Below are 56,511 nucleotides of genomic sequence, written 5' to 3' on the forward strand. Positions count from 1 at the left end.
CGGGAGATTAGCTCAGCTGGTTCAGAGCATCTGCCTTACAAGCAGAGGGTCACTGGTTCGAACCCAGTATCTCCCACACCTAGAAGGACAGCCCTACCGGCTGTCCTTTTTTGTTTCCGGCCAGGGCCAGAGCGGCCTGCCTGGATTATCGGGGCAGCGCCGGCTTGCCTCCAGTTGTTTTTCCAGCTCCTCTACCATACTGCCTGCTATGCTCCTGCTCGAAGTAACGGATGCCGCCCAAGCCCGCCAGTTTCGTGACCTGCCCGTGCGGCTCTACCACGACCATCCCAACTGGATTCCACCTCTCGACCACGAGTTGGAGGCAGTATTCGACCCAGCTAAAAACCCCAACTTCGCGCACGGCGAAGCCATCCGCTGGCTGCTCACCACCGACACAGGCGACGTAATAGGCCGGGTAGCCGCTTTCATCAACAACGACACGGCCCACATCGACCCAACGCTGCCCACCGGCGGCATGGGATTTTTTGAGTGCATCAACAATCAGGAAGCTGCTAATCAGCTGTTTGAAGCCTGCCGGAGCTGGCTAGGCGCGCGCGGCATGCAAGCCATGGATGGCCCCATCAACTTTGGGGAGCGGGACCGGTTTTGGGGGCTGCTGGTTGATGGCTTCACCGAGCCCAACTACGGCATGTTTTACCACTTGCCCTACTACCAGCAGTTGTTTGAAGCGTACGGCTTCCAAACCTATTTCAAGCAGTACACCTGCTACCGCGAGGTGGCGGCGCCGCTCCATGCCCGTTTCTTTGAGGCCACCGACCGCTACGCCGCGCAGTACCCGGCGTTTCAGTTTCGGCACGCCCGCAAGCGCGACCCGGAGCGCCTGGCCCGCGACTTCCACCACGTGTATAACCTGGCGTGGGCCAACCACAGCGGCGTGGCGGCTATGTCGATGGAAAAGGCGCGCGACCTGGTGCGCCAGATGAAGCCTGTGCTGGACGAGCGGCTGCTGTGGTTTGCCTATCACAACGATGAGCCTATTGCCTTTTTCGTGACGCTGCCGGAGCTCAACCAGATTTTCAAGCACGTGGGCCGCAATTTCAACCTGTGGAACAAGCTGCGCTTCCTGTGGCTTAAACGGCGCTACGACCAGCTGCCCAACAAAAAAGGGTTCGGCGTAATCTTCGGAGTGGTGCCAGCCTGGCAGGGCAAAGGCCTGGAAAATGCCTTGATGGTGCACGGCCGCGCCGAAATGATGCGAGCCGGCTATACAGACTTTGAGATGAATTGGGTGGGCGACTTCAACCCGCGGATGCTGGCTGTAATCCGGGCCATTGGTGCCCGGATCTACAAAACGCACATCACCTACCGCTACCTCTTCGACCGGGAGCGGCCTTTCGAGCGCAGCCCGATTATCCGGTAGCTGGCATTGCGAGGACGAAGGACGACGCAATCCTTCCTCTCTGTGAGACAGATGCACCTCAGCAGAAAGCCCTCCGGCAGTAGTGTAATAGACTGATGCCGGAGGGCTTTGCTGTAACGAAAGCGTCTGCTACGAGAGGAAGGATTGCTGCGCTCTGCTCGCAATGACACCAAGCAGCTACGCTAGCCGTTGAACTGCCAGTGCAACTCAAGCACCTGCGGGATGAGCAGGTGCTGGTCGTCGTTGTACACGATGTGGTCGGCGCGCTGCATCTTTTCTTCTTCGCTGAGCTGCTTACCAATGATGGCTAGGATGTCGTCGGGGGTGCGGTGCGGGTCGCGGCGCAACACGCGGGCCTGGCGCACCGGCAGCGGGGCAAACACGGTGATAATCTGGTCGAGGCCCCGGTATGCGCCTGACTCGTAGAGCAAAGCCGCTTCCTTCAGAATGTAGCGGTGGCCTTCCTGCGCCCGTGCGGCACTCCAGTGGGTGAAGTCACGGCCTACGGCGGGGTGCACCAGCGCATTGAGGCGGGCTAGTTGTGTGGCGTCGGTGAAAGCCAGACGGCTAAGGTGAGGGCGGTTGAGCTGGCCGGTGGCATCAAAGGTTTCGGGGCCAAAAGCGGCTACCAGCTCGTCGCGCAGCTGTCCGTCGCTGACCATCACTGCTTTGGCCCGGGAATCCGAATCGTAAACGGGCACGCCCAGCACCTGGAACAGCTTGCACACAACACTCTTACCGGAGCCAATACCGCCCGTAATTCCAATTCGACGCATAGCTAAAAAATGGGGTAACAGATGATAGAGGCGGACGTCATGCCGAGCTTGCCGAGGAATCCTGGGCGCTGAAGCCGCCAAAGCAACCGGATGATTAAGCGGCGAAACTTCCTGGTTTCTGGTATGCCGCGCCACCAGCCCGGAATGACATTTGCTGCACGAGCAGCCTCTACTGGCTGGAAACCCGCACTACCGGTGTGATAACGCGGCGGCCTCGCACCAAAGCCGGCACCTGCGCCAGCACGGGCTGCAAGCTGGAATCGGGGCCGGCAAACTGGCCGTAGTGGAGCTGCACACGCACCTGGCTGCGCTGCTGGCTTAGGCGGGCACTGTCTTCGGGAAAGCACTGCAGGCGCACCTGCACTGTAGCGGGCCGCAGGCGGTACTCCCGGCCCGGCGGAAAGCCAGATAGCTCGGGCACTACGCGCAGCAACAGGCTCACCAGTGGGCGGGGCTGCAAACGGACACGCACTTCCGGCACGCTGGTACGCACTAAGTTAGGCCCACCTATCGGCACGCTCATGTCGCCATTAGTGCTGCTGGCCGGGGCCTGCGGCAGATGTACCGGATACGGGTTAGAAAGTGCCAGCACCTGCCGCGCCGGCCCCCGAAACACCACCGAAGCCGGGGTGAAACGCGCCGCAAAAGGCAACGCTGAGCCATCGGCAGCAGGGCTTAACGCCAAAGGCAGGCGGCGGCTTAGCAGCCGGTCGAACTGCACCCACAACGTATCGGAAATCAGGTAGTTGAACTGAAGCCCCTCCATGGAAGCCTGCAGGGCCGGCCGCACCACCCGACCTGTTACGTAGCGCGTAGCGGGCAGGCCAAGCAGGGTGATTTCCGCCGGCTTCATATCCAGCATCAGGTGCTTACGCAGCAGTTTCCAGCCCCGGGTCGTCACGTTCACAGCTACTTCGGTGGGTAGCGGCTGCACCGGCACGTAGCGCGTGGCATCGTAGCGCCAAGCCAGCGGGTAAGAAATGCGGGTGGTATAGGTCTTGTTGAGCGCATTCAGCAGCCAGAACGTGCTGGCAGCCAGGAAACACGCCGTTACGGCCCGCCAATAGCTCCGCTCCTGCCCGTAGAACGGGCTGAAAAACCAGCGCATCAACTGGGCGGAACGGGCAAGCGGCATGAAGGGCAAAATGCAGGGCGTTGGAGTTAGGAAACTGGGGCAGTGGGTAATGACAGCATAAAATTGCCTTTCCGCCCCTGGATCAGCTTACGCGACGTTGTCCTTTACGACGTCTTTCGCGGGCTTCACTTCGCGGGCAATGGCCGAACGGTCGAACTTAAGCTTGGTGCCGCGGTCCACTTCAATGATAACTGCTTCGTCGGTCAGGTCGATGACTTTGCCGTGCAGGCCTCCAATCGTTACCACAGTGGCCCCTTTGCCTATAGACTCCCGGAACTTCTTGGCTTCGGCTGCTTTGCGTTGCTGCGGCCGGATCATGAAGAAGTAAAGCACCACCGCAATGGCTACCGGAAACAGATACGACATAAAGCTTTCGTTGGTGGCGGCTGCCTGAAGCAGAAGGGTAGCAAACATGGATGGAAACGTGATGAGGTGAATTAGGAATGAGGCGACCAGTGCAAAAACGGCTGTCATCCGGCGTAGCGCGAAGGACCTTGCGGCCGTTGAACGACAGACGTATTAACGACTTGTTCAACGGCTACAAGGTCCTTCACGCTGCACAGGATGACAGATACATCACCCTTGGCAAGAGGCAATTACTGCCGAACCGGGCCCTGCGCGCCGTCGGGCAGAATGTTGGTTTTGATAGAAATGTTGGTGATGCTGGGCGTGGTGTTAGCCCGCACGGCTACCTGCTTGTTCTGGATACCGGACTTACCGTGGCTGTCGAACTGCACGTCGATGGAACCCTTGGCACCTGGCGCAATCGGCTCCTTGGTCCAGTTGGGCGTGGTGCAGCCGCACGAAGCCGTAGCGTTTTCAATCAGCAGCGGCGTTTTGCCGGTGTTGGTGAACTCGAAGGTGTGCTTCACCACGGAGCCCGGCTGGATGTCGCCAAAGTCGTGGTCAGCCTCGGCAAAGGTCATTACCGGTGCGTTAGGGTTTGGCACCTCGGTTTCGGAAGCCACATTGGGGTTGTCCACGGTGGGATTGGCGGCGGCCTCGGTAGCGGCGGCGTTCATGCCTTCGGCCCCAACCTCAGCAGTTTTATCGGTGTTGCAGGCGCCCATGAACAGAGCCCCAGCCAGCAGGAAAGAAGAAAAAAGAATGCGTTTCATGCGAAAAGAAGAAGTTAAAAAGTAGTCTGTGACTTGGCCTGCACTGCCAACTAGCCGAGCCCCAGCTTAGTTTCCCAGGTGAGGCCGCGCCGGCACCAAGCACGTAGACTACTGCAAGTTAGCAATAATCGACTGGGCAAATTCGCTGGTAGAAGCTGTACCGCCCAGGTCGCCGGTGCACTTCTCCTTGGTTTTGAGCGTGGCTTCCAGTGCCTTCTCAATCTGGTCGGCTTTGGCGTGCTCGCCCAGGTAGTGCAGCATCATCAGGGCCGAGCGCAGCAGCGCCGTAGGGTTGGCTTTGCCCTGGCCAGCAATGTCGGGAGCCGAGCCGTGCACCGCTTCAAAGATGGCCATGTCGTCGCCGATGTTGGCGCCGGCTACCACGCCCAGGCCGCCTACGAGGCCGGCGCACAGGTCGGAGAGGATATCACCGAACAGGTTGGTGGTCACAACCACATCAAACTGCTCGGGCTTGTTTACCAGCTGCATGCACATGTTGTCGATGATCTTGTCTTCGAACACGATGTGCGGAAACTCGTTGCTGGCTTCCTTGCAGGCGTTCAGCATCAGCGTGCCGGCCATCTTCAGGATGTTGGCTTTGTGGGCCAGGGTCACCTTTTTGCGGCCGTGCTTGTCGGCGTAGGCGAAAGCAGCGCGGCAGATTTTGCGCGAGCCTTCCTTGGTAATGCGGTTAAACGAGTCGGCAATGCCCAAACGCTCATCATACACTTCCAGGCCCGAGTACAGCCCCTCGGTGTTTTCGCGGAACAGCACCAGATCAATACCCTCGTAGCGCGTCTTGATGCCATCGGTGGTTTTGGAGGGGCGCACGTTCTGGTAGAGGTCGTACTTTTGGCGCAGCGTCACGTTGATGCTGCGGAAACCCTTGCCCACCGGCGTCGTGATGGGGCCTTTCAGCGCCACGCGGTTTTTCTCCAGCGACGTCAGCAACGCCTGCGGAATCAGCTCCCCCGACTGGTCGAAGGTGGTTTGGCCAGCGTTCTGCTCTTCCCATTGCACAGGCACCTGGGCGGCTGTGAAGATGTCCGTAACAGCTTTCGTGATTTCCGGGCCGATGCCGTCGCCGGGGATGAGGGTGATAAGGTGCATTGTATTGAGTTGCTGAGTGTTTGTGATGCTTCTGTCTGGCCGCCTGACGATGGCCTCGGCCGGCGCCACCCGGCGGTGGCGCAAAGGTACCCAGGCGCGGCCGGTGCTGAAAATGAAAATGTGCTGACGTGCTGCCGACAGTTTCCTGCTCGCAGCACCTCAGCACATCAACACGTTGGGTCCGTCACTTAAACTATTTTGCGCGAGTTGATCTGATTGATGAGCTGATCTACGTCGCCCAACAGTTGTTCGGCTTTGCTTTTCGCATCCTGAATCACGCGCTGGCCTTCGCTTTTAGCGGAGCTGGGGCCCTGGTCGGCGCGGCTGGTCACCAGGTTTTCAGTGAGGTCGGCCAGCGTGTCGCGGTACTTTTCCAGCTGATAGCTCAGCCAGCTACGGGTTTCGCGGCCTTTCTCAGGCGCATACAGGAGGCCGATGGCGGCGCCGGCTAGTGCTCCACCCGCGAAGCACAGAATACCGGTAGTGGTTTTGCTACCCATTTTATTGAAAGTGAGTATGGAAAGGTGAGAAGGGAGAGATACAATAAGGCTGAGTACGCAAAGACGCAGAATCGGATATATAATTGCCGGAAGTCGCGGTAAAACTACCGATTCTCTTCTGCTTGCCTGCTGCCCTACTGGTTGTCGAGCAGGCCCCGGCCCGATTTGCGGATGGCGCCGCTGGCGGTCAGGTCCTGGGCCAATTTATCCAGAATACCGTTCACGAACTGCTTGCTCTTGGGCGTGCTGTAGATTTTGCTGATTTCGATATACTCGTTGATGGTCACTTTCACCGGAATACCCCGGAACAGGTGCATCTCGCAGAGCGCCATCTTCAGCAGAATCTTGTCGGTGAGGGCCACGCGGTCCACATCCCAGTTCTGCACCGATTCGGCAATCAGCTTCTCGTACTTGTCGTCGTCAACCAGCGTCTGCTTGTAGAGGCTTTCGGCAAACTCCTTGTCCTCGACCCAGTTCGCCGACAGCGCCATCAGCTCCAGCTCCTCGGTGGCGGCTTCATCGAGCATCTTCACCGTTTTGAGCACCAGGTTTTTCACGATGGACCGGTTTTCTTCCCAGTTCAGGTCGTCTTCCTCGATGTAGCGCGGCAAACTCTCACCCTTAAACACGTAGGTTTTGTAGAGGTGCTTGAGCATCTCCTGGTCCTCGGTGTAGTTGCCGGCCGGGGCAGCCAGGTAGCTGAGCAGCTCGGGGTCCTGGCGCATTTCGTTGCGCCAGGCCAGGCGCAGGGCTTCCATTTCCTCTTCGCCGTGCCACTGCTGGGCCCGCCGGATGGTCAGGGCCTGCAGCTGGGTGTTGCCGATGAGCTTCTGAATTACCTGGTTTTCTTCGAGGCGTGTAGTGTCTAGGGCGGGCTCCGTGGAAGCAATGTGCTTGCGAGCGGCGCGAGCCTTGTCTTCCTCAATCACCTGCAGCAGCGCCTCCGGAATGTTGAGCAGGTGCAGATACTGGTCGTGAATGCTCTCGGCCGCGTGCACCATCTGGCCGCCGTAGAAGGTACCGTCTTTGGCCACGGCCTTTTTGTAGAAGCCGATGGCGTCCTGCACCGCCGAATGGATGTCGGCATCGTCGCCCTTTTCGGGTTCTTCGCCGGTTTTGTGCCAGTCCTTGAACACCACCTCCGCCAGCTTGCGCTGGCCCTGCAGCTTGCGCCGGTCCTGCGGTTCAGGCGAGGTCAGATCGGGCGCGAAGGCATCCGCAATCCGGTCATTGGCCAACAAAAAATCGGACCCGACGGCCTGATGGTAGGCGTACAGGGCCTGCATGACCTTGATGCGGAGCGTGCGACGGTTGAGCATTCTGGAGAAGATGATGAGGCAAAAAGAACGCCATTCTGAGCTAAGGCGAAGCCGTAGTCGAGGAATCTCGCGTGCTGACGTTGTGGTAGTATTGATTACTACACTAGCGAGATTCCTCGACAAGCTCGGAATGACGTTCTGAATAGTCTCAAATAGTTAAAAAGTGGATTTGACCTTGCCGAGCGAGGCAATGCGCTCCTCGGCCTGCCGGGTGGCGGCGGCTTGTGGGTGGCTTTGCTCTTGTTCGGCTTTGTTGAGAACCTGTGTGGTGATGTCGTAGATTTTTTCGGTCTGGGTGAGAGCCGACTGGCGGCTGCCCCCAATTACCTCCGAATATACGTTGATCAGACCACCGGCATTGATGAGGAAGTCGGGCGCGTACACGATGCCGCGTTCCACGAGGGCCGGGCCGTGCGTATTTTCGTCCTGGAGCTGGTTGTTGGCGCAGCCGGCCACCACGCGGCACTTCAGCCGGTCGATGGTGTCGTCGTTGATGGTGGCACCCAGCGCGCACGGCGAGTAGATGTCCACTTCCTGGTCGTAGATTTCGTCGAGGCCCACGGCGCGGGCGCCGAAACGGGCGGCGGCTTCCAGGGCGCGGTCTTCGTAGTAGTCGGTGAGCACCAGCTGGGCGCCTTCCTTCTGCAGATATTCCAGCAAGTAGGTGCCCACGTGGCCCACGCCCTGCACCGCAATGCGCTTGCCGGTCAGCGAATCAGACCCGAACGCCTTTTTGGCGGCGGCTTTCATGCCCATGTAGGTGCCGTAGGCCGTCACCGGCGACGGGTCGCCGGAGCCGCCCATGCTTTCGGGCAGGCCGGCCACGTGCTTGGTTTCCATCCGGATGTACTCCATGTCCTTGGTGGTCATGTTCACATCCTCGGCCGTGATGTACTTGCCGTTGAGGTTTTTCACGAAGCGGCCAAACTTGCGCAGCAGCGCCTCATTCTTCAGGCTTTGGTCGCCGATAATGACAGCTTTGCCGCCGCCCAGGTTCAACCCCGAAATAGCCGCTTTATAGGTCATGCCGCGGGAAAGGCGCAGCACATCGTTGAGGGCTTCCATGTCGGAGGCATAGTGCCACATGCGCGTGCCGCCCAGGGCCGGGCCCAGCACCGTGTTGTGAATGCCGATGATGGCGCGCAGACCAGTTTCGTGGTCGTGGCAAAACACTACCTGCTCGTGCTGGTGCTCGGCAATCTGACTGAAGACCGACGTATCGGCCAATTGCTGGATTTCAACCATGGGGTGAAGAAATGGGGGTGGGTGGGAATTGGGGAGAGGATGAGAGCGGGACGTGTAACTTTGAGGGCGGCCGCCTAGAGCGAAGCTTTATTTACGTTGCAGTCAGGCAATTTGGTGCCGCTGGCTGTTTCGTACGTGTTCAACCCCGCGGCGCGGCACAGTCCTCAATTCGGGTGCAAAAGTAACCCTATTTCCGGTTCCGGCCATCGGTTACGCTACCTTCGTGGTAAGCTGGCCGTAGAGTAGCCGGCTTCTACCCTTCTTCGCTGTGCGCGCACTTTCCGCTACCAACAAATACCTGTTTCGCTATAAATGGCACTTCCTGGGCGGTGTGCTGTTCGTGGCCCTGAGCACGCTGCTGGCCATTTTTCCGGCCCAGATTGTGCGCTATGCCTTTGATTTAGTGAGTGAGGGCATCGATCTGTACCACCTGTTTGCGGGCACGTCGGCGCAGGGCGAGGTGTATTCGCTGTTCGGGCGCAACGTGCTGCTCTACGGCACGCTCATTATTGTGCTTGCGCTGCTGCGGGGCGTATTTCTGTTTTTTATGCGTCAGACGCTCATCGTCATGAGCCGGCTGGTGGAAAACGACCAGAAAAACGAAATCTACCAGCACTACCAAAGCCTGCCGCTGGCCTTCTACCGCCGCCACAGCACCGGCGACCTGATGTCGCGCATTTCGGAGGACGTGGGGCGGGTGCGCATGTACATCGGGCCGGCCCTGATGTATTTCATGCAGCTCGTTATCCTGTTCGTCCTCATCGTGCCGCTGATGCTGATGGTGAACGTGAAGCTGACGCTTTACACGCTGCTGCCGCTGCCGGTGCTGAGCGTGAGCATTTTTTACGTGAACACGCTGATTGAGCGCAAGTCCGACGAAATCCAACGCTCCCTGGCCGCCATGACCACCTTTGTGCAGGAGGCGTTTTCGGGCATTCGGGTTTTGAAGTCGTTTGTGCGGGAGCAGGATTCGCACCGGCAGTTTGCCCTGGCCTCGGAGCACTACAAGGACAAGTCGCTGAGCCTAAACTTCGTGAACTCGCTGTTTTTTCCGCTGATTCTGTTTTTAGTAGGGCTCAGCACTTTGATTACGGTATGGCTGGGCGGGCAGGAGGTTATCCGGGGCACCATCACCACGGGCAGCATTGCCGAGTTCCTAATTTACGTGAACCTGCTCACCTGGCCTGTCACGGCGCTGGGCTGGACCAGCAGCCTGGTGCAGCGCGCCGAAGCCTCCCAAGCCCGCATCAACGAGTTCCTGGACCAGAAAACCGACATTGTCTCGCGCGAGAACGTGGAGCAGGAAATCCAGGGCGACATTGTTTTCGACAACGTGAGCTTCACTTACCCCGACACCGGCATTCAGGCGCTGCGCAACGTGAGCTTCCGCATCCGGCCGGGCCAGACGCTGGCCGTTATCGGCAACACCGGCTCGGGCAAAAGCACCGTGGCCGTGCTGCTCTGCCGCCTGTTCGACGTGAGCGAGGGCGCCATCAAAATCGACAACGTAGACGTGCGCGACTTCGCCCTGACCAGCTTGCGCGAGCAAATCGGCTATGTGCCCCAGGATGTGTTCCTGTTCTCGGACAGCATCCGCAACAACATCAACTTTGGCCTCGATACCGCCGATGAGACCCGCATGCTGCAGGCTGCCAAAGACGCCAACGTCTACGACAACATCATGCGCTTCCCCGAAGGCTTCGACACCAAAGTAGGCGAGCGGGGCATTACGCTCTCGGGTGGCCAGAAACAGCGCGTCAGCATTGCGCGGGCGTTAGTAAAGGAGCCCAAAATCCTGATTCTCGACGATTCGCTGTCGGCCGTGGATACCAACACCGAAAACGCCATTCTGGGCGCCCTACAGCGCATCATGCACAACCGCACCAGCCTCATTATCTCGCACCGCGTGTCGTCGGTGAAGCTGGCCGACGAAATCCTGGTGCTCGACGACGGCCAGATTGTGCAGCACGGCACGCATGAAGTTCTGATGCAGGACGCCGAGGGCTTGTACCGCGCCCTGTATGAGCGCCAGTTGCAAAGCGAGGACGCGGCGTAAGGGCCAAACAAGCGCTTAGCCCCGGCACAGCATCTCAGCTGCCCTTCGGCCTACTCCCGCGCCCAGCGCCACGCCCATGCCGTTGCAGCGCAAGGCCCCGAACACGCCTGGCGCCAGCGGCCGCACAATTGGCTTCAAATCAGTCCCAAACGCCATAACACCGCTCCAGCGGTAGTCGATTCGCACGGCACGGCTGGGCAGGATTACCTCGCGCAGCAACTGCTCCAGATACTGCTGCACCTGGGGCGTCAGGCCGGGCTCGGCGGTGGCTTCGGCGGCGAAGTCAAGGTTGCGGCCACCGCCAAGCAGAATACGGCCGTCAATCTGCCGGAAGTAAGTGTAACCCTTGTCGTAGTGGAAGGTGCCAGGCAGGTGCAGGCCGGCTATGGGCTCCGTGACGAGCACTTGCCCGCGGCCGGGTTGCGCATCGAGCTCCGGGAAGAACTGCCGGCTGAAGGCGTTGGTGGCCAGCAGCACCTGCGGCGCCTCAATGTCGCCTAAAGAAGTTCGAATATAGACGTGATTGGAGGCCGGCTCCAACGCCAGGGCCGCGCAGCCGTGCAGTACCACCACGCCGGCCGCCCAGGCTCGCCGCAGTAGCGCTTCCATCAGACGACCGGTGTGCAGCGCGCCTTCTGCCGTATTTTCTAGCATCACGCTTACGCCCGCAAAGCCGGTAGCGGGTACCCGCGCAGTGGCGTCGCGGAATACATCTGGGCGGCCGATGATGGGAGCCAGTAGCTCGTTGTAGTACGGTAGGGCGGCGCGGCAGCGGGCCGCCAGTTCAGCTTCGGCGGGCCGGAACAGTTCGTAGCCTCCCACTGGCTGATACTGCAGCGCCTCGTCGCCGAGCAAAGCGCGCAATTCAGCTAAACCTTCCCAGCGGGCCTGCACCACGGCCAGCAGCGCGGCGGTGCCACCCCGCCCCTCCTGCTCCAGCAGCTCCGAGACACTACCGAAGCAGGCGAAACCAGCATTTTTGGTGCTCGCGCCGTTGGGCAGCACGTCGCGCTCCAGCACCAGCACGCGGGCTGTAGGGCGTAACGCACGCAGATGCAGCGCCGCCGTAAGTCCCACCAGACCAGCCCCAACCACTACCGCATCGAAGCCGCGCAGAAACGTTTGGTGCTCCCAATAAGAAAGGGTCGGAATGCTCATTCCGGAAAAATAGGCAATCAGGCGGCAACGATTGAATTGGAGAAACAGAAAAGCCCATTCGGCGCAAACCGAATGGGCCTTCCAACTATCAATATCCAAGAAGCCTAGCGGCCTACCATCACACGCTTCATGCCCCGCCGCTCACCGGAAGTGCACTGCACAATGTAAGCGCCGGCTGGCAGCTTGCTCACGTCGAGGGTAGCTACTTCGTTGCTGTTGAGCAGGTCGCGCGTAACTACCGGGCGGCCGTCGGGGCCGTTGATTTCCACGCGGGTAGGGTTGCTGGAGTTGGTGCGCACCGTGAGGCGCTTGGTCACGGGGTTGGCTTCGGCACGCACTTTCAGCGGGCCCGTATTGGTAGGCTGCTGCACCATTTTATCGGTGACCAGCGCGGGCGGGCCGGCCGGAGTTTCTTCCGGCTTGGGTGCCGCGGCTACGGCAGGTTTCTTAGCGGCCGGTACAGCAGGCTTCACTACCGGTTTTGCTGCGGGTCGGGCCGCGGCTGGACGGGCAGCTACCGGTTTTTTCACCGCAGAAACGGGCTTTTTGGCGGCTGGCTTGGGAACTGGCTTGCTTTGGGCCTGAGCTGATACCGACAGTGCCGTGGCAACTGCCAGGCAAACGAGAGTAACGAGTGTTTTCATACGCACGCCGAACGCGAAAAAGATGATGGCTTATAACGGGTAAAGATAGCCAATATTCGCATCGGACTGCTACTCTATTTATAAAGTTCTCATCATCAGAATTTTCAATATTCCACCTCTCCGATATTTTATATACTTTCTTACGGATGGGCATACGTTTTTCACTATTTACGAGCCAGCACCGATGAGTTGGCAGGCAGCCACACAGCACTCTGCCTAAACAGGCTCCGTGTGAAAAGGCGTTTAAGGGTTGGGCGAATGGTATACTGCGCTTGTCAAAGCATCTTTCCCGCTTCGCTCACACAAACTCAGCGGAGGGTAAAGATGCTTCGACAAGCGCAACATGAACAGTTTGGAGTTTTTGGGCACAGCACAGTCAGATAAACTCGAACTACAGAAAAACTTACTGTACATAATACTGATATTCAAATTATTAACAACCATCAATTTACTTACCCTACCAGACCGGATAGGTAGCCTGAGTAGGTAGCAGTGGTGGCAAATGCTCACTGCTAAGCAGAAAGTGAGTAAGTTCGAAGCCTCACAAATTCCATCTCCATCTTTCCTGCAATGGCTGCACAATCACTGACCGGGCTGCGTGCCGGCGTCCTGCACGGCGACGAAGTTCAATCCCTGTTCCACTATGCCAAGGCAAATTCGTTTGCGCTGCCGGCCGTAAACGTCACGGGCACCAACACGGTGAATGCCGTGCTGGAAGCCGCCCACGAAGTGAATTCGCCGGTTATCATTCAGTTTTCCAACGGCGGCGCCCAGTTTTTCGCGGGCAAATATCCTTCCAACGATGGCCAGCGCGCCAGCATTGCCGGCGCCATTTCGGGCGCGCAGCACGTGCACGCCATGGCCGAACTCTACGATGTGCCGGTAATTCTGCACACCGACCACGCCGCCAAGAAACTGCTGCCCTGGATTGATGGCCTGCTTGCGGCCGGCGAAAAGCACTTCGCTCAGTACGGCCAGCCGCTCTACAGCTCGCACATGCTCGACCTGTCGGAAGAGCCGATTGAGGAAAACATCGAAGTCTGCAAGCGTTACCTGGAGCGCATGGCCAAAATCGGCATGACGCTGGAAATCGAGTTGGGCGTAACCGGCGGCGAGGAAGACGGCGTGGACAACTCCGACGTGGACAGTTCCAAACTCTACACTCAGCCTTCGGAAGTAGCCTATGCCTACAAAGAGCTAAGTGAGGTGAGCCCACGCTTCACGGTGGCCGCCGCGTTCGGCAACGTACACGGCGTATACAAGCCCGGCAACGTGAAGCTGCAGCCCAAGATTCTGCACAACTCACAGCTCTACGTGCAGGAGCACTTCAACACCGGCCCGCAGCCCGTTGATTTCGTGTTCCACGGCGGCTCGGGCTCCAGCCAGGAGGAAATCCGCGAGGCCATCAGCTACGGCGCCATCAAGATGAACATCGACACCGACCTGCAGTGGGCATTCTGGGAAGGCATCAAGAACAACTACGTGAAGAACGAAGGCTTCCTGCAGGGCCAGATTGGCAACCCATCGGGCGCCGACTCGCCGAACAAGAAGTACTACGACCCGCGCGTATGGCTGCGTGAGGGTGAAAAGACTTTCGTAGCCCGCCTGAAGCAGGCTTTTGAAGACCTGAACGCCGTGAACCGTCGCCCCTAAGCGACAATAGGTTTGCAGCAAAAAGCCGCCCCTTCTGCCTGACAGGAGGGGTGGCTTTTTACTGGCCGGCAGCTGCTCTGAAATATTTTTCAGGGTTTGCCGGATGGCGAGCTGGCGTCGCAAGCTGCAGAATATGAGGCGTGTTTCCGGTATTTGGCAGGCTGGCAGCAAGCTAAAAACCAGCTATATGCGCTGCAGGCGCAATTTTCTTCTGCATCTATTGCGCAACTCTCACTTCTTCGCTTACCTTTGTGACTCAATTCTATCGGGGTGTAGCGTAGCCTGGTATCGCGCCAGCATGGGGTGCTGGAGGTCGTAGGTTCGAATCCTGCCACTCCGACCGAAGAATTTCTTGCTCGAAGAGCCTCTGGGAACCCCACCCGGAGGCTTTTTTCGGCAAAACCGACTGAGTTGCCCGGTGCAGATTATCGCACCGTCGGCACAGTTCGGGGTGTAGCGTAGCCCGGTATCGCGCCTGCTTTGGGAGCAGGAGGCCGCAGGTTCGAATCCTGCCACCCCGACTTAGCTTTAAGAAAAGGCCCTGCTGAACACATGTTCAGCAGGGCCTTTTTTATTTGCGTTTATAACGCACTGAAAGTCTGAGTAAGAGTACCCTGCCTATAGATTCGGGCTTCCCCTACACATATCACTGGCTTAATACTTGCAGCGCCCGCCGCTGTACATTTTTATCCTTTCTTATATGAAAAAGCTCGCTACCAGCTTGCTATTACTTGGTGCGGCCACAGCAGCCCACGCTCAAACCTCTGCCGGAACTGTATTGCTTGGCGGTAACGTCGGCTATAACTCTTCCAAAGATGAACGTTCATCAGGTTCTTTCAACTTCGAAGAAACCCGAAAAGAATTCCGCTTCCTGCCGACTGTTGGATACTTCGTAGTTGATAACCTTGCTGTCGGCCTCACAGGAGGCATTCAGACCTCTAAGCTAGTACAGCCTTATCAGGATTATAACCAAGGGCTAAACTCACAGGTTTATGACAGGAATCTCACTTCCTCATATGTAAATGTGGGGCCATTTGTTCGCTACTATAAAATGATAAGTGAAAAGGCTGGTTTCTATGGGCAACTTTCCGGAGGATTTCTATCGGGCCGCTCAGAAACAGAAAGTGATGCTCCTTTCTTCGAGAATGATAATATTAAGCTCAGGGGCACCTATGCCACGCTTACGCCTGGATTTGTCTTTTTCCCAGCGCCTAAGCTTGGGTTAGAACTAACTCTAGGGAATCTTGGGTATTCCAACTTAAAGAACACCTATTCAGCAACGCGTCAAGGCCAGGAGTACGAAGTGCAATCATCTAGCTTTGGTACTTCTCTAGGATTACAATATCTCAATGTTGGCGCCTCATTCTATTTAGGCGGCAAATAATTGCTTCCCATAGCCAAAAGATCGGGCGCCTCAACCACTGGTTGAGGCGCCCGATCTTTTGGCTAAATCCGCATTACTTACTTCACCACGGCCCACACTTCCACGGGGCCGGTGGTGGGGAACCGCTCCAGGTAGATATTCTGCAGGGTGAGGTTGTTCTGGTTGGCGTAGTCTTTCACACCGGTGTATAGCTTGTCGGGGGCCACAAGGTAGCTGGCTTCGATGCGGGCGTGCAGCACGCGCTGGCCCGCAGCAAAAGCGCGATACTGATAGCCTTTCGGTAGTTGCTGCGACACGGTATCGTCCAGAATCAAGCCTACAAACACTTTGGCATTTTCGCTGGCTTTGACGGGGTCGTTGTAGAACAGGTTACCGAAAGTGCCACGCAGCTTGCCCGAAGTGCGGATTTGGTAGGCTTCGCGAGTCAGGTCGCCGAACTGCTCACTGTTGGCCGGGCCCTCGAAGTAGCGGCCCGCCAGGAAAATGGGCTGGGTGGTGGTTTCCAGCGTCACGTCGGCTTTTTTCAGGCCGCCCAGCATGTAATAGGCCACGCCGGCGACCACAATCAGCAGCAGGGAAAGCAGCAGGAAAATTCGGTTCATAAATCAGGAAGTAGGGGTGCGTTGCACGCGCCCGTCGGCAGAAGAGTGTGAAAGCAGCAAAGCTACGCCGCAACTGGCATTTCTGAAGATGCCACGGTTCGTTTGGCAGCAGCGTGGGCGAGCGGCCCCGGCCCGGTAGTTTCGGCAAGCCAGCCCCGGCAGACTCTGGCCCGCGCTAGCCGGCCAGCACGTCCTTGTACTGCATCTGGTAGAGCTGGCGGTAGTAGCCGTCCTGGCGGAGCAACTCCTCGTGGCGGCCCGATTCCTTGATTTCGCCGCGGTCGAGCACGATGATGCGGTCGGCTTTCTGGATGGTGCTCAGGCGGTGGGCAATGACGAGGGCGGTGCGGCCTTGCATCAGCTTCTCAATGGCCTCCTGAATCAGCTCCTCGGTTTCGGAATCAACGGACGAGGTGGCTTCATCCAGGATGATGATGGCCGGCTGGTAGACCATGGCCCGCACGAAGCTGATGAGCTGGCGCTGGCCCACCGACAGCGTGGCGCCGCGCTCCATCACGGGGTAGTCGAGGGAGCCGGGCAGGCGCTCGATGAAGCGGCGGGCGCCCACTAGGTCGGCGGCTTCCCAGATCTGGGCGTCGGTGATGTCCTCGTGGCCGAGCGTGATGTTGTCGCGGATGGTGCCCGCGAACAGGAACACGTCCTGCAGCACCACCCCAATGTGGCGGCGCAGCACGCTCAGGTCGTAGAGGGGCAGGTCGTGGCCGTCGATGCGGATGTGGCCCTTGTTGATGTCGTAGAAGCGGCTGAGCAGATTGATGATGCTGGTTTTGCCGGCGCCGGTAGCGCCCACGAAGGCCACGGTCTGGCCGGGCTCTACCCGGAAGCTGATGTCGCGCAGCACCCATTCCTCGTCGTTGTAGGCAAACCAGACGTTTTCGAACTCCACTTCGCCGCGCAGCGTGGCCGGAGCCAGCGTGCCGTTGTTGGGTACGAACTCCTGGCTGTCGAGCAGCTTGAGCAGACGCTCGGTGCTCACCAGGCCCAACTGCAGCGTGTTGAACCGGTCGGCAATCTGGCGGATGGGGCGGAAGAACAGCGCGTTGTACATGATGAAGGCGATGAGCGCGCCCTTGGAAATCGTGCCCTCGATCTGGCCCTGCGCGGCGTACCACACCAGCAGCCCCACTCCTACTGCCGCCAGCACCTCGGCTACCGGAAAGTAGATGCTGTAGTAGAGCACCGAGCGGATATTGGCGCGGGTATGCTCCTGGTTGAGGGCCTGAAACTTGCGGTATTCGCGCTGCTCGTTGTTGAAGATCTGCACCACGTTCATGCCCGTCAGGTGCTCCTGCACGAAGGCATTGAGGCTGGCTACGGCCGTACGCACCTCCTGAAACGACTTCTTCACCTTCTCCTTGAACACATAGGTGCTAAACAGCAGCGGCGGAATCACGGACAAGCTAACCAGCGTCAGGCGCCAGTCGATGTAGAACATGAAGGCCATGATGAACACAATTTGCAGAATGTCGCCAATCATAGCCGCCAAGCCTTCACTGAACACGTCAGATAGCGTTTCAACATCAGAAATGTTGCGCGTGACGAGCACCCCAATAGGCGTGCGGTCAAAGAACTTGAGGCGCAGGTTGAGGATGTGCTGGTAGAGGTCTACGCGGATGTCGCGCACGATGTACTGGCCCAGCCAGCCACCGAAATAGGTCTGGAGGTAGCTCACGAAGGCGTGCGCCACCAGCAGCACCAGCAGAATGCCGAAGCCCCGGTTCAGCCCCACCCAGTCGTTTTGCTCGATGGTCACATCAACCATGCGCTGAATGAGGAAGGGCCGCAGCGTGCCCAGCACGGCCGTGGCCACGGTCAGGAACACCAACAGATAGAAGATGCGCCGGTAGGGCCGCACGTACACCATCAGCCGGCGCAGCACCTGCCAGTCGAAGATATTACCGGATTTGGCGGGGGTAGCAGTAGTTGGGTCCAAAGCAGCGGGTGGAGTGAAACGTAGTAACCGGGGCTGGTGGCGGGAAGTTGCACAGCCAGCAGAACGACCTTAATTGAACGTCATGAATAGAACGTCATTCCGAACATGTGGCGCATCAAGCCAGCGACGAGGAATCTCGCCAGCGTGGTAACCACTGAGAATACCACATCCTCCAGCTTCCTCACTTTGTTCGGAATGACAATAGCCTCGGGCGAGATGCTTCGGCTGCGCCTCTGCATGACGTTCATGCGCCGCTGCCTCATGTCCTTGCGCTGCTGCCTGATGGGCTACCGGCCCACAAAGTACGGCAAACCAGGCGGCACCAGTTCGGCGGGCACCACATCGGGCGTGTATTCCACGCGGCTCAGGTAGAGGCCCTGGGCCGGAGCGGCGCCGCTGGCATCCACGCGGCTTTGGGCCCACAGAATCTGTTGAAACTGGGCAGGCGTGATTTTGCCCCGACCCACGCTCAGCAGCGTGCCCACCACCAGCCGCACCATGCCGCGCACAAAGCGGTTGGCCCGGATGCGGAACACCAGCCCGCCGGGCATCTGGTGCCAGCCGGCCTCATATACCACGCACACGTAGTGGTTTTCGCCGCCTTTCACCTTGGAAAACGCCGTGAAGTCACGTGAGCCGAGCAGATGAGCGGCGGCTTCGTTCATGGCTGCCACGTCGGGGGCCAGGTCCACGTAGAGGGCGCGGCCTACGCTGAACGGGTCAGGCACTTGGCGCACATAGTACTCGTAGGTGCGGGCATCGGCCGAGAAGCGGGCGTGAGCCTGCGGCGGCACCGGATGCAGCGCGTAAGCGGCAATGTCGGGCGGCAGCGCGCGGTTGAGGCGGTAGAGCAGGGTCTTGATGTCCAGCGCGGCGGGCAGCTCAGCCTCAAAGTGCGCTACCTGATGGCTGGCGTGCACGCCGGTATCGGTGCGGCCGCTGCCCAGGCAAAATACCGGCTGGCGCAGCACCTGCGACAGACATCGGTCCAGTTCCTGCTGCACCGTGAGCGTGTTGGGCTGCACCTGCCAGCCGTGGTAGCGGGTGCCGTCGTAGGCCAGATGGAGAAAGTAGCGCACTGTTTTGGATGATGAGGTGATGGAGTGATGACGGGGCCTCACCCCCTAGACCCTCTCCCAAAGAGAGGGGGAACTAGCGCTAGATATTAGCGCTAGATGTTGTTTTCTGGAGCTAAAGCCTGTTGGGGTGAGGTTCTCGACACAGGCGAAGGCCTATGCTACAATTCACACCACCAGCGCGTAGAGCTTGGAGTCCAGCATCTGGCCGTCTTTCACTACGCTTTTCCGCATCGTAGCTTCCAGCGCAAACCCGGCTTTTTCCAGCACCCGCGCTGAGGCTGCGTTGGGCTCGAATACCACGGCATACAACCGACACACATCAAAATGGGCCAGCACGTAGGCTGATACGGCCTGCACAGCCGCCGTGGCCAGCCCGCGCCCCCAGTACGGCCGCGCCAGCCAGTAGCCGACTTCGGCTGAGCGGCGGCGCACGTCGCTCTTGAAATGCACCCCGATGCTGCCCACCGATACGCCATCCACCGCAAACGCCAGGTGCAGGTCGCGCTGGTTGTCGGCGGTCAGAGCCAGGAAGTATTCGGCGTCCTGGGCAGTGTAGGGGTGCGGAAAGGTGTCGCGCAGGTTCTGCCAGATACCTCGGTCGTTGGCGTACTCGGTTAGCGCCGGGGCATCCGAGAGGTGCCAGGGCCGCAGGCACGCGCCCGGCTGGGGCAACGGCAGCGTAGGCGAGAGAAGCAGATTGGCCATTGGGTTGTTCGTTGCAGATTACTGGTTTCCATACGAACGTCATGCCGAGGCGTAGCCGAAGCATCTCGCGTGCTGACGTTACTTCACTAGCCCAGGGTTTAAACCTTAGGCCACGGAGCGGTTGTCATCTGACTATTTAACAACCTCAGCACGCGAGATACTTCGGCTACGCCTCGGCATGACGTTCGTATGGAACCCCTCAACCAACAGCTACCCTACATCCGCTCGTAAATCACGGAAGCGCCCTGCCCTACTCCCACGCACATGGTCACGAGGCCGTAGCGCACGGTTTCGCGGCGCTGCATTTCGTGGAGCAGCGTGGCCGTGATGCGCGAGCCAGCCGCGCCCAGCGGGTGCCCGATGGCAATGGAGCCGCCGTTTACGTTCACGATGTCCATGTTCAAATCCAGGTCGCGGACGCAGGCAATGCTTTGAGCGGCAAACGCTTCATTTAACTCAATCAGCCCGATTTCCTGCAAGGTCAGGCCGGCGCGCTGCAGCACTTTCTGGGTGGCGGGCACCGGGCCCAAACCCATGTACGCCGGATCGACGCCAGCTACAGCCGAAGCCACCACCCGAGCCATGGGCTTGAGGTTGAAGCGTTTGAGCGCAGCCTCACTCACCACCAGCACGCCCGCGGCACCGTCGTTGATACCAGCCGAGTTACCGGCCGTAACGGTGCCATCAACGGGCTGGAAAGCCGGACGGATGGTAGCCAGCTTCTCCATGGTACTCAGGCGCGGCGGCTCATCGGTGTCGAATAGCGCGGCGGCACCCTTGGGGTTAGCCACAAATACCGGCACGATTTCCTTACGGAACCGTCCTTTCTCGGCAGCCCGATGGTATTTGCGCTGCGAATCGAAGGCAAACTCGTCTTGCTCGGTGCGCGTGATGCCGTACTTGCGCGCCACGTTTTCGGCCGTTTCGCCCATGGCAAACGGGTGGTGCATCTTGCTGAGCTTGGGGTTGGTGAAGCGCCAGCCCAGCGTGGTGTCGTGGGCCGTCAGCTCGCGCCCAAAGGCCGTTTCCGACTTGGCCATTACGAACGGGGCGCGGGTCATGCTTTCGGTTCCGCCGGCCAGGTACACGTCGCCTTCGCCAGCCATGATGGCGCGGGAGGCATCGGTGATGCTCTGCAGGCCGGAAGCGCACAGGCGGTTGACGGTGCAGCCCGGCACCGTGATGGGCAGACCGGCCAGCAACGCCGACATGCGGGCCACGTTGCGGTTGTCTTCGCCGGCTTGGTTGGCGGCGCCAATGATGACGTCTTCTACCGCGCTTTTATCGAGAGAAGGGTTGCGACGCAGCAGTTCGCGCAAAATGTGGGCGGCCAGGTCGTCGGGACGGACGCTGCTCAGGGCTCCTGCAAAACGGGCAATCGGAGTCCGGACGGCGTCAACTATGTAAGCGGTAGGCATTGGTAGGTTCGGATGCAGTTATTCCAGTCGTTGTTGGCTACTTTTGCCGGCCCGGCGGCACTGCCGACGGCCTAAACTGACAAAACACAAAGATGATACAAAGAATCCAAAGCGTATTCCTGCTGCTGCTCGCCCTGTGCATGGTGGCCGTGCTGTTTCTCCCTCTCTGGCACAAAGCCGACCCCACCACCAGCCAGGAATTAACCATGACGGCCCTGAGATTCAGCTACAATAAGCCCGGCGCAGGCCTTATTCCGTCCGGCAACGTCTGGGTTATTGCGGCATTTGCGGCGGCTTCGGCGGCGGTGGCGCTGTTCGAGATTTTCCAGTTTCGCAACCGGTTTCTGCAGCTCAAGCTGGGCATGCTCAACCTGCTACTGATTCTGTGTACCATCGGGGCGGGCTTCTACTTCTCCACCCTGGGCGAACAGGCGCTGAACGTAAAGATGCTGGGCTCTTTTCAGGCGGGTTTCTACCTGCCCACGCTGGCCCTGCTGCTGAACCTACTGGCCAACCGCTTCATCCGCCGCGACGAGCAGTTGGTGCGCAGCATGGACCGCCTGCGGTAGACAACTGCCAAGAATACTTTTCGCGCTCAACCAAAAAGAGGCTTCCACCTGCGTGGAAGCCTCTTTTTGGTTGAGTTTTATACTGCCCGGCTGCTGGCAACTTAGCGCGGTACCTGCTGCGCCAGATACTGTTGCAGCTCGTTGGCCGAGTGCGAGAACGTAAAGCCTTCGTTGAGCCGGTATAGGTTCTGGCGGTCTACCACGCGGCTGGAACCGTATTTGGCCAGCTCCATCTTGGAATCCTCGAAGCTTAGCTCTTTCATCAGCCGGGCCAGGTCTTCGGCCCGCAGGCCGGTTTCGCTGAGGGCCAGGCGGGCCATGGGCAGCTTGTCCTTGTCGAACGACTGACGGTGCACGGCCGCCACCAGCCCATCCACTTCCTGCGGCGTCATCACGCGGTTGTAGCTCACGCTGCTTCCGCCGTAGTAGCCACCGCCGTTGTTGTTGCCGTTAGGATAGCCGCCGTTGTTGCCACCGTTATTCGGGTAGCCACCGTTGCCGTAGCCGCCGGGCTGTCCGGGAGTTGGCTGGTTGCCATACGAATCGTCGTAGTCTTCGTCTCCCCCCTGTGGGCTGCCACCTTGCACACCGCCGTAGCCACCGTTAGGGTAGCCACCATTATCGTAGCCGCCGCGGAGCGGCACCGCAGCCACTTTGCGCAGCTCGGGGCCACGGCCGGGGCGCGTCAGGAGCACAAAACTGGTTTCCAGGCCAGGGTCCAGGAAAACGCGGGTGCGGTAGCTGACGGAGCGACCATAGCCCACCGGTATCATAAACTCAGCCCAATGAACACCGGGGGCAATCCAGTTGAGGTGCACCTGGCGGGCACCACCACGCGTGAGCATGCGGCCATCAAAGCGCAGGTTGAAGGGCACACCACGCTCCGAGGTGATGTTCATGTTGGCCGGGGCAGCCTGCAGGTGAGCGGCCGTCAGCAACAGTAGGCTGAGGCAAAAGAGTAGCGCCTTTTTCATGGCAGTAAGTGGTTGCGACGAAAGCAGTCCGTTTGCCTTCATATGAGGGTCTAAGCCAAGGATTGTGCCAGTTCCCGGAACTTTACCGGCCTGCAGCTGGTTTGCGCCCCTCTTTTTTTCCGTGTATACGCCCTCTACAAAGCTGAAACGCACTTCTCTGCCAGCCTATAAAGCAAGAAAACGCCCCCTATTTCAGAAATAGGGAGCGTTTTCAGTTACTGCTTGCTGTAATTACTCGGCAATCTTGGTCACTTTGAATTCTGTGCGGCGGTTGCGCTGGAACTGGTCTTCGGTTTTGGCATCCTTCACTTCAGGCCGGCTCTCGCCGTAGCCTTTCGCCGTGATGCGCGCCTTGTCAATACCCTTCGAGATGATGTAGTCTACGGCCGACTGCGCGCGTTTCTGCGACAGAGTCTGGTTGTAGGCATCCTTGCCGCGCGAGTCGGTGTGGGAGCTTAGCTCGATGGTGATGTTAGGGTTGTCGTTGAGCGTTTCCACCAGCTTGTCCAGCTCCAGCGCCGCATCCGGTCGGATATCGGCCTTGTCGTAGTCGTAGAGAATGTTTTCAACGCGGATAGCCTTGTTTTTCACGATTTCCGTGAGCGTGAGGGCCACCGGAATCCGCACATCTGTCATTTCGTTTACCAGCTGGTCCTGGGCCGGCTTACGGCCTACGGTGCTTAGTGGGGCGCGGGCCGTAAAAAAGCCCGGCCGGTCGGCTACCAGCGCATAATTGGCGGCTGCAGAGTCCAGCTTAAGGCTGAACTTGCCTTCAGCATCGGCCGTCACATCCTGGATTTTCTGGCCATTGCGGCCATACAACGTTACGGTTTCGCCGCTGGCGGGGGCAATAACACCTGTTTTCTCGTTGCGGGTTACCACCGTACCATCGGCATAGAAGCTAACCAGCTTCAGTGGCCGCTGACGGAACATGTAGAGGTCGTCGGAGCCTTTGCCGCCTGCCCGGTTAGAGGAGAATACGCCGCCGTCCTTGGTAGTGAAGTAGGGGGCAAAATCGTCGCCCGCGCTGTTGATGGGCGTGCCCAGGTTTTTCACCTTGCCTTTGTCCAACATAAAGATGTCAAGCTTGCCTAAACCAGGCTGCCCATCCGAGGAGAAGTACATGGTGCCGTCCGGCGACACGGCCGGGAAGTTGTCGTTGCCGGCCGTGTTTACCTGGTCACCCAGGTTTTCGGCGGGCGAGAAGCGGCCGTTCGGGCCAAGCGTGGCTTTATAGATATCGTTGCCGCCGAGGCCACCTTTGCGGCCAGAGGCGAAGTACAGCGTCTGACCGTCGGTGCTGAAGGCTGGCGCGAAGTCGTCGGCTGTTCGGTCGTTGATGTTGGCCAGGACAGGCTCGCTCCAGGCGCCGTTCTTGAAGTAGGAAATCCACAGATCCACGCTCAGCAGGCCTTTCTTAGAGCCGTTGTTGGAGCGGGCAAATACCATTGTTTTGCCATCGGGCGTGTACGTAGCGCTGGCTTCGTGCTTGTCTTCGGTATTGAACAGAGGATCCAGCTTACGTACGGCACCACCGGTCATTTTCTCGGCATCATCGAATTTCACTGCGTACAGGTCGCTGAAATTCTCTCCGTTGCCCAGATACTTTTTTCCCTCACGGCCGGAAGCAAACACCAGTTCCTTGGTATCGGGCATCAGGGTGGAGCCGAACTCTGAGGCTGGGGTATTCACTTGGTCGAGCGCCATCACCTCGTTGTTGGAACGCATGGCCATGATGGTGTTGGCCATCTTGGCGTTGCGGGATTCCATTTCGGCACGAGGAGCCAGCGCCCGGCCAGCACTAGCCTGGGTATAGGCATCAAACTGCTGTGCGGCTTCCTCAAACTTGCCATTGGCTTTTAATGCCTGGCCGTAATAAAACACCACATCCGGCGCCTTTACGCTACCATCAATAGCCGCCTTATAGAAGCTCTCCGCCTGCTCGATCCGGTTGGAGAGACGGTAGGCTTCTGCTATGCGGAAGTTAGCAGTAGCTGCGTTTTTCCCCTTGGCAACATCTGCTTTGTATAGCTGGATAGCAGTTTCGTACTCGCCTTGGGCAAAGCGCTTGTCCGCTTTGCTCGCGCCACCAGACGCAGCGCATCCGCTCAGTAGTGCGGCAGCGCCGGCCGTAGCGCAGACCAGTAGTATGTTCTTCATAGTTGGTGAACGATGGAGTGAATGATAAGCCAGCAGTTAAGCCAGCAAACCCGGACCTAATAATACTAAGTTTGTACAGTATAATAGTCGTAAAACAAAAATTAGCCGACCGATTCAAAGTAACGAGCCAGCCAGGTTTGGCTGGCAGGGGCCGGAAACGACGACTGCAGCCTTCCTTTCTGAGCTATGGTAGCGTCGAAATAGGGCGTGTCTGGGGTGAGTTGGCCTGTAGCAATTGCGTCACGTAGCTGCGGCCGGCTCAGCAGTTGTATCTGCCCGCCCACCAGAAACGCCATGCGCGACTTTTCCAGCAACGACACCCCCAAACCGTCCTCGATACTGCGTACGAATCGAACGGAAGCATCAATCGAGCAGCCACTGGCATCCGCCACAGCCTCGTCCAGCCCAACAATCAGAAACTGCTGGTGCAGCACGTCAGCCGATGCCGCCAGTGCGCGTCCGTGGCTGGTCCACTCATCAGCGAAACGGCATAACGCCGGTTGCAAATCAGCTATTTCATTGGCTGTAAAAGGGCGGTTGGCTTGATAAATCCAGATGCGGGCAGAGGCCGGCAGCTGGTCAAAGGAAACGTACATAGGCTAGGGTAGTAAAGACGCCGACAACAGAGACTTGGCAAACAACACATGCAGCCAGCTACGAGTACAAAGAAACAGCCCCGCCGGGAAGTTCCGGGCGGGGCTGTTTGAGTTGAGCAATATTAGTTGGCCATTGTTTACCGTCAGCCGCAATTCTTGCTATAGGAATAAGCTGACAAACAACTCACTAAGCGTTTAGTCCTTCGGCAGAAGCAATGAGCTCCGCCAGGTCAAACACCTGCACATCTTGTTCCCGGTCCTTGTTTTTGACGCCGTCGGCCATCATGGTCATGCAAAACGGGCAGGCCACCGCAATGACGCTGCCGCCGCGGTTGGAGCCGGCGGGTAGCACGGGAGCCGTACTTTCTACGCCGTGCAGGCTCAGCAGCACATCGGCGTCGCCGTCGAGAGTAGCCAGGGCTTCTTCGGCCCGTTCAATGTTCACGTCCTTTTTGCCGGGCTCGGGCTCTTTCCACATCTGGGCGCCGCCGGCGCCGCAGCAGAGGCCGTTGGTTTTGCAGCGCTTCATTTCCAGCAGGTCGGCATCAAGCACTTCCAGCACGTCGCGGGGTGCTTCGTAGATGTTGTTGGCTCGGCCCAGGTAGCAGGAATCATGGAAAGTGATGCGGCGGCCCTTGAACGACTCGCCGCCTTTGGCCGTCACCTTGCCCTCGTTGATGAGCTGCTGCAGAAACGTGCTGTGATGAATCACCTCGTACTCGCCGCCCAGGGCAGGGTACTCGTTCTTGATGGTGTTGAAGCAATGCGGGCAGGCCGTAACTACCTTCTTGATGCCATAGCCATTGAGCGTGGCAATGTTGGTCATGGCTTGCATCTGAAACAGAAACTCGTTGCCGGCACGCTTGGCCGGGTCGCCAGTGCAGGATTCTTCCATGCCCAGCACGGCGTAGCTCACACCTACGTGCTCCAGAATGCGCACAAAGGCGCGGGTTACACGCTTGTATCGGTCGTCGAAGGCGCCGGCGCAGCCTACCCAGAAGAGAATTTCCGGGGATTCGCCCCGGGCAGCCAGGTCGGCCATCAGCGGAACGGATACAGGACGCTTGGCAGTTTGCTCAGCCATTGTAGGAAGTGGTTATTTTTTGTGTTGTAAAACCGTCATGCTGAGCGCAGCCAGAGGTGCGGTCGAAGTATCTACTGCTTTGTTGCACTAGCGAAGACGAAGCAACAGAGATGCTCCGGCAAGCTCAGTAGGACGTTCTGGGTTTTCTAAGCCGTTGCCGGCGCTTTTTCAGTCACGAACAATTCGTCGGCCCAGTTGAAGCGGTCCGAAGGCGAAAAGGCCCAGGGAGCCCCGTTGTTTTCAATGTTGCTGAACATTACGTTCAGCGAGTTAGGCGCCGCCGACTCTTCCAGCACCAGAAAACGGCGCATCTCAATGATGCTTTCCAACGGATTGATGTTTACCGGGCAGGCTTCTACGCAGGCGTTGCAGGTAGTGCAGGCCCACAACTCTTCGGGCGTCACATAGCCGCGTAGCAGCGTGTGGGTTTCCTTGTCGAGCTGCTCTTGCTGGGCGTGCTTGGCGTCCTTGCCGTAGAGGTTGGGGTTGAAAATCAGCGGTGAGTTGTACTTCTCCTCCACCCTGTCGCGCGTGTCCATGATAATTTTACGCGGCGACAGGAGCTTGCCGGTGAGGTTGGCCGGGCACACCGAGGTGCAGCGCCCGCACTCAGTGCAGGAGTACGCGTTGAGCAGGTTGGTCCAGGCCAGATCGTCCACGTCTTTGGCCCCGAAGGAGGTGGGAGCCGCCTCTGCGCCTTCCGAAACCACCGGCACCTGATAGGTGGGGTCCATCATGGCCTTCACTTCATGCGTAATGCTGTCCACGTTCGAGAACTGACCTTGCGGCATCATGCGCGAGAAGTACACGTTTGGGAAAGCCGTGATGATGTGCAGGTGCTTGGAACTGGGCAGATAGTTCAGAAACAGCAAAATGCCGATAATGTGCGCCCACCAACCTACACGTTCCAGCACGTGCAAAGCCGTCACGTTGTCGGGCATCAGGCCCGTGAGCAGGCTGCTGATGGGGAACGTGCCCGGCAAATCCAGGCCCTGCACCTGATGCAGCTTCAGGTCGGCGGCGTTCATCGTGAACAGGGCCGTCATCAGGACTACCTCTATATAGAGAATCACATTGCCATCAAGGCGGGGCCAGGCGCGCATTTCAGGGCCGGTGAAGCGGCGCACCTTGTTCACGTTGCGGCGCCACCAGAAGGCAGCCACAGCCAGAATCACCAGCGCAGCCAGCATTTCGTTGGTGGCCATCAGCACATCGTAGAGTGGGCCGAGGAAGCTGAGCACCCGGTGCGTGCCAAACAGTCCGTCGATGACGATTTCAATCACCTCGACGTTGATAACCAGAAAGCCCACGTACACGATAAGGTGCAGAAAGGCCGGCGTAAGACGCTTGAACATTTTCTGCTGCCCGAAGGCCACAAGCAGCGTTTTCCACAGGCGCTCTTGCACGTGGCCACTCATGTCCCGGTCGCGCCCGACGAGGATATTAGCCCGAATCTTCCGCGCCTGCCAGGCAAACAGGCCAAAGCCCGCTACCGCGACCAGTAGGAAGAGGATGTTTTGGATGGAGAAATGCACAGGAAAGGGTAGGTTTGGGGTTCAAGCCGAAATATACTCGGTATGCATAACAAATTACAGCTTTTGTTGGCATACTTTCCGGCCGCAATATTTTTTCGGGATACGGCTTGCAGGTTGCAAATGGTTTACTACTTTTGTGCTCCCCAATAGCAATAACGGTTTGCGGGGCGCCCAGAGCTGGTAATGTAGCTCAGTTGGTAGAGCACAGCACTGAAAATGCTGGTGTCGTTGGTTCGATTCCAATCATTACCACTAAAAACCCTCTTTGCAAAACGCGAAGAGGGTTTTTTTGTTTTTCAGCGGCTCTCTATACTGCTACGAATACAATAAAGCTCACTTATTTAGTTGCAATTGCTATTATTATTAGTATTTTTGAGTACTGTACGTTCTGAATATTTCCCACGGCTATGCAACAGAGTCTCAGCTACTAAGTGCACTGTCAGGTAACGATGGCCCGGACAGATTGCGGAGAAATAGTAGCCGCCGAACACATTGAACACCAGCTGTTAAGCAGCACAGGCGAGATAAGCGAGGTATTTGCCGATCTTTACGAGCAGTTCCGCGGACCGTGTCTGGTAGGCCTGCAAATCGTATCTATCCAAAGCTGCCAAGCCAAACAACTACAGGCAGCGTAAGGGTAGCGCGGGCTGTAGCCCACGCTACCTATCAAACCTACCGACCCTTAAACTTCCGGATAGCGTCGCGGGTGAAGTCGGATAGCACAAGGCGGCCGCTGATAGCGGCACGCTCGGGCAGCAGCGTATCCCAATGGTCGGTGCCCTGCCAGATGACGCGTTTCAGATCGGTGAGGGCCTCGGGGTTGTAGGCAGCCAGCTTGCGGGCAAAGGCCAGCACGGCCGCATCTAGAGTTTCAATAGAGTCGTGCAGCTCGGCGTAGAGGCCTTTCTGCAGGGCCCACTCGGCGGGGCGGAACTCACCGGCATCGAGGGCCAGCTGGGCAAAGGCGGCCGTACCAATCTTGCGCTCCACGGCCGGCCCCACCACAAACGGCCCGATGCCGACCACCAGCTCACTCAGCTTCACGCTGGCGTTAGTGGTGGCAAAGCAGTAATCGGTGGCGGCGGCCACGCCCACGCCACCGCCAATGGCCTTGCCCTGCACCCGCCCGATGATGATTTTGGGCGAAGTTCGGCAGGCGTTAATCACCTTGGCGAAGCCAGAGAAGAACTCCAGGCCCTGGGCGGCGTCCTCAATGGCTATTAGCTCATCGAAGCTGGCCCCAGCGCAGAAGGTCTTCTCGCCCTCACTTTCCAGAATGATGACTTTGGTGGCTTCATCCTGGGCGGTCTGGGTGATGGTGGCGGCTAGCTGGGTGAGCAGCGCGCCGGGCAGGGAGTTGTGTGAGGGGTGGAAGAAGCGAATGGTGCTGATGCCTTCCGCGGTGGTGTGGGTGGTAACGGTTCCTGTGGTCATGGGGGAATTGAGTTGTAAAAAGAACGTCCTGCTGCAAATAGCCCGTCCTGCTGAGCTTGCCGAAGCATCTCTACCGCTTCGTTGCAGTAAGTGACCCAACGAAGCGGTAAAGATGCTTCGGCAAGCTCAGCAGGACGGTTAGCCTCTGGCGAGATGCTTCGCTCTACTCTGCATGACGTTTTAGAGGCTACTCCTGGTCTTTCTTTTTCACCATCGTCAGAATGGTGGCCACGGCTACGGTTTCGCCGGTTTCGTCGGACACGTCTACAAGCCAGCGCACGATGCCTTTGGCTACATCCTGCTCGTCGCGCTTTTCCTGGGCTATTTTTTCCTTCACGGTGAGCTTCACGCCGATGGTCATGCCGGGGTAGACGGGCTTGGTGAAGCGGCACTCATCGAGGCCGTAGTTGAGCAGCACGGGACCTTTGCGCGGGTCCACGAACATGCCGGCGGCCTTGCTGAGCACGTAGTAGCCGTGGGCCACGCGGCCCGTAAACAGCGTGCCGTCCAGGGAAGTGGCATCCACGTGGGCGTAGAAATTGTCGCCGGATACCTGCGCGAAGTTGGTGATGTCGGCCTCCGACACGGTGTGGCGGTGGGTGGTGTAAGTCTGCCCGATTTCCAGCTCCTCGAAGTAGTGCTGGAAGGGGTGCTTGTCTTTCTCGATCTGCTTGGCCTTGGGCTGGTACACCTGCGTGATGGCCGTAATCATGCTGGGTGAGCCCTGGATGGCCACGCGCTGCATGAAGTGCTCCACGCCGCGCAGACCGCCCATTTCCTGGCCGCCGCCGGCCCGGCCGGGGCCGCCGTGCACCAGCAGCGGCAGCGGCGAGCCGTGGCCGGTGCTTTCCTTGGCTACCTCGCCGTTGAGCACCAGAATGCGGCCGTGGTGCGTGGCCGCGCCCAGCACAAACTCGGTGGCGGTGGCGGGGCTGTTGGTGGCCACCGAGCACACCAGCGAGCCGCGGCCCATGTTGGCCAGCTCGATGGCTTCGCCCACGTTTTTGTAGGGCATGAGCGTACTCACCGGCCCGAAGGCCTCAATTTCGTGCGAGTCGGTGAACTTGAACGGCTCGGAGTTCAGCAGCACAATCGGCGACATGAACGCGCCGGTTTTGCAGTCGCCACCGATAACCTGCACGTTGTCCAGGTCGCCGTACACGATGGGCGTGTTCTGGGCCAGGCGCTGCACCTGCTCGCGCACGCGCTTCACCTGGTCGAGGCCGGCCAGCGCGCCCATGCGCACGCCCTCGGCCTGCGGATGGCCCACGGTGGTCTGGGCCAGGGCCTTGCCCAGGGCAATCTGCACGTCTTCCACCAGGTTTTCGGGCACGATGATGCGGCGGATGGCGGTGCATTTCTGCCCGGCTTTGGCCGTCATTTCCTTGCGCACTTCCTTGATGAACAGGTCGAACTCCACGGTGCCGGGCACGGCGTCGGGGCCCAGTACGGCGGCGTTTAGCGAGTCGGCCTCCATGTTGAACGGCACCGATTCGGCCAGAATGCGCGGGTGGCCCTTGAGCTTGCGGCCGGTTTCCGCCGAGCCCGTAAACGTGACGACATCCTGGTACGTGACGTGCTCGAGCAGGCCGTGGCCCGTACCCACCACCAGCTGCAGCGCGCCCTCCGGCAGAATGCCCGACCGGATGATTTCGCGCACCACGGCCTCGGTGAGGTAGGCCGACGGCAGGGCCGGCTTCACAATGGCCGGCATGCCCGCCAGCAGGTTCACGGCAATCTTCTCCAGCATGCCCCAGATGGGGAAGTTGTAGGCGTTGATGTGCACGGCCACGCCCTCCTTGGGCACCATCAGGTGGTGGCCCATGAAGTTGCCGGCCTTCGACAGCGCAATCGGGTCCGACTCGGCGTAGAACGGCGTATCGGGGAATTTGCGGCGCAGGGAGGCGTTGGCGAACAGGTTGCCGATGCCGCCTTCGATGTCAATCCAGGAGTCGGCGCGGGTGGCGCCGCTGCGGTAGCTGAGGGTGTAGAAATCCTCCTTCTTGCTGTCGAGGTGCAAAGCCAGGGCCTTGAGCATGCGGCCCCGCTCGTGGAAGGTCATGCGGCGCAGCACGGGGTTGCCCACGCGGCGGCCGTAGTCGAGCATGGCCGCGAAGTCGAGCCCCTCGCCGTCGGCAATGGCCACCACCTCGCCGGTGGAGGCGTCGTAAAGTTCGTGCTGGTCGCCGGAGCCCGCCGTCCAGCGGCCCAGGGCGTAGTTTTCGAGTAGTTGTGCCATTGGTGGAAGTTGCCTCACGGTTGCCTCACCCCCTAACCCCCTCTCCGGAAGAGAGGGGGGACTAGTTTTCTAGCTTTCTATCTGGGTGGGTTGTGATGTTTGTGGGTGGGAAGTTTGGGGTGTAGAGACGCAATATCTTGCGTCTAGTCGTTACTGAGGTTGTTGGGGAGTGGGCGGTTTCAGGTCGTTCAACGGGGGAGACGCGAAGTGTCGCGTCTCTACATCGTGCTTGGGTATTGCAAACTAAGGCAAACGGCTCTTTTGTGCGCCGTTCTAACGTCGTCAACCACCCCTAACCCCTCCTTTCCAAGGAGGGGAACTAGCTCTAGAGAACTAGTTCCCCCTCTCTTTTGGAGAGGGGCCAGGGGGTGAGGCGAACTACGCCCGCTCCAGCACTACCGCGTAGCCCTGGCCTACGCCGATGCACATCGTCACGAGGGCGTAGCGCTTGTGCTGGCGGTGCAGCTCGCGGGCGGCGGCGTTGAGGATGCGGGCGCCGCTCATGCCCAGCGGGTGGCCCAGGGCAATGGCGCCGCCGTTGGGGTTCACGCGCGGGTCGTTGTCGGCGAGGTGTAGGGCGCGTAGGCAGGCCAGGCTTTGGGCGGCGAAGGCCTCGTTCAGCTCAATTACGTCGATGTCGTTGAGGGTGAGGCCGGCGCGTTGCAGGGCCTGCTGACTGGCCGGCACCGGCCCGATGCCCATGATGCGCGGCTCCACGCCGGCCACGCCCATGCTCACGATGCGGGCCAGCGGCGTGAGGTTGTGCTGCTTGATGCCGTCTTCCGAAGCCAGCAACAGGGCTGCCGCGCCGTCGTTGAGGCCGGAGGCGTTGCCGGCCGTGACGGTGCCGGTTTTGCGGAACGCCGGGCGCAACTTGCCGAGGCCTTCGAGGCTGGTGTCGGGCTTCAGGAACTCATCTGCGGCGAAAAGCAGCGGCTCGCCTTTGCGCTGCGGAATGGGCACCGGCGCAATTTCCTCGGCCAGACGACCAGCCTGCTGAGCGGCGGCGGCTTTCTGCTGCGAGTGGAGCGCAAACTGGTCCTGGTCGTCGCGGCTGATGTGGTACTGGTCCACCAGGTTTTCGGCGGTTTCGCCCATGGCGTCGGTGCCGTAGAGAGCCTGCATCTGGGGGTTGATGAAGCGCCAACCGAAGCTGGAGTCGTACATCTGCGAGTCGGTGCCGAAGCCTTTGCTGGGCTTGGATACCACCAGCGGGGCGCGCGTCATGTTCTCCACCCCGCCCGAAATAAACAGGTCACCGTCGCCGCTGCGGATGGCGCGGGCGGCGGCAATGCTGGCCGAGAGGCCGGAGGCACAGAGGCGGTTCACGGTTTCGCCGGGCACAGTGGTGGGCATACCGGCCAGCAGCAGGGCCATACGGGCCACGTTGCGGTTGTCTTCGCCGGCCTGGTTGGCGCAGCCCAGCAGCACATCGGCCACGGCGGCGGGGTCGAGGCTGGGGTGGCGGCGCAGCAGCTCCCGGATGGCGTGGGCCGCCAGGTCGTCGGGCCGAACGGCCGCGAGTGTGCCCCCAAAGTTGCCAATGGGCGTCCGGATTCCGTCGATGAGGTAGGCTTGGGTCATGGGGTGGATGGTGATAGGGAAGGGAAAAGAGGGAAGAACGTCATGCTGAGCGAAGGCGCAGCCGCAGTCGAAGCATCTCTACCGCTTTGTTGAACTTAGCCAGTCCAGGTTTCTAGGTCAATTGCCTCCCAAGTTGGGTTAAACGCGGTAATCAATGCGTCTTTCTTCCGGCGGGTCCAGCCTTTTAGTTGCTTTTCTCGCGCTATAGCTTGGGTTGCGTCAGGGCATATTTCAAAGTAAACCAGCAAATCTGCCTGATACCGTCCGGTAAATTTTCCGGCGTCGCCCCGCCCGTTGCTGTGCTCGTAGAGTCGGCGATTAAGGTCGTTAGTAACACCGATATACAGAACGGTTTGAGTTTGATTAGTCAGGATGTAGACATACATATGGCTGTTGTTAGACCGTCATGCTGAGCTTGCCGAAGCATCTCTACCGCTGACTAACTCCTGACATGCGAACGAAGCGGTAGAGATGCTTCGACTTCGCCTCTGGTTTCGCTCAGCATGACGTTCTCACAGCACCTCCTTGCTCGTCCGGTAGGCGGTGCCTTTGAACAGGGCCAGTGGGGTGCCGTGCTGGTTGGTGAGGCGCAGCTGGTACACCCCGATTTTGTGCTTGAGGCTTTCCTCGCGGGCTTCCACGGTGATGAGGTCGTCGGGACGGCCGGGTTCGAGGAAGTCGATGGTGGCGCTGAGGGCCACGCTTTGGCGGCCGTGGCTGTTGCAGGCGAAAGCAAAGGCCGAGTCGGCAGCGGCGAAGGCTACGCCGCCGTGCAGGATGCCGAAGCCGTTGAGCATCTCGGGGCGCACCCGGAACTGCAGGCGGCAGTAGCCGGGGCCCATTTCCTGCACTTCCAGCCCCAGCCAGTGGCTGAAGGCATCGTGCTGCAGCATCTGGTCTTTCACGGCTTCGGCGCGCTGCACAGCGGCGCTAGCGGGCAGCTGGCTCATGCTGGGCGAACGTGTGGTTGGTCCGGACGAGGCGGCGCAGCAGTGGGCTGGCGCGGTAGCGGTCCTCGTGGTAGTCGGCGTAGAGGTCGTCGAGGGTGGTCAGCACGTTCTGCAGGCCCAGCTCATCGGCCCAGGCCAGCAGCCCTTTGGGGTAGTTTACGCCCTTGGTCATGGCCAGCTCCAGGTCTTGGCGGGAAGCCACGTTGAGGGCCAGCGCGTCGGCGGCTTCGTTGATGAGCATGGCCAGCACGCGCTGCACGATGTGGCGGCCCAGAGCTTCGTCGCGGGTGGGCTCGGGCGGGGTGGCGCCGTCGCGGTAGTCGTAGAAGCCGCGGCCCGATTTACGGCCGTAGTAGCCAGCCTCGAACAGGCGTTTCTGGGTGAAGCTGGGCTTGTAGCGCGGGTCGAAGAAGAACGAGGTAAACACCGACTCTGTGACGCGGTAGTTGACGTCGTGGCCAATGAAATCCATTAGTGCAAACGGCCCCATGCGGAAGCCGCCCAGCTCGGTCAGGGCCCAGTCGATGGTGGCCATATCGGCCACGCCTTCTTCCAGCAGCCGGATGGCCTCGCCGTAGAAGGGTCGCGCTACACGGTTCACGATGAAGCCCGGCGTGTCTTTGCACAGCACCGGCAGCTTGCCCCAGCTCTGCACCAGTTGGCGGATTTCCTCGGCCAGCCCGGCGCGGGTCTGCACCGCCGGAATAATTTCCACCAGCTGCATCAGCGGGGCCGGGTTGAAGAAATGGATGCCGATAAACCGCTCGGGCCGCTGGCAGGCCGCCGCAATGCTGGCAATCGACAGCGAGGACGTATTGGAGGCCAGCACGCATTCAGGCGTCACCACCAGCTCCACTTCTCGGAACAGTTGCTGCTTCACGCCCAGGTCTTCCACAATGGCTTCCAGCACCAGTCCGCAGTCAGCAAACAGGTTGATATCAGTGGTGGGCTGCACGCGGGCCGCGGCGGCTTCGGCGGCCTCCGGGGTGATTTTACCTTTCTCCGCCAGCTTCTGCAAGCCGCCGCGGATGCCGGCCACGGCCCGTTCCAGCGCGGCCGTGTTCTGGTCGAGCAGGCGCACCGGGTGGCCGGCCTGAGCCACCACCTGCGCAATTCCCGCCCCCATAGCCCCGCTCCCGATAATTCCGATGGTCATTCTTTTAGTGCTTAGTGCCTTGTACTTGGTGCTTAGGTGAACGTCATGCTGAGCTTGCCGAAGCATCTCGCGTGCTGACGTTGCTATAGTAATCAGATGGTACCCGCTCCGTAGCCCAGGGTTTAAACCCTGGGCTAGTGAAGCAACGTCAGCACGCGAGATGCTTCGACAAGCTCAGCATGACGTTCTTTTCTGCTCAGAATTACTGCCCCGTAAACGTCGGCTGGCGCTTTTCCATGAAGGCCGAGACGCCCTCTTTGTAGTCGGCGGTGCTGCCGGCGCGCAGCTGGTAGTCGGCTTCGGCGCGCAGCTGCTGGGTGAGGGTGTTGGAGAAGGTACCGTTGAGCAGCTGCTTGGTGTAGGCGAGGCCCTTGGTGGGCATGGCGGCCAGCTTGCGCACCAGCACGTCTACTTCGGCGTCGAACTGGTCGTCAGCAAACGTCTTGTAGATCATGCCCATCTGCACGGCTTCCGGGGCCGATACTTTGTCGCCGGTCATCATCAGGGCGGTGGCGCGCTGCAGGCCAACGAGGCGGGGCAGGAAGTAGGTGCCGGCGCTGTCCGGAATCAGCCCGATTTTGCTGAACGCCTGAATGAACGAGGCCGACTCGCGGGCCACCACAATGTCGCAGGCCAGGGCCAGGTTAGCGCCCGCGCCGGCAGCCACGCCATTCACGGCGGCCACTACCGGCTTGTCCAGGGCCCGAATCAGCTCCACGATGGGGTTGTAGAGCTTCTCCACAATCTCGGCTACCTCGGGGCTGTCGGGGCCGGTAATTTCCGCCAGATCCTGGCCGGCGCAGAAGGCTTTGCCGGTGCCGGTGAGCAGCACGGCGCGCACTTCGGGGTTCTGCTGGCACTCGCGCAGCCGCTGCTGCAAAGCCAGCGCCACTTCCTTGTTGACGCTGTTGAACACCTGCGGCCGGTTGAAGCGGATGGTAGCCACGCCGGCTTCGAGGGAGAAGAGTAGGGAGGAAGTTTCGGACATAGTTCGGGAGTAGGGTGGGACAGGATGAAAAACGGCCGTCATGCTGAGCGCAGCCGGAGGCGAAGTCGAAGCATCTCGCGTGCTGACGTTGAATTACCGTTGCAACGTCAGCACGCGAGATGCTTCGGCAAGCTCAGCATGACGTTCTTATACCAGTTGCATCACGCGTGGCACTTGAAGTAGTCGAAGGGCTCCAGGCAGTCGTCGCACTGGTAGTGGGCTTTGCAGGCGGTGGAGCCGAACTGGCTGACCAAGTGGGTGTGGGTGGACTTGCAGAGTGGGCAGCGTACGGCTGTATCGGCCCCGAACAGGTTGAGGACGTGGCCGGTAGCGGTGCCATCCACGGGCGGGGCAATGCCGTAGTCTTCTAGCTTCTGGCGGCCGGCCTGGCTCATCCAGTCGGTGGTCCAGGCGGGGCTGAGCTGGTTGTGGATGTGCACCTGCGTGATACCCTCGGCCAGCAGCCGCAGCCGGATTTCGGTGGCAATGACGTTCATGGCCGGGCAGCCTGAGTAGGTGGGCGTGATAGTGATGTGCACCTGCCCATCGTCGTCCACCCGCACCCCGCGCACGATGCCCAGATCCAGGATGCTGAGCACCGGCACCTCAGGGTCGGAAACCTCTTCCAGCAGCTGCCATATTTTGGCTGTTAGCTGTTGGCTGTTAGCTGTTAGCTCGTTCATAAACGTATTCCTGACAATCGGATGCTGATGGATATCGGCTGCTATTCGGGTGAGCCAAGGCTAATAGCGAATAGCCAGCAGCTAACAGCCAGCAAGACGCTACCACTGCATGCCCGGGTACGTGCGCTGCATGTACTGCAGCTCGGCCAGCAGGTAGCCCAGGTGCTCGGAGTGGCGGCCGTCTTTGCCGCCTTGCTGGGCAAACACGTTTTCCGGCACGGGCAGCGTGGCTTCCTCGAATACGCGCGCGACGTGAGTGTTTATCTGCTGCTGCAACGGAGCGTAGTCGGGCACGAGGCCGGCGGCCTGCAGGGCTTGCTCGGTGGCGGTAGGCGTGGTCAGCTCGCCGCCGAAGCGCCACAGGTTGCGGATGGCCTTCTCGATGCGCCGCCGGCTCTCGTCTGTACCGTCGCCGAGGCGAATCACCCACTCCGAGCTCCACTTGATGTGGTAGGCTGCCTCCTTCACCGATTTCTCGGCAATGGCTGCCAAGTGGGCGTCGGGGCCCAGCTGCAGCTGGAGCAGCAGGTGGTAGTGGAAGGCATCGTAGATGAACTGCCGCACGATGGTGTGGGCGAAGTCCTGGTTGGGCTGCTCCACCAGCAGCGGGTTGCGGTACTCCACGGCGGGCCGCAGGTAGGCCAGGTCGTCTTCGGTGCGGCCCTGGCCTTCCAGCTCGGCGGCGTACTGGTAGTAGCTGCGGGCCTCGCCCAGCAAATCCAGCGCAATGTTGGCCATGGCCAGATCCTGCTCCAGAATGGGGCCGTGGCCGCACCACTCGCTCAGGCGGTGGGCCAGAATCAGGCTGGTATCGGCCAGCTGCAGCACGAAGGGCAGCATTCGACGCTGCGTTTCGGTGACAGTGGCCAGGGCCGTCGTGGGCGTGAAGTCGTCCGTCATCGGTTACATGTGCTTGATGGAATCCGGCACCTGGTAGAAGGTCGGATGGCGGTAGATTTTGTCGTTGGCGGGCTCGTAGAAGGCAGCCGCATCGTCGGGGTTGGAGGCGTGCACGTGCGTGCTTTCCACCACCCAGATGCTCACGCCTTCGAGGCGGCGCGTGTACACGTCGCGGGCGTTCTGGATGGCCATGGTGGCATCGGCGGCGTGGAGGCTGCCCACGTGCTTATGGTCGAGGCCCTGTTTGCTGCGGATGAAAACTTCCCACAGCGGCCATTCTTGTTGCGTCATATTCTAGTGCTTAGTAGCACGTCATGCTGAGCTTGTCGAAGCATCTCGCGTGCTGACGTCGGATTACTATTGCAACGTCAGCACGCGAGATGCTTCGACAAGCTCAGCATGACGTGCTTGACAATTGAAGTTCAGACCTAAGCGGCCGACTTGGCCAGCTCGCGGCCGGCGCGTTTGGCGGCGTGGGCCAGGGCGGCTTCGCGCACCCAGGCGCCTTCTTCCCAGGCATCTACGCGGGCCTGCAGGCGCTCCTGGTTGCAGAGGCCGTTGCCTTTCACCACGTTCCAGAACTCCTCCCAGTTCACCTCACCGAAATCGTAGGCCTGGCGCTCCTCGTTCCAGCGCACCTTCTCATCGGGCACCGTGAGGCCCAGGAACTCGGCCTGAGGCACCATCATGTCCACGAATTTCTGGCGCAGCTCGTCGTTGGTGAAGCGCTTGATGCGCCACTTCATGCTTTGCTCGGTGTTGGGCGAGTCGGCATCCTTGGGGCCGAACATCATCAGGGTAGGCCACCACCAGCGGTTGAGGGCCTCCTGGGCCATGGCTTTCTGCTCGGGCGCGCCTTCGCACAGGGTCTGCATAATCTCGAAGCCCTGGCGCTGGTGGAAGCTTTCCTCCTTGCACACGCGCACCATGGCGCGGGCGTAGGGACCGTAGCTGGTGCGGCACAGCGGCACCTGGTTCAGAATGGCGGCCCCATCCACCAGCCAGCCCACGCAGCCCATATCGGCCCAACTCAGGGTAGGGTAGTTGAAGATGCTGCTGTATTTGGCCTTGCCCGAGTGCAGGTCGGCCAGCATCTGGTCGCGGGTAGTGCCCAGGGTTTCGGCGGCCGAGTAGAGGTAGAGGCCGTGGCCGGCTTCGTCCTGCACCTTGGCCAGCAGAATGGATTTGCGCTTCAGCGAAGGGGCACGGGTAATCCAGTTGCCTTCGGGCAGCATGCCTACCAGCTCGGAGTGCGCGTGCTGCGAAATCTGCCGGATCAGCGTCTTACGGTACGCCTCGGGCATCCAGTCCTTGGGCTCGATGCGCACATCGGCATCAATGCGGGCCTGAAACTGTTCTTCCTGGGTGAGTTCTAGGGTTTCCATGCGCCTTCAACAAAGGTTAACTAACAATCGTTAGTTAAATGTAAGGAAAAATTTGGGCTGCTGGCCTGCAGCATCTTAAAAGAACGTCATGCTGAGCGAAGCCGGAGGCGAAGTCGAAGCATCTCGCGTGCAGCAGTAATCAAATTAGTATTACAACGTCAGCACGCGAGATGCTTCGGCAAGCTCAGCATGACGTTCTATTTACGAGGCCATCGATTACTGGTCGAAATCCACCACTACGCGCTCCGAGGTGGGGCGGGCCTGGCAGCTGAGGACGTAGCCCTGGGCCACTTCCTTTTCGGAAAGCGAGTAGTTCACGTCCATTTCCACGGTGCCTTCGGTCACGCGGCAGCGGCAGGTGCTGCACATGCCGTTCTTGCACGAATACGGCGCGTCGGCCCCGGTTTCGAGCACGGCGTCCAGAATCGTGTCGCCGTAGTACGACATTTCCAGCACGCGCTTCGTGCCTTCCAGCTGCACCGTTACTTGGCTGTGCTTGTCGTCGAGGCCGGCGGGGCGCTGGGCCTGGCGGGCGGCGGCTTTCTGGGCGCCGGCGGCCGGGGCAAACAGCTCAAAATGCACTTTCTCGGGCGCAACGCCGGCTTCCAGCAGCACGCTTTTCACCTCCAGAATCATCTCCTCGGGTCCGCACAGAAACACTTCGTCGATGTTCCGGGCCGGGATGATCTTATCTAAGAACACGCGGGCTTTGGCGCCGTCGATGCGGCCGAACAGCAGGTCGGTGTCGCCCTGCTCGCGGCTGAGCACGTGGTATACGCTCAGGCGCTGCAAAAAGCGGTTTTTCAGGCCCTCAATCTCCTCCTTGAAGATGATGGAATTACGGCCCCGGTTGCCGTAGATGAGTGTCACGCGGCTGTCGGGCTCGGTCAGCAACACCGTTTTCAGAATGGACAGCACCGGCGTGATGCCCGAGCCGGCCGCGAACAGCACGTACTGCTTGGCCTGGTCGGCGTGCAACTCGGTGGTGAAATGGCCCATCGGCGGCATCACTTCCAGTTCGTCGCCCACGCGCAGCTGCTGCACCGCGTGGGTGGAAAAGCGCCCTTCCGGCACCTGCTTGATGGCCACGCGCCATTCGCCTTCCAGCGGGCTGCTGCAGATGGAGTAGCTGCGGCGCACTTCCTCGCCGTTCAGGTGCCGCCGAAACGTGAGGTACTGGCCCTGCCGGAACCGGAACGTGTCGCGCAGCTCGGCGGGCACGTCCAGGGCCACGCTCACGCAGTCGGGCGTTTCGCGGGTGATGCTCTTGACTTTAAGCGTATGAAAGCGGCTCATTTTTTTAGTGCTTCGTGCGTAGTGCTTGGTGCTTAATGACTGGGGCTTTGTCCGCTCTTATCTTCATTGCCAGAATGATCTAAGCACCAGGCACCAGGCACTAAGCCCTATAAATCCTGTTTCTTCAACCCCGACAGGAGCATGGTGATGATGTTTTCTTCGAGCTCTTCGGCCGTGACGCCGCGGCCCGGGCGGTACCACAGCTCCACCCAGCGCACCGCCGACAGAATGGTAAACAGGGCCACCGACACGTTTACGGGCTGCAGCTCGCCGGCTTCGATGCCCTGCTCGATGAGGGCCGCGAAGCCTTTTTCGTAGTTTTTGCGGGCTTCCTTGAACTCGGTCAGGCGGGGCTCGGGCAGGTACTTCCAGTCGTTGTTGGCCACCGACACGGCCGCGCCGTCTTCCACCATCAGGCGGATGTGCAGCCGGATCAGGGCCTTGATCTTGTCGACGTACGAGGCTTCGGTGCGCTCGATCTCGGCCAGTTGCGAGATGTACGTATTGGATACGTGAAAGCAGATATGGTCCAGCAGTTCATCCTTGGAACTGATGTGGTTGTACATACTGGCTGCTTCCATGCCCACCTGCGCGCCCAATTCACGCATAGAAGCACCGCCGAAACCACGCGCCTTGAACAGCTTAGCGGCTTCCTCCAGAATTATCTGGCGTTTATTGGACTTTGTTTTTTTGGCCATTGAGCACTGAAACATTGCTTCGGGATAACCGCATAGTGCATCCACCACTAATTGAGCAGCGGCCTAATTAGGTATCGAATCCTGATCTGCAAGGTGCTCAAAAGTACATAGCTCTAACCCACAAACAAACATTCGTTAGTCATATCACATACAAAATTCCGGCTTTTATAAAATCTACAAAATCTATTAAAATCATGATAATCAGCACAATAATGGTATTTTATAAATATAAAGTGAGTGAATACTCACCAAAAAAGCAACTACTCACCATGCTCGACGCGAATCTTTGCTTAATATTGTTCCGGCTAACACACGGTGAATCCCCCCCACTGGGTGTTAGTAAATTCCCACACCCTGATTACCCGGATGTCCGCCCCACCCCATCCGGTTCCTGTTCACCGAAAACCGTAATCCCTGCTTAGCGGGTTGAGACATGGTTATCGAATTTCTACCCCGGCCGAAGTGGATTAATTTCCGCTTCGGCCGGGCTGTTTTTGGGCCTTTTGGCAGACTGGGTAGGCTATTGGTTGGCAGAATACTGGTTGCGGCTGGCAGCATACGTACCGGGCAAAATTCCGGGCCTATCAACTGGGCAGCTACCTTCGCGGCACCTCCCTCCTATCGCTCCGCCCATGCCCACCGGAACCCTGCTGATCATCGACGACGAAACCAGTTTGCGCCAGATGCTGGCCCGAGTGCTGGAGTTGGAAGACTACACCGTGCTGCAGGCCCCCGATGCCCGTCGCGGCCTGGAAACGCTGCGCCAGCACGCCGAGGACGTATTGGTGGTGCTGAGCGACGTGAAGCTGCCCGACGGCTACGGCCTCGACCTGCTGCCGCGCTACCGGCAGCTGGCCCCCCTGGCCGAAGTCATTCTGATGACGGCCTACGGGACCATCCCCGACGGCGTGCGGGCCATGAAGGAAGGTGCCTTCGACTACCTGACCAAGGGCGACTCCGACGACCAGCTGCTGGTGGTAGTGGAGCGCGCCGCCGAAAAAGCCCGCCTGCAGCGCCGCGTGGCCGACCTGGAAAAGAAAGTGGGCGCCCAATACAGCTTCGACAGCATGATCGGCCGCTCCCAGGCGCTGCTGCAGGCCCGCAAGCTGGCCGAGCGCGCCGCCCCCACCGACAGCACCGTGCTGCTGGAAGGCCCCACCGGCGCGGGCAAAGAGCTGTTTGCCCAGGCCATTCACCAAGCCAGTCCGCGCCGCAGCAAGCCGTTCGTGGCCGTGAACTGCTCGGCTTTCCCCAAGGATTTGCTGGAATCGGAGCTGTTTGGTTACAAGAAGGGCGCGTTTACGGGCGCGCTGACGGACAAGAAAGGGTTGCTGGAAGAAGCCAACGGCGGCACCTTGTTCCTGGACGAAATCGGGGAGCTGGAGCTGAATGTGCAGGCCAAGTTCCTGCGGGTGCTCGAAACCCAGCAGTTCACCAAGCTCGGCGACACCCGGCCCACCAACGTGAACGTGCGCATTGTGGCCGCCACCAACCGTAACCTACGCCAGGAAGCCGAAGCCGGCCACTTCCGGCCCGATTTATACTACCGGCTGGCCGTGTTTACGGTGCCGGTGCCGGGCCTGAACGAGCGGCGCGAGGATGTGCCCCTACTGGCCGAATACTTCCTCCAATTCTTCGCCGGCAAGCTGCGCCGCCGCCTGCGCGGCCTCGAGCCCGAGGTACTGGAGCAGCTGCGCCGCCACGACTGGCGCGGCAACGTGCGGGAGCTGAAAAACGTGCTGGAGCGCGCCGCCATCCTCGCCGACGGCGACACGCTCACCACCGACGACCTGCCCGCCGAGTTCCACTACCTGCCCGCCGCCCCCACCACCGACGAAGCCTCCGATAACAGCCTGCGCACCCTGGAAAAGCGCCAGATCCGGCAGGTGCTCCACGATACCGGCGGCAACAAAATGGAAGCCGCCCGCCAGCTCGGCATCGGCACCAAAACCCTCTACCGCAAAATCCAGGAGTACGGGCTGTAGAGACGCAACATCTTGCGTCTCGTCGTTGAACGACGCCGCCTGCGTCCCAGGGCTGAAGCCCTGGGCTACGTAGTGCCCGCCCGTCCTCACTCACTAACCCAGGGCTTCAGCCCTGGGGCTATAAGGACCGGCACCCCACCAAACCGGGTTATTCTGACCGCCACACCGGGTCAGAATGACCCAGTTTTTTTGTGCCCGGAGCGCGGGGTGGGAGAGTGATGAAAATATTTTTATCTGATAATCAGATTGATGTAGCGAAAGTGGTGGTGAGTAGCTGGATGTGGGCCCGGATTGGCAAGAAGCCGCCCGAGCCATTCGTCGATTCGGCAAACGGACCGAACCGGGGCCGGTGCTGGGGTGCCTGACAACCAGCCCAGCGCCATGCCCCGCCGACGCACGGCTCACTCACGGACCCGCTCCACTTCTTTTCATCTCGTCAGATGACTTCTTCTTCCGAAACCGCCACCCTGCTGCTGGAAAGCTTCCCCGAACTGGGGGCGGAACTGCAGGTGCCGGCCACGCGCCAGAGCCTGTACCGGCAGCTGAGCTGCTTTGCCACCTTCACCCGCGAAGCCGCCGAGGCCGGCCAACTGGCCCTGCTCAAGCGCTGCTTCGAGGTGGCCGACCGCCTGCTGCGCCAGGGCGACGCTTACCTGGCCCGCGCCATCGAAAACGTGTACCTGCACTGCCTGCACCTCGATGGCAGTACCTACGGCAACCAGCTGGCCCGCCAGCTCATGCCCAGCCGCCTCTACCAGACTTATCACTATCCGCACACCACCATGCTGCCCTAGGGCCGCTGCTTTTCCGCCTTGCCAATGGCTCCGCTCCTGATGATTCCCGTGCTCACGGCCGCCGGCCTGGCCGGTTTCTGGCTCTTCTACAAGTCCGTCGATTTCTTCGACCAGATCTAACCCCGTCGCGCCATGATGGTCACCCTGTTTTTCCTCTCCCTCGCCACGTTCGGCTACCTCTGCTACGTGCTGCTGCGCCCGGAGCGCTTCTAGTTGTCAGTTGCTGGTTGTCAGTTGTCAGGCGCTGGTTATCAAGCGGTTTATCCTGCCTGATAACGATAAAGTCGACAACTGACAACGAATAACTAGCAACTGACAACCAATAACTGACAACTCACCGAAAATGAACAACGAACTACTCAGCATCGGCGGAATATACCTCGTTACGCTGGTGCTGGCCCTGCCGCTGGGCGCGTATCTGGCCCGGGTGTTCCGGGGCGAAAAGAACCTGCTCGACTTCATGCGGCCCGTCGAGAATGGCATCTACCGGCTTTCGGGCATTGATGCCCGCCGCGAGATGACGTGGCAGCAGCACATGGTGGCGCTGCTCACCATCAACTTGGTGTGGTTCCTGCTGGCCATGCTGGTGCTGTGCACCCAGGGCAGCCTGCCGCTCAACCCCGACGGCAACCCCTCGATGTCGCCTGACTTGGCCTTCAACACGGCCATTTCCTTCCTGGTGAACTGCAACCTGCAGCACTATTCCGGCGAGTCGGGCCTGTCGTACCTCTCGCAGATTATGGTGATTACCTTTCTGCAGTTTGTGAGTGCCGCTACCGGCATTGCGGCGGCCGTGGTGGTGTTCAACGCCCTCCAGACGCGCACCACCGAGAAGCTGGGCAACTTCTACGACTACTTTGTGAAGAGCCTCACCCGCCTGCTGCTGCCTGGTTCGCTGCTGATTGCCCTCATCCTGGCCTTCAACGGCACGCCCATGACGCTGCAGGGCAAGCAGGAGCTGATTTCTTTGCAGGGCGATTCGGTGGCCGTGAGCCGCGGGCCGGTGGCCGCCATGGTGGCCATTAAGGAGCTGGGTACCAACGGGGGCGGTTTCTACGGCGCCAACTCGGCCCACCCCCTCGAAAACCCCAACTTTATCACCAACGCCGTCGAGAATATTGCCCTGGTGATTATCCCGATTGCCATGGTGTTTGCGCTGGGCTTCTACCTGAAGCGCCGCAAGCTGGCCTACATGATTTTTGGGGTGATGACGGTGGGTTTCGTGGCCCTGCTGGCCCCCACGGTGTACTATGAGATGCACGGTAACCCCGCCATTGCCAAGCTCGGCGTCGACCAGGCGCTGGGGGCCATGGAGGGCAAGGAAATCCGCCTCGGAGCGGCGGCTTCGGCCTACTGGAGCATCACCAACACCATCATTAGCTGCGGCTCGGTGAACTCCATGCACGACTCGTTTATGCCGATTTCGGGCATGAGCCAGATGCTGGGCATGATGACCAACGCCTTCTATGGCGGCTGCGGCGTGGGTTTGCTCAACTTCTTCGCCTACCTGATTATTGCCGTGTTCATTGCCGGCCTGATGGTGGGCCGCACGCCCGAGTTGCTGGGCAAGAAGATTGAGGCCCGCGAGATGAAAATTGCCGTCATCGTGACGCTGCTGCACCCGCTGCTGATTCTGGCGGGCACGGCCCTCACGGCTCACCTCTACGCCGGCAACCCCACCGAGTACAGCGGCTGGCTGGCCAACCCCGGCTACCACGGTTTCTCTGAGATGCTGTATGAGTTCACCTCCGCCTCGGCCAACAACGGCTCCGGCTTCGAGGGCCTCGGCGACAACACGCCGTGGTGGAACATCAGCACGGGCGTGGTGCTGCTGCTGGCCCGCTTCCTGCCCATTGTGGGCCCGGTAGCCATTGCCGGCCTGCTGGCCCGCAAGAAGTACGTGCCCGAAAGTGCCGGTACCCTGCCCGCCGACACGGCCACCTTCGGGGTGATGGTGCTGGCCGTCATCGTCATCATTGCCGCCCTGGCCTTCTTCCCGGCCCTGGCCCTAGGCCCGCTGGCCGAGCATTTCTCGCTGTACTAACCTGCTTTAGAGCTTAGAAGTGAGAACTGAGAGCTTAGAATTCAGAGGTGATAACCAAAATCGTGGTTTGTATTCATCTCTGCTGCCGAGCCCTGAGTTCTAAAATATCACCTCTAAGTTCTCATTTCTAAGCTCTGAGTTCTAAAATCTCATGTCAACTAAATCCCAATCTCTCTTTCAACCCGCGCTGGTGTCGGAGGCCGTGAAACAGGCGTTCGTGAAGCTCGATCCGCGCATCATGTTCCGCAACCCGGTGATGTTCACCGTGGAAATCGGGACGGTGGTGATGCTGCTCGTGACGCTGGCGCTGCTGGTGAAGCCCGATGCCGCCCAGGGCTCGTTCGGCTACAACTTCACCGTGTTTGTGGTGCTGTTCCTGACGCTGCTGTTCGCCAACTTCGCCGAGGCCATTGCCGAAGCCCGCGGCAAGGCCCAGGCCGAAAGTCTGCGCAAAACCCGCGAGGAAACGCCCGCCCGCGTACTCGATGCCAACGGCCAGGAGTCGTCGGTTTCTTCGTCTCAGCTCCAGAAAGGCCAGATTTTCCTAGTGGAAGCTGGCGAAATCATCCCCACCGACGGGGAGATTATCGAGGGCCTGGCCACCATTGATGAGTCGGCCATTACGGGCGAGTCGGCCCCGGTGATTCGGGAGGCCGGCGGGGATAAGTCCAGCGTGACGGGCGGGACCAAGGTGCTGTCGGACCGCATTAAGGTGGTGGTGACGACGGCCCCCGGTGAGTCGTTCCTGGACAAGATGATTGCCCTGGTGGAAGGCGCTTCGCGGCAGAAAACGCCCAACGAAATTGCCCTCACCATTCTGCTGGCCGGGTTCACGCTGGTGTTTGTGCTGGTGTGCGTGACGCTGGCCCCGTTTGCCGAGTATTCTAAGACGCCCATTGCCATTTCGGCCTTCATTGCGCTGTTCGTGTGCCTGATTCCGACCACCATCGGCGGGCTGCTCTCGGCCATCGGCATTGCGGGCATGGACCGCGCTCTGCGCGCCAACGTCATCACCAAAAGCGGCAAAGCCGTGGAAACGGCCGGCGACATCGACGTGCTGCTGCTCGACAAAACCGGCACCATCACCATCGGCAACCGCAAAGCCACCCACTTCTGGCCCGCCCCCGGCATCACGGAGGCCCAGATGGTAGAGGCCGCCACCCTGGCCTCGCTCACCGACGAAACGCCCGAGGGCAAGAGCATCGTGGAGCTGGCCGGCGAAACCCGCCGCTCCGACGTGGCCGGTCTGCGCACCCGCCTGCAGGGCGCTGAGCTGATTAAGTTCACGGCCGAAACCCGCAGCTCGGGCGTGACGCTGCCCGATGGCACCCGCCTGCGTAAGGGCGCTTCCGATGCCATCCGGCAGCTGGCCGCCCGCGCCAACCAGCCCTTCCCCCAGGAAACCACCCAGCGCGTGGAAGCCATTGCCAGCAACGGCGGCACCCCGCTGGTGGTCAGCCAGAACGACCAGGTGCTGGGTGTGGTGGAGCTGCAGGACATCATCAAGCCCGGCATTCAGGAGCGGTTTGAGCGCCTGCGCAAAATGGGTATCAAAACGGTGATGGTAACCGGCGACAATCCGCTCACGGCCAAGTTCATTGCCGAAAAAGCCGGCGTGGATGACTTCATTGCCGAGGCCAAGCCCGAGGACAAGATGCAGTACATCCGCAACGAGCAGCAGCAGGGCCGCCTAGTGGCCATGATGGGCGACGGCACCAACGACGCCCCCGCCCTGGCCCAGGCCGATGTGGGCGTGGCCATGAACTCGGGCACCCAGGCCGCCAAGGAAGCCGGCAACATGGTGGACCTCGACAACGACCCCACCAAGCTCATTGAGGTGGTGGAAATCGGGAAGCAGCTGCTGATGACGCGGGGCACGCTCACCACGTTCAGCATTGCCAACGACGTGGCCAAGTACTTCGCCATTGTGCCCGCGCTGTTCATGGTGGCCATTCCGGCCCTGGGCGCGCTCAACATCATGGGCCTGAAGTCGCCGCAGTCGGCCATACTTTCGGCCGTGATTTTCAACGCCGTGATTATTCCGCTGCTGGTGCCGCTGGCGCTGCGCGGGGTGGCCTACAAGCCCATCGGGGCCTCGGCCCTGCTGCGCCGCAACCTGCTGGTGTACGGCCTGGGCGGCGTGATTGTGCCCTTCATTGGCATCAAGGTGATTGACTTGGTGGTGGGGCTGTTTTTGTAGAAAGCTGACGTTTGAACAGATAAAAAAGAACGTCATGCTGAGCGAAGCCGGAGGCGAAGTCGAAGCATCTCTACCGCAGTAGTATTCAATACCGATTCAACGAAGCGGTAGAGATGCTTCGACAAGCTCAGCATGACAGACAACACAAAATCAACATGAAACAGAACCTGCTTCCCGCATTCCGCCTGACCCTTGTGCTGCTGGTGGTGTGCTGCCTGATTTACCCCGCGTTGGTGTGGGCCGGCGCTCAGCTGGCCCCGGCCAGCGGGCAGGGCGAAACCATCAGCCACAAGGGCCGCGTGGTGGGCTACGATAACGTGGGCCAGAACTTCACCCGGCCCGAGTATTTCCAGGGCCGCCCCTCGGCCGTGGACTACAACGCCGCCGGCTCGGCCGGCTCCAACAAAGGCCCTAGCAACCCCGATTACCTGGCTACCGTGCAGGCCCGCCTCGATACGTTCCTGGTGCAGAATCCCGGCGTAACCAAGGCCCAGGTGCCGGCCGAGCTGCTCACCGCCTCCGGCTCGGGCCTCGACCCGCACCTCTCGCCGGCCGCCGCCGCCGTGCAGGTAACCCGCGTGGCCCGGGCGCGCAACCTAGAAGTGGCCAAAGTGCAGGCCCTGGTGACGGAGCACACCCAGCACAGCGCCTTCGGCCCCGACCGGGTGAATGTGCTGCGCCTGAACGTGGCCCTCGACGCCCTGCAGAACCGCTAGCCGATGGCTGCTTCCGCGCACCGGGCCCGCGCCCACTGGCGGCTGCGGGCCCACCGGCACCGCGGCCGCCGCTTCCGCCCCGGCTACACCCTGCTGGCCCTGGCGCTGCTGTGGCTGCTGCTGCAACTGGTAGCCTGAGCCAGTAGCCAGTAGCGCGAACTGTGTAGTTCGCGCCCCCCGTGCCGTTGCAACGATTGTCGTTCTGGGGCGCGAACTACACAGTTCGCGCTACTGCCTCCCGGCCCGATTTTGTTGCTTTACATCCTCAATTCCGTATTACTTCCCCGCCACCCGCCTGATCAAAAAACGTCAGGCTCCCCCTCTCCCCGAGGCTTCGCGCATCAAGCGAACCGGGGGCCGGGGGGAGGTCCTCCGCATTCTTTCTCTCCCCATGAAACCACTGGTTCTTTCTACCGCTACTGCGCTGCTCACAGCTTCAACTGCTATGGCCCAAACCACGCCCGATTCCACGGCGGCTGCGGCCAATCCGCTGACCACGTATGGCTTTGTGGATGGCTATTATGGCTACGACATCAAGCACGCGGCAGGCAACCAACGGCCCGGCTTCCTGTACTCGCACAACCGCCAGAACGAGTTTACGGTCAACAACGCCGTCATCGGGCTGCGCTACGACAATGGGCAGGTGCGCGGGGCCCTGGGGCTGCACGCGGGCACCTACGTATCGGCCAACTACGCGGCCGAGGACCAAGTGCTCAAGCACCTCTACGAAGCCTACGCGGGCTTCCGGGCCTTCAAAAAAGCCTGGCTCGACGTGGGTATTTTCGGCTCGCACATCGGGTTTGAGTCAGCCCTGAGCAAGGACAACTGGACGCTGACCCGTTCGCTAATGGCTGAAAACTCGCCCTACTATGAGGCCGGGGCACGGCTGACCTACGAGGTGAGTCCCAAGCTGACGCTGACCGGGCTGGTGCTCAACGGCTGGCAGAACATCCGCGAAAACAACCAGGCCAAAGCCGTGGGCACCCAAATTCAGTGGAAGCCCACCGATAAGCTGCTCATCAACAGCAGCACCTTCTACGGCAACGAGCAGCCCCAGGACTCGGTGCGCCGCCGCCGCTACTTCCACGATTTCTACGTGAGCTACGCCGCCACCGACCGCCTCAGCCTGGCTTTGGTGTTCGACGTGGGCAAGCAGGAAAGCGAGCAGCGCGGCGGCAAGGCCGATACCTGGCACACCGGCGCGGCCTTCGTGCGCTACAAGCTGGCCGATAAGTGGACCGCCGCCGCCCGCGCTGAGTACTACAACGCCGACCGGGGCGTCATCATCAGCACTATTTCGCCGGTAGCCGCCGCCACCGATTTCAAGGTGCAGGCCGCCTCGCTCAACCTCGACTACGCGCCCACCCCCAACGTGACGTTCCGGGTAGAGGGCCGCACCTTCCACGGCCGCCAGCCCTTCCTCTCGGACCGCAACGGCAACCCCACCCGCAACTACGGCAACCTCACCAGCAGCATCGCGCTGGCGTTTTAGCTTCTATTTAGAACGTCATTCCGAGCGAAGGCGGAGCCGCAGCCGAGGAATCTCGCGTGCTGACGTTGCCCAGCTACCTGTCATGCTGAGCTTGCCGAAGCATCTCTACTGCTGCGTTGAAATACCGCCTCAAACGTCAGCACGCGAGATTCCTCGCACGCTACTCGGAATGACGTTCCACCAAAGCGGTAGAGATGCTTCGGCTGCGCTCAGCATGACGTTCTATTATCTCCTTGACCATGTTAACCCTAGCCAACAACGACGACCAACAGCGCGACCAATCGGCCGAGCGGTTTCTGCGGCTGGTGCAGCAGCGGCGGCGCGGGCGGCTGAAGGTGTACCTGGGGCTGGCCGCCGGCGTGGGCAAAACCTACCGTCTGCTGCAGGAAGCCCACGAGCTCCGCGCCCACGGCGTGGATGTGGTGCTGGGCTACGTGGAAACCCACGGCCGCCCCGGCACCGTGGCCCAGCTGCGCGACCTGCCCACCGTGCCGCGCAAGCACATCTTCTACAAAGGCCGCATGCTGGAGGAAATGGACGTGCAGGGCATTCTGCAGCGCCGACCCTCGGTGGTGGTGGTGGATGAGCTGGCTCATACCAACGTGCCCGGCTCCGAAAACGAAAAACGCTGGCAGGACGTGGAGCAGCTGGTGCGGGCCGGTATTTCGGTGCTTACGGCCGTCAACATTCAGCACCTCGAAAGCCTCCACGACCAGGTACTGCGCATCACCGGCACCGACGTAACGGAGCGCGTGCCCGACCAGGTGCTGAAGCAGGCCGACGAGGTGGTGAACGTGGACCTGACCGTGGGCGAGCTGCGCGGACGGCTTCAGGAAGGCAAAATCTACGACGCGGCCAAGGTGCCCATGGCGTTGCAGAACTTCTTTCAGGCCGAAAACCTGCTGCAGCTGCGCCAACTGGCCGTGCGCGAAACCGCCAACCTCATCAGCCGCCAGATTGAAACCGACGGCGGCGGCGCGGCACCTGTGGCCCCCGAGCGCCGCAACCAGGACCGCCTGCTGGCCTGCATCAACGCCAACGCCCCGGCCGCCAGGGAAATCATCCGCAAAACCAGCCGCCTCGCCGACCGCCTCTCGGCCGCGTCCTGGGCCGTGCTCTACGTACAGACGCCCCGCGAATCGGCCGACCGCATCAACCTGGCCACCCAGCGTCACCTGCTCAACAACCTGCAGCTCACCACCGAGCTGGGCGGCCAGATTCTGCGCGTGAAAGCCACCGACGTGGTGCCCGAAATCCTGCGCGTGGCCCAGGAGAAAGGCGTCACGCTGCTGATTTGCGGCGTAACCAGTGAGAAGAGTTGGTGGCAACGCCTGCTGCGCCCCGGCGTCACGCGCCGCCTCATTCGCGCCGTAGCCCGCTCCCCGCTGGACGTGGACGTGTTTCTGGTGAGTTACTGATGTAGCTAACGCCCAGCAGAACGTCATGCTGAGCTTGTCGAAGTATCTCTACCTCTGGCTATATCATACTATTGCAACGAAGCGGTAGAGATGCTTCGACTGCGGCTACGCCTTCGCTCAGCATGACGTTCAAATTGAACAACATCCCGCCCATGAACCTCAAAACCAAAATCACCCTGGCCTTCGTCACCATGCTGCTGCTGCTGCTGGGGGTGAGTGCGTTTACCCTGTTCTCGCTCAACCGCCTCGACCGCACGGCGCGCAATGTGCTGCAGGATAATTTCTACTCGGTGGAGCTGGGCCAGCAGATGCTGCGCGCCCTCGACAGCGTGCAGACCGCGCCGCCTGCGGCGTTGTCCAGCTTCCGGGAGGCCCTCACCCGCGAAGCTGGCAACGTGACGGAAGTGGGCGAGCAGGCGGTGGTAGACAGCCTCACGGCCACGCTGGCCCGCTACGAGCGGCTGCCCCAGGCCGCCACCGCCGCCCGGCTCCGCACGCTCACCTACCGCATGATTGACCTGAACACCCAGGCCCTCACCCGTAAAAATGAAGCCGCCAACCGCACCGCCACCCAGCAGCAGCGCTACGTGCTGGCGCTGCTCACCTTCGCCCTGCTGACTTCTCTGCTATTCGTGCTGAGCGTGCCCGAGGCGGCCGTGGGGGGCCTGCGCAAGCTCACAGCCAGCATCGAAAACGCCACCAACCAGGATTACTCGTCCTCCATTCCGGTGGAAAGCCACGATGAGTTTGGCACCGTGGCGCGGGCCTTCAACCGCATGCTGGTACAGCTGCAGGACTACAGCACCTCCACGCTGGCCCAGCTGATGGCCGAGCGCAACCGCGCCGCCAGCATCGTAAACAACCTCGATGAGGGCCTGCTGCTGGTGGATGAGCACCGCCGGGTGCTGCTGGTGAACCCCGTGGCCGCCGAGCTGCTGGGCCAGCCCGCCGCCGGACTGCTGGGCCAGTCGGCCGACGAACTGGCCCGCCACAACGACCTGTTCCGGGAGCTGCTGCGCCACCTGGATACGCCCGCCGCCCAGCGCCCCCAGGAGGCCGCCCCGGTGCTCACGCTGGCCCGCAACGGCGAGGAAGTGTACTACCGCGTGGCCGTGAACGATGTCATCAGCTTCAACGAGGCGCTGGATAAGATGGAATTCGTGGGCTCTATCCTCACGCTGCACAACGTGTCGGAGTTCAAGAAGCTGGACCAAGCCAAGTCGAACTTCCTGGCCACGGTGTCGCATGAGTTGAAAACGCCGCTGTCCAGCATCAATTTCAGCCTGAAGCTGCTGCAGAACGGCAAGGTGGGCGCCGTGAACGAGGAGCAGCAGCGCATTCTGGCCACCATCAAGCAGGAAAACCAGCGGCTGCTGAAGCTGGTGGGCGAGCTGATTGACGTGTCGAGGTTGGAATCGGGCAACATTCAGCTCAACTTCCAGCCCACCCAGGTGCGCGACATCGTGCAGTTCGCCGCCGATACCATCCAGCTCCAGCTCCAGCCCAAGCAGCTTACCCTCGATATTCAGGTGCCCGCCGAGCTGCCCCCCGTGCGCGCCGACATCGAGAAAACCACCTGGGTGCTGCTCAACCTGCTGGCCAACGGCATCCGCTACTCGCCCGAGCAGGGGCAGCTACACATCCGGGCGGCGCTGGCCCCGGGGGGGCAGCAGGTGGAGGTGCTGGTGCAAGACGACGGCCCCGGCATCGCGCCCCAGTACCAGGAAAAAATCTTCCAGCGCTTCGTGCAGATTCCCGACAAAACCGGCTACCGCGGCGGCTCAGGGCTGGGCCTGAGCATTGCCCGCGAGTTCATCGGCAGCCAGGGCGGGCAGCTGTGGGTGGAAAGCGAGCTAGGTAGCGGCAGCACCTTCCGCTTCACGCTGCCGGTGGCGGGCAGATAGCGTAATGTGTATAGTAGACGTTATTGCTAAGCCTTAGGAGCATAGCACTTATAGTGCTGCTTATCAGCCGATTTTATACCGATTATTGAATATTTTTTACATCCAATAAATCCAAGTAGCCGAGCAAAGGCGTAAGTGCTGCCAAATAATCCCCACTCCTTTCTTCTTGCTGCTTCGATTATGAAAAAGACCGTGCTTTCCTTCGCCGTAATGGCCTTTATGAGTGTTGCCGCTATGTCATCGGCACAAGCCCAGGCCAAGATGACACCCGGCACTGTATCGGTAGGTGGCCAGGCTATGTACCCGAATAAGAACATTGTGGAAAACGCCGTAAACTCGGCCGACCACAAGACACTGGTAGCTGCCGTGAAGGCTGCCGGCCTCGTGGAAACCCTGCAGGGTAAAGGTCCCTTCACGGTATTTGCTCCTACTGACGCTGCTTTCAACGCTCTACCAGCCGGCACCGTTGAAACCTTGGTGAAGCCCGAGAGCAAAGCCACGCTTACCAAAATCCTGACCTACCACGTGGTAGCCGGCAACATGACTGCCGACAAGATTATGGCCGCCATCAAAGCTGGCAAAGGCACCGCCAGCCTCAAAACAGTAAGCGGCGGCATCCTGAAAGCCATGATGAACGGCCCCAAAAACGTGGTACTAGTAGACGAGAAAGGCAACGTATCGACTATCTCTACTTACGACGTGACCCAGAGCAACGGCGTGATTCACGTAATCGACAAAGTACTGATGCCCTAACCCAAAATGGTGTTTCTGCACCAACAAAAAAGCGCCTTCCCGGCTGGGAAGGCGCTTTTTTGTTGGTGCCAGTTGCTCTTTGTCGGTTGTCAGAACTATACTAACAACTGACAACAAGCAACTAACAACCAAAATCAAGGGCAGTTCTGGCGGCGGGCCTCATCAGCATAGGTGTAGCCGAGGCGTACGGCTCGCTCAAAAAACTCGCAGGCAGCCGACGCATTACCTTCCTGCTGTGCCAGGCGCCCCAGCAGAAAATGCACTTGCCCATTATTTGGGCGGGCTTCCAGCACTTGCCGGTAGTCGGCGCGGGCCTGGCCCAGGTCCTGCATTTTGTAGTAAGCTAGCCCCCGATAAGTCAGGTACTTGATGGGCAGGGGCCGGCCGGCGCGGGTGCGCAGGCGCAGTCCGGTCGTCAGGTCTTCGGCGGCTTTAGCAAAGGTCTGCTGCTCAAACAAGCGCACCTCGCCCCGTGCCAGCCAGGCTGTGCTTTGGGTTGAGTCCAGCGCCAATGATACTGTAAGGCTTTGTTCTGCCGCATCGGCCTCACCGAGGCCCGCCAGGCACTGCCCCACCCGAAACAGCAGATGGGCCCGCTCAGTGGCCGGCTTGGCATCCGTCAGAGCGGCTTCGTAGTCGGCGCGGGCGGCGGCATAGTTGCGGTTTATCAGTTGCTCAATCTCGCCCCGGCGCCGTAGCGCCGCCGAGTATTCGGGCTTGAAATGCAGCGCCTGCGAAAAATAGGCATGTGCCGTCGACCACTTAGCCTGTCGATACGCCCGCAGGCCATCTTCATAGTTGCTCACGGCCGTTACGTGGTCCATGGCAAATTTGCCACCTAGCACAAACAGCAGCAGTGCGCCCAGCAGCCCGAACGTGAGCAGATAGTCGCGGCGCGTGAAGCGGCGTTGCTTGGGAATGGTGCGGTAGTGCCGCTCGCCGGAGCCGGCCGGCCGCCTGGTGCGCAATGGCGCGGGCGGCGGCATTGGCACGCCGTATACGTGCTGGGTGGGAGCCCTGTACTGCTGCTGCCGCAGTTGCTCGGCGGCCCGCAGGCTGGCCTGGCGCAGTTGCTGGTCGTAGGCGGCCCGGCGGTTAGGGTCGCCCAGCACACCATACGCTACAGCCACCGCCTTGAACCGTTCTTCATACAGTGGGCTGCCACTGTGCTTATCCGGGTGCAGCTCCACGGCCAGCCGCCTGTAAGCGCGCTTTACATCGGCGGCCGTGGCGGTGGCGGCTACACCTAATACGTGATAATGATTCTGGCTCAAGATGCAGACACTTGCCGGTAAAAATACACCGGGTTTCAGACACGCGCGCACTTTTCCCGTATGAATGGGCTATCTGAAAACCGAGCAACAGCCCCGGAGTTCAGTGCCTGCTTTCGAAACATGGTTTTCCGCAAATTCTCTCCCGCTCATGGGCCTTTTCTCCGACGAAGACGACGCTACAAAAACTCCCCGCACCGACAACATCATCGGCAATCTGAAGGGCTATCTGGATACTCGCATTGACCTGGTGCGGCTGGAAGTACAGCAGAAAGTAAAGGGTGCTATGGTTGGTGCCATGCACGGCGCGGCTTTGGCAGGCATCGGGCTGGTATTTTTTCTGTTTCTGAACCTGTTTATAGCATTGCTGCTCAACGAGCAGCTCGACAGTTCCTATTGGGGCTTCGGCATCGTGGCCGGCTTCTATCTGGTGTTGCTGATTGTATTCCTGGTAGGCGTTGACAAG

At 60.2% G+C, this 56,511-nt stretch carries 51 protein-coding genes and 4 tRNA genes (1 of these 55 only partly in view); 21 read left to right on the plus strand and 34 right to left on the minus strand.

Features of this window, described 5'->3' with window-relative positions; translation table 11 throughout:
- Position 1 precedes the first annotated feature (1 nt).
- Positions 2-76: transfer RNA gene (locus tag H8B14_RS19440), tRNA-Val, on the plus strand.
- A 132-nt stretch (positions 77-208) separates the two neighbouring features.
- Entirely contained in the window at positions 209-1,381 is a 1,173-nt protein-coding gene (locus H8B14_RS19445) for a GNAT family N-acetyltransferase (RefSeq protein ID WP_187317345.1), read from the plus strand.
- A 182-nt stretch (positions 1,382-1,563) separates the two neighbouring features.
- Here H8B14_RS19445 and coaE read toward each other — a convergent pair whose 3' ends face one another.
- The 8 genes from coaE to H8B14_RS19485 all read right to left on the minus strand — a co-directional run bounded on the left by coaE (position 1,564) and on the right by H8B14_RS19485 (position 8,584).
- Positions 1,564-2,157 (minus strand): dephospho-CoA kinase, encoded by a 594-nt coding sequence (coaE, locus tag H8B14_RS19450; RefSeq protein WP_187317346.1) that lies wholly within the window; start codon positions 2,155-2,157, stop codon positions 1,564-1,566.
- Positions 2,158-2,326: 169 nt separating this feature from the next.
- Positions 2,327-3,292, minus strand: a complete 966-nt coding sequence (locus H8B14_RS19455) for a YbbR-like domain-containing protein (RefSeq protein ID WP_187317347.1) — start codon at positions 3,290-3,292, stop codon at positions 2,327-2,329.
- Between the two features lie 87 nt (positions 3,293-3,379).
- Positions 3,380-3,706, minus strand: a complete 327-nt coding sequence (gene yajC, locus H8B14_RS19460) for a preprotein translocase subunit YajC (protein ID WP_187317348.1) — start codon at positions 3,704-3,706, stop codon at positions 3,380-3,382.
- Between the two features lie 182 nt (positions 3,707-3,888).
- The gene (locus H8B14_RS19465) at positions 3,889-4,410 is read right to left on the minus strand and encodes a DUF1573 domain-containing protein (RefSeq protein WP_261990104.1); all 522 of its coding nucleotides are present in this window, start codon (positions 4,408-4,410) and stop codon (positions 3,889-3,891) included.
- A gap of 108 nt (positions 4,411-4,518) precedes the next feature.
- Positions 4,519-5,520: an isocitrate/isopropylmalate dehydrogenase family protein gene (locus H8B14_RS19470; protein WP_187317349.1), complete on the minus strand. Its 1,002-nt coding sequence runs from the start codon at positions 5,518-5,520 to the stop codon at positions 4,519-4,521.
- Between the two features lie 188 nt (positions 5,521-5,708).
- Entirely contained in the window at positions 5,709-6,020 is a 312-nt protein-coding gene (locus tag H8B14_RS19475; protein ID WP_187317350.1) for a YtxH domain-containing protein, read from the minus strand.
- Positions 6,021-6,154: 134 nt separating this feature from the next.
- A complete protein-coding gene (nusB, locus tag H8B14_RS19480) occupies positions 6,155-7,339 on the minus strand; it encodes a transcription antitermination factor NusB (RefSeq protein WP_187317351.1) in 1,185 nt (394 codons plus the stop codon).
- 156 nt (positions 7,340-7,495) lie between these two features.
- The gene (locus H8B14_RS19485) at positions 7,496-8,584 is read right to left on the minus strand and encodes a Glu/Leu/Phe/Val dehydrogenase (protein ID WP_187317352.1); all 1,089 of its coding nucleotides are present in this window, start codon (positions 8,582-8,584) and stop codon (positions 7,496-7,498) included.
- Positions 8,585-8,852: 268 nt separating this feature from the next.
- Between H8B14_RS19485 and H8B14_RS19490 the strand changes: the two genes are divergently transcribed.
- Complete coding sequence (locus H8B14_RS19490) at positions 8,853-10,640, plus strand: ABC transporter ATP-binding protein (protein ID WP_187317353.1); 1,788 nt, start codon at positions 8,853-8,855, stop codon at positions 10,638-10,640.
- A 15-nt stretch (positions 10,641-10,655) separates the two neighbouring features.
- On the opposite strand, the gene H8B14_RS19495 is transcribed toward H8B14_RS19490, so the two are convergent.
- Both H8B14_RS19495 and H8B14_RS19500 read right to left on the minus strand, forming a co-directional pair.
- Positions 10,656-11,798 (minus strand): NAD(P)/FAD-dependent oxidoreductase, encoded by a 1,143-nt coding sequence (locus tag H8B14_RS19495; RefSeq protein ID WP_187317354.1) that lies wholly within the window; start codon positions 11,796-11,798, stop codon positions 10,656-10,658.
- Positions 11,799-11,902: 104 nt separating this feature from the next.
- Positions 11,903-12,442, minus strand: a complete 540-nt coding sequence (locus tag H8B14_RS19500; RefSeq protein ID WP_187317355.1) for a T9SS type A sorting domain-containing protein — start codon at positions 12,440-12,442, stop codon at positions 11,903-11,905.
- A 570-nt stretch (positions 12,443-13,012) separates the two neighbouring features.
- Here H8B14_RS19500 and fbaA point away from each other — a divergent pair.
- The 4 genes from fbaA to H8B14_RS19520 all read left to right on the plus strand — a co-directional run bounded on the left by fbaA (position 13,013) and on the right by H8B14_RS19520 (position 15,479).
- The gene (gene fbaA, locus H8B14_RS19505; protein ID WP_187317356.1) at positions 13,013-14,095 is read left to right on the plus strand and encodes a class II fructose-bisphosphate aldolase; all 1,083 of its coding nucleotides are present in this window, start codon (positions 13,013-13,015) and stop codon (positions 14,093-14,095) included.
- A 266-nt stretch (positions 14,096-14,361) separates the two neighbouring features.
- Positions 14,362-14,435: transfer RNA gene (locus H8B14_RS19510), tRNA-Pro, on the plus strand.
- 107 nt (positions 14,436-14,542) lie between these two features.
- Positions 14,543-14,616 (plus strand) — tRNA-Pro (locus tag H8B14_RS19515).
- Between the two features lie 179 nt (positions 14,617-14,795).
- Positions 14,796-15,479: a hypothetical protein gene (locus H8B14_RS19520; protein ID WP_187317357.1), complete on the plus strand. Its 684-nt coding sequence runs from the start codon at positions 14,796-14,798 to the stop codon at positions 15,477-15,479.
- Between the two features lie 77 nt (positions 15,480-15,556).
- On the opposite strand, the gene H8B14_RS19525 is transcribed toward H8B14_RS19520, so the two are convergent.
- From H8B14_RS19525 to H8B14_RS19545, 5 genes are all read right to left on the minus strand, one after another.
- Positions 15,557-16,081: a hypothetical protein gene (locus H8B14_RS19525; protein ID WP_187317358.1), complete on the minus strand. Its 525-nt coding sequence runs from the start codon at positions 16,079-16,081 to the stop codon at positions 15,557-15,559.
- Positions 16,082-16,256: 175 nt separating this feature from the next.
- Positions 16,257-17,966 carry an ABC transporter ATP-binding protein gene (locus H8B14_RS19530; RefSeq protein WP_187317409.1) on the minus strand — a complete coding sequence of 570 codons (1,710 nt, stop codon included), beginning with the start codon at positions 17,964-17,966 and terminating at the stop codon, positions 16,257-16,259.
- 356 nt (positions 17,967-18,322) lie between these two features.
- Positions 18,323-19,114, minus strand: coding sequence for a tRNA pseudouridine(38-40) synthase TruA (truA, locus tag H8B14_RS19535; RefSeq protein WP_187317359.1), 792 nt, complete (start codon positions 19,112-19,114; stop codon positions 18,323-18,325).
- A 165-nt stretch (positions 19,115-19,279) separates the two neighbouring features.
- A complete protein-coding gene (locus tag H8B14_RS19540) occupies positions 19,280-19,819 on the minus strand; it encodes a GNAT family N-acetyltransferase (RefSeq protein ID WP_187317360.1) in 540 nt (179 codons plus the stop codon).
- Between the two features lie 215 nt (positions 19,820-20,034).
- Positions 20,035-21,237: a thiolase family protein gene (locus H8B14_RS19545; RefSeq protein ID WP_187317361.1), complete on the minus strand. Its 1,203-nt coding sequence runs from the start codon at positions 21,235-21,237 to the stop codon at positions 20,035-20,037.
- A 92-nt stretch (positions 21,238-21,329) separates the two neighbouring features.
- Between H8B14_RS19545 and H8B14_RS19550 the strand changes: the two genes are divergently transcribed.
- Complete coding sequence (locus tag H8B14_RS19550; RefSeq protein WP_187317362.1) at positions 21,330-21,806, plus strand: DUF4293 domain-containing protein; 477 nt, start codon at positions 21,330-21,332, stop codon at positions 21,804-21,806.
- A 101-nt stretch (positions 21,807-21,907) separates the two neighbouring features.
- On the opposite strand, the gene H8B14_RS19555 is transcribed toward H8B14_RS19550, so the two are convergent.
- The 5 genes from H8B14_RS19555 to H8B14_RS19575 all read right to left on the minus strand — a co-directional run bounded on the left by H8B14_RS19555 (position 21,908) and on the right by H8B14_RS19575 (position 28,155).
- Positions 21,908-22,780 carry a DUF4476 domain-containing protein gene (locus H8B14_RS19555; protein ID WP_187317363.1) on the minus strand — a complete coding sequence of 291 codons (873 nt, stop codon included), beginning with the start codon at positions 22,778-22,780 and terminating at the stop codon, positions 21,908-21,910.
- A gap of 231 nt (positions 22,781-23,011) precedes the next feature.
- Positions 23,012-24,940 carry an OmpA family protein gene (locus H8B14_RS19560; protein ID WP_187317364.1) on the minus strand — a complete coding sequence of 643 codons (1,929 nt, stop codon included), beginning with the start codon at positions 24,938-24,940 and terminating at the stop codon, positions 23,012-23,014.
- Between the two features lie 101 nt (positions 24,941-25,041).
- On the minus strand, positions 25,042-25,536 hold the full coding sequence (locus tag H8B14_RS19565; RefSeq protein WP_187317365.1) for a hypothetical protein: 495 nt from the start codon (positions 25,534-25,536) through the stop codon (positions 25,042-25,044).
- Between the two features lie 187 nt (positions 25,537-25,723).
- Positions 25,724-26,578 (minus strand): (Fe-S)-binding protein, encoded by an 855-nt coding sequence (locus H8B14_RS19570; protein WP_187317410.1) that lies wholly within the window; start codon positions 26,576-26,578, stop codon positions 25,724-25,726.
- A gap of 188 nt (positions 26,579-26,766) precedes the next feature.
- Positions 26,767-28,155: a 4Fe-4S dicluster domain-containing protein gene (locus H8B14_RS19575; RefSeq protein ID WP_187317366.1), complete on the minus strand. Its 1,389-nt coding sequence runs from the start codon at positions 28,153-28,155 to the stop codon at positions 26,767-26,769.
- A gap of 179 nt (positions 28,156-28,334) precedes the next feature.
- On the opposite strand from H8B14_RS19575, the gene H8B14_RS19580 reads away from it, so the two are divergent.
- Positions 28,335-28,407, plus strand: a tRNA-Phe gene (locus H8B14_RS19580).
- Between the two features lie 420 nt (positions 28,408-28,827).
- On the opposite strand, the gene H8B14_RS19585 is transcribed toward H8B14_RS19580, so the two are convergent.
- The 13 genes from H8B14_RS19585 to H8B14_RS19645 form a co-directional block, all read right to left on the minus strand.
- Complete coding sequence (locus tag H8B14_RS19585) at positions 28,828-29,589, minus strand: enoyl-CoA hydratase/isomerase family protein (RefSeq protein ID WP_187317367.1); 762 nt, start codon at positions 29,587-29,589, stop codon at positions 28,828-28,830.
- Between the two features lie 187 nt (positions 29,590-29,776).
- Positions 29,777-31,828, minus strand: coding sequence for a phenylacetic acid degradation bifunctional protein PaaZ (paaZ, locus tag H8B14_RS19590; RefSeq protein WP_187317368.1), 2,052 nt, complete (start codon positions 31,826-31,828; stop codon positions 29,777-29,779).
- Positions 31,829-32,206: 378 nt separating this feature from the next.
- Positions 32,207-33,412 (minus strand): 3-oxoadipyl-CoA thiolase, encoded by a 1,206-nt coding sequence (gene pcaF / locus H8B14_RS19595; RefSeq protein ID WP_187317369.1) that lies wholly within the window; start codon positions 33,410-33,412, stop codon positions 32,207-32,209.
- 95 nt (positions 33,413-33,507) lie between these two features.
- Positions 33,508-33,798 carry a GIY-YIG nuclease family protein gene (locus tag H8B14_RS19600; protein ID WP_187317370.1) on the minus strand — a complete coding sequence of 97 codons (291 nt, stop codon included), beginning with the start codon at positions 33,796-33,798 and terminating at the stop codon, positions 33,508-33,510.
- A gap of 126 nt (positions 33,799-33,924) precedes the next feature.
- Complete coding sequence (paaI, locus tag H8B14_RS19605) at positions 33,925-34,362, minus strand: hydroxyphenylacetyl-CoA thioesterase PaaI (RefSeq protein WP_187317371.1); 438 nt, start codon at positions 34,360-34,362, stop codon at positions 33,925-33,927.
- Complete coding sequence (locus H8B14_RS19610) at positions 34,343-35,518, minus strand: 3-hydroxyacyl-CoA dehydrogenase NAD-binding domain-containing protein (RefSeq protein ID WP_187317372.1); 1,176 nt, start codon at positions 35,516-35,518, stop codon at positions 34,343-34,345. The genes paaI and H8B14_RS19610 overlap by 20 nt, the downstream gene beginning before the upstream one ends.
- Before the next feature lie 202 nt (positions 35,519-35,720).
- Positions 35,721-36,506, minus strand: a complete 786-nt coding sequence (locus tag H8B14_RS19615; protein WP_187317373.1) for an enoyl-CoA hydratase-related protein — start codon at positions 36,504-36,506, stop codon at positions 35,721-35,723.
- A gap of 161 nt (positions 36,507-36,667) precedes the next feature.
- Entirely contained in the window at positions 36,668-37,189 is a 522-nt protein-coding gene (gene paaD / locus H8B14_RS19620; RefSeq protein WP_187317374.1) for a 1,2-phenylacetyl-CoA epoxidase subunit PaaD, read from the minus strand.
- Positions 37,190-37,288: 99 nt separating this feature from the next.
- Positions 37,289-38,089 carry a 1,2-phenylacetyl-CoA epoxidase subunit PaaC gene (gene paaC, locus H8B14_RS19625; protein WP_187317375.1) on the minus strand — a complete coding sequence of 267 codons (801 nt, stop codon included), beginning with the start codon at positions 38,087-38,089 and terminating at the stop codon, positions 37,289-37,291.
- A gap of 3 nt (positions 38,090-38,092) precedes the next feature.
- Positions 38,093-38,380, minus strand: coding sequence for a 1,2-phenylacetyl-CoA epoxidase subunit PaaB (gene paaB, locus H8B14_RS19630; protein WP_044004358.1), 288 nt, complete (start codon positions 38,378-38,380; stop codon positions 38,093-38,095).
- A 137-nt stretch (positions 38,381-38,517) separates the two neighbouring features.
- Positions 38,518-39,474, minus strand: a complete 957-nt coding sequence (gene paaA / locus H8B14_RS19635; protein ID WP_187317376.1) for a 1,2-phenylacetyl-CoA epoxidase subunit PaaA — start codon at positions 39,472-39,474, stop codon at positions 38,518-38,520.
- A 216-nt stretch (positions 39,475-39,690) separates the two neighbouring features.
- Positions 39,691-40,770 (minus strand): 1,2-phenylacetyl-CoA epoxidase subunit PaaE, encoded by a 1,080-nt coding sequence (gene paaE / locus H8B14_RS19640; protein ID WP_187317377.1) that lies wholly within the window; start codon positions 40,768-40,770, stop codon positions 39,691-39,693.
- A 107-nt stretch (positions 40,771-40,877) separates the two neighbouring features.
- Positions 40,878-41,468 carry a TetR/AcrR family transcriptional regulator gene (locus H8B14_RS19645; RefSeq protein ID WP_187317378.1) on the minus strand — a complete coding sequence of 197 codons (591 nt, stop codon included), beginning with the start codon at positions 41,466-41,468 and terminating at the stop codon, positions 40,878-40,880.
- Positions 41,469-42,100: 632 nt separating this feature from the next.
- On the opposite strand from H8B14_RS19645, the gene H8B14_RS19650 reads away from it, so the two are divergent.
- The 11 genes from H8B14_RS19650 to H8B14_RS19695 all read left to right on the plus strand — a co-directional run bounded on the left by H8B14_RS19650 (position 42,101) and on the right by H8B14_RS19695 (position 54,774).
- Entirely contained in the window at positions 42,101-43,453 is a 1,353-nt protein-coding gene (locus H8B14_RS19650; RefSeq protein WP_187317379.1) for a sigma-54-dependent transcriptional regulator, read from the plus strand.
- Between the two features lie 440 nt (positions 43,454-43,893).
- Positions 43,894-44,247 (plus strand): DUF7674 family protein, encoded by a 354-nt coding sequence (locus tag H8B14_RS19655; RefSeq protein ID WP_052346111.1) that lies wholly within the window; start codon positions 43,894-43,896, stop codon positions 44,245-44,247.
- Positions 44,248-44,382: 135 nt separating this feature from the next.
- On the plus strand, positions 44,383-44,460 hold the full coding sequence (kdpF, locus tag H8B14_RS21425) for a K(+)-transporting ATPase subunit F (RefSeq protein WP_125422174.1): 78 nt from the start codon (positions 44,383-44,385) through the stop codon (positions 44,458-44,460).
- Positions 44,461-44,590: 130 nt separating this feature from the next.
- Positions 44,591-46,291, plus strand: coding sequence for a potassium-transporting ATPase subunit KdpA (gene kdpA / locus H8B14_RS19665; RefSeq protein WP_187317380.1), 1,701 nt, complete (start codon positions 44,591-44,593; stop codon positions 46,289-46,291).
- 151 nt (positions 46,292-46,442) lie between these two features.
- Complete coding sequence (gene kdpB / locus H8B14_RS19670; protein WP_187317381.1) at positions 46,443-48,491, plus strand: potassium-transporting ATPase subunit KdpB; 2,049 nt, start codon at positions 46,443-46,445, stop codon at positions 48,489-48,491.
- A 155-nt stretch (positions 48,492-48,646) separates the two neighbouring features.
- The gene (gene kdpC, locus H8B14_RS19675) at positions 48,647-49,207 is read left to right on the plus strand and encodes a potassium-transporting ATPase subunit KdpC (protein ID WP_187317382.1); all 561 of its coding nucleotides are present in this window, start codon (positions 48,647-48,649) and stop codon (positions 49,205-49,207) included.
- 3 nt (positions 49,208-49,210) lie between these two features.
- Complete coding sequence (locus H8B14_RS21225; RefSeq protein ID WP_261990105.1) at positions 49,211-49,345, plus strand: hypothetical protein; 135 nt, start codon at positions 49,211-49,213, stop codon at positions 49,343-49,345.
- 253 nt (positions 49,346-49,598) lie between these two features.
- Positions 49,599-50,699, plus strand: coding sequence for a porin (locus tag H8B14_RS19680; RefSeq protein ID WP_187317383.1), 1,101 nt, complete (start codon positions 49,599-49,601; stop codon positions 50,697-50,699).
- 239 nt (positions 50,700-50,938) lie between these two features.
- The gene (locus tag H8B14_RS19685) at positions 50,939-52,117 is read left to right on the plus strand and encodes a sensor protein KdpD (RefSeq protein WP_187317384.1); all 1,179 of its coding nucleotides are present in this window, start codon (positions 50,939-50,941) and stop codon (positions 52,115-52,117) included.
- A gap of 122 nt (positions 52,118-52,239) precedes the next feature.
- Complete coding sequence (locus H8B14_RS19690; protein ID WP_187317385.1) at positions 52,240-54,021, plus strand: HAMP domain-containing sensor histidine kinase; 1,782 nt, start codon at positions 52,240-52,242, stop codon at positions 54,019-54,021.
- Positions 54,022-54,201: 180 nt separating this feature from the next.
- On the plus strand, positions 54,202-54,774 hold the full coding sequence (locus tag H8B14_RS19695; RefSeq protein ID WP_187317386.1) for a fasciclin domain-containing protein: 573 nt from the start codon (positions 54,202-54,204) through the stop codon (positions 54,772-54,774).
- Between the two features lie 134 nt (positions 54,775-54,908).
- On the opposite strand, the gene H8B14_RS19700 is transcribed toward H8B14_RS19695, so the two are convergent.
- Positions 54,909-56,048 (minus strand): J domain-containing protein, encoded by a 1,140-nt coding sequence (locus tag H8B14_RS19700; RefSeq protein WP_187317387.1) that lies wholly within the window; start codon positions 56,046-56,048, stop codon positions 54,909-54,911.
- A gap of 148 nt (positions 56,049-56,196) precedes the next feature.
- On the opposite strand from H8B14_RS19700, the gene H8B14_RS19705 reads away from it, so the two are divergent.
- On the plus strand, positions 56,197-56,511 hold the 5' portion of the coding sequence (locus tag H8B14_RS19705) for a phage holin family protein (RefSeq protein WP_187317388.1). The gene runs 72 nt beyond the window's last position; the window shows 315 of its 387 coding nt (coding positions 1-315); the start codon lies at positions 56,197-56,199; its stop codon lies beyond the right edge, outside the window.

Origin of the sequence: Hymenobacter puniceus (assembly GCF_014333525.1) — a bacterium.
Taxonomy (GTDB): domain Bacteria; phylum Bacteroidota; class Bacteroidia; order Cytophagales; family Hymenobacteraceae; genus Hymenobacter.

Bases quoted from the DNA above. Each gene is read 5' to 3' on its own strand.
- H8B14_RS19485 (WP_187317352.1), bottom strand. From the start codon at position 8,584: ATGGTTGAAATCCAGCAATTGGCCGATACGTCGGTCTTCAGTCAGATT.
- kdpB (WP_187317381.1), top strand. From the start codon at position 46,443: ATGTCAACTAAATCCCAATCTCTCTTTCAACCCGCGCTGGTGTCGGAG.
- H8B14_RS19680 (WP_187317383.1), top strand. From the start codon at position 49,599: ATGAAACCACTGGTTCTTTCTACCGCTACTGCGCTGCTCACAGCTTCA.
- H8B14_RS19465 (WP_261990104.1), bottom strand. From the start codon at position 4,410: ATGAAACGCATTCTTTTTTCTTCTTTCCTGCTGGCTGGGGCTCTGTTC.
- H8B14_RS19610 (WP_187317372.1), bottom strand. From the start codon at position 35,518: ATGACCATCGGAATTATCGGGAGCGGGGCTATGGGGGCGGGAATTGCG.
- H8B14_RS19560 (WP_187317364.1), bottom strand. From the start codon at position 24,940: ATGAAGAACATACTACTGGTCTGCGCTACGGCCGGCGCTGCCGCACTA.
- H8B14_RS19570 (WP_187317410.1), bottom strand. From the start codon at position 26,578: ATGGCCGACCTGGCTGCCCGGGGCGAATCCCCGGAAATTCTCTTCTGG.
- H8B14_RS19600 (WP_187317370.1), bottom strand. From the start codon at position 33,798: ATGTATGTCTACATCCTGACTAATCAAACTCAAACCGTTCTGTATATC.
- H8B14_RS19475 (WP_187317350.1), bottom strand. From the start codon at position 6,020: ATGGGTAGCAAAACCACTACCGGTATTCTGTGCTTCGCGGGTGGAGCA.
- H8B14_RS19645 (WP_187317378.1), bottom strand. From the start codon at position 41,468: ATGGCCAAAAAAACAAAGTCCAATAAACGCCAGATAATTCTGGAGGAA.
- paaI (WP_187317371.1), bottom strand. From the start codon at position 34,362: ATGAGCCAGCTGCCCGCTAGCGCCGCTGTGCAGCGCGCCGAAGCCGTG.
- H8B14_RS19525 (WP_187317358.1), bottom strand. From the start codon at position 16,081: ATGAACCGAATTTTCCTGCTGCTTTCCCTGCTGCTGATTGTGGTCGCC.
- H8B14_RS19655 (WP_052346111.1), top strand. From the start codon at position 43,894: ATGACTTCTTCTTCCGAAACCGCCACCCTGCTGCTGGAAAGCTTCCCC.
- H8B14_RS21225 (WP_261990105.1), top strand. From the start codon at position 49,211: ATGGCTGCTTCCGCGCACCGGGCCCGCGCCCACTGGCGGCTGCGGGCC.
- kdpF (WP_125422174.1), top strand. From the start codon at position 44,383: ATGGTCACCCTGTTTTTCCTCTCCCTCGCCACGTTCGGCTACCTCTGC.
- H8B14_RS19615 (WP_187317373.1), bottom strand. From the start codon at position 36,506: ATGTCCGAAACTTCCTCCCTACTCTTCTCCCTCGAAGCCGGCGTGGCT.
- pcaF (WP_187317369.1), bottom strand. From the start codon at position 33,412: ATGACCCAAGCCTACCTCATCGACGGAATCCGGACGCCCATTGGCAAC.
- H8B14_RS19530 (WP_187317409.1), bottom strand. From the start codon at position 17,966: ATGGTGTACGTGCGGCCCTACCGGCGCATCTTCTATCTGTTGGTGTTC.
- H8B14_RS19695 (WP_187317386.1), top strand. From the start codon at position 54,202: ATGAAAAAGACCGTGCTTTCCTTCGCCGTAATGGCCTTTATGAGTGTT.
- yajC (WP_187317348.1), bottom strand. From the start codon at position 3,706: ATGTTTGCTACCCTTCTGCTTCAGGCAGCCGCCACCAACGAAAGCTTT.
- paaE (WP_187317377.1), bottom strand. From the start codon at position 40,770: ATGAGCCGCTTTCATACGCTTAAAGTCAAGAGCATCACCCGCGAAACG.
- kdpC (WP_187317382.1), top strand. From the start codon at position 48,647: ATGAAACAGAACCTGCTTCCCGCATTCCGCCTGACCCTTGTGCTGCTG.
- H8B14_RS19555 (WP_187317363.1), bottom strand. From the start codon at position 22,780: ATGAAAAAGGCGCTACTCTTTTGCCTCAGCCTACTGTTGCTGACGGCC.
- H8B14_RS19500 (WP_187317355.1), bottom strand. From the start codon at position 12,442: ATGAAAACACTCGTTACTCTCGTTTGCCTGGCAGTTGCCACGGCACTG.
- fbaA (WP_187317356.1), top strand. From the start codon at position 13,013: ATGGCTGCACAATCACTGACCGGGCTGCGTGCCGGCGTCCTGCACGGC.
- kdpA (WP_187317380.1), top strand. From the start codon at position 44,591: ATGAACAACGAACTACTCAGCATCGGCGGAATATACCTCGTTACGCTG.
- H8B14_RS19455 (WP_187317347.1), bottom strand. From the start codon at position 3,292: ATGCCGCTTGCCCGTTCCGCCCAGTTGATGCGCTGGTTTTTCAGCCCG.
- H8B14_RS19690 (WP_187317385.1), top strand. From the start codon at position 52,240: ATGACGTTCAAATTGAACAACATCCCGCCCATGAACCTCAAAACCAAA.
- H8B14_RS19565 (WP_187317365.1), bottom strand. From the start codon at position 25,536: ATGTACGTTTCCTTTGACCAGCTGCCGGCCTCTGCCCGCATCTGGATT.
- H8B14_RS19650 (WP_187317379.1), top strand. From the start codon at position 42,101: ATGCCCACCGGAACCCTGCTGATCATCGACGACGAAACCAGTTTGCGC.
- H8B14_RS19545 (WP_187317361.1), bottom strand. From the start codon at position 21,237: ATGCCTACCGCTTACATAGTTGACGCCGTCCGGACTCCGATTGCCCGT.
- paaB (WP_044004358.1), bottom strand. From the start codon at position 38,380: ATGACGCAACAAGAATGGCCGCTGTGGGAAGTTTTCATCCGCAGCAAA.
- paaA (WP_187317376.1), bottom strand. From the start codon at position 39,474: ATGGAAACCCTAGAACTCACCCAGGAAGAACAGTTTCAGGCCCGCATT.
- H8B14_RS19520 (WP_187317357.1), top strand. From the start codon at position 14,796: ATGAAAAAGCTCGCTACCAGCTTGCTATTACTTGGTGCGGCCACAGCA.
- H8B14_RS19445 (WP_187317345.1), top strand. From the start codon at position 209: ATGCTCCTGCTCGAAGTAACGGATGCCGCCCAAGCCCGCCAGTTTCGT.
- H8B14_RS19470 (WP_187317349.1), bottom strand. From the start codon at position 5,520: ATGCACCTTATCACCCTCATCCCCGGCGACGGCATCGGCCCGGAAATC.
- paaD (WP_187317374.1), bottom strand. From the start codon at position 37,189: ATGAACGAGCTAACAGCTAACAGCCAACAGCTAACAGCCAAAATATGG.
- H8B14_RS19495 (WP_187317354.1), bottom strand. From the start codon at position 11,798: ATGAGCATTCCGACCCTTTCTTATTGGGAGCACCAAACGTTTCTGCGC.
- H8B14_RS19585 (WP_187317367.1), bottom strand. From the start codon at position 29,589: ATGACCACAGGAACCGTTACCACCCACACCACCGCGGAAGGCATCAGC.
- H8B14_RS19550 (WP_187317362.1), top strand. From the start codon at position 21,330: ATGATACAAAGAATCCAAAGCGTATTCCTGCTGCTGCTCGCCCTGTGC.
- paaZ (WP_187317368.1), bottom strand. From the start codon at position 31,828: ATGGCACAACTACTCGAAAACTACGCCCTGGGCCGCTGGACGGCGGGC.
- H8B14_RS19540 (WP_187317360.1), bottom strand. From the start codon at position 19,819: ATGGCCAATCTGCTTCTCTCGCCTACGCTGCCGTTGCCCCAGCCGGGC.
- nusB (WP_187317351.1), bottom strand. From the start codon at position 7,339: ATGCTCAACCGTCGCACGCTCCGCATCAAGGTCATGCAGGCCCTGTAC.
- coaE (WP_187317346.1), bottom strand. From the start codon at position 2,157: ATGCGTCGAATTGGAATTACGGGCGGTATTGGCTCCGGTAAGAGTGTT.
- H8B14_RS19685 (WP_187317384.1), top strand. From the start codon at position 50,939: ATGTTAACCCTAGCCAACAACGACGACCAACAGCGCGACCAATCGGCC.
- paaC (WP_187317375.1), bottom strand. From the start codon at position 38,089: ATGACGGACGACTTCACGCCCACGACGGCCCTGGCCACTGTCACCGAA.